The following is a 57671-nucleotide window of genomic DNA, read 5'->3' as shown; positions in this document are numbered from 1 at the left end:
CCCAGGTTTCCGTATGTACCCGGTAGTAGGTGTAACGTGGAAGCAATCGAATGACTATGCCGCTTGGAGAACTGCCGTCGTTAATAAAAATGTGGCTTTCCCTAAGGGAAAACCTAGAAACCGGAAGAATCCGATTGCGAACATGGAGTCTGGGTTAATCTTGCCAGAATACCGTCTACCTACTGAAGCAGAATGGGAATATGCGGCGAAAGCGATGATCGGGACACAGCAAGAGGATGAAAATCAAGAAAATCAACGTATTTACCCTTGGGATGGACCTTCGATGCGACAGCCTTTTGGCAGAACTCGTGGTCAAATGTTAGCTAATTACAAACGTGGACGGGGTGATTATTCAGGTCTTGCAGGTCGTTCAAATGATGGTGCTATGATCACAGCGGAGGTTTATTCCTATCCTGCGAATGATTTCGGACTGTATAACATGGCCGGAAACGTGAACGAGTGGACGATGGACACCTACCGTCCCTTAACGCTAGACGATGTAAATGATTTGAATCCAGCGCGTCGCAGCGAGGCACAAGATCCTGCGAAATTATATGACAAGGGTAATTCCTTGATTAATGATAATGCCAAAGTCTACAAAGGAGGCTCTTGGGCAGATGGACCTTATTGGTTGTCTCCAGGTACGCGTCGTTATTTAGATAAGGACGCCTCTTCGTCTACGATCGGTTTCCGTTGCGCGATGTTCGCTCCCGGAAAACCAACGAAGCGATAGGTTAACAACTCACTTTAAAGCAGCCAGCGCCAGGAAAGACAATTTCCCCGTGCTGGCTGCTTTTATTTTAGCCCCTGCCGCTAAAAAAGTCGCACCCGTTGTCAGCGTATCATCCACTAGCAAAATTCTCAGTCCGTCCAGTTCGCCCGGTCGCAGCACTTCAAATACTTCCTCTAAGGTTTTATAGCGTTCCGTGCGATTCAACCCGATCAAGGAAGAAACCTGTTTCGTCCTTAGTAAATGTGTTTCAGACATGGGAATACCAGATGCCCGCGCAATCCCCTTTGCCACACAAGCAGCTTGATTATAACCTCGTTCCTTTAGCCGAGAAGGATGTAGTGGCATCGGAATCAGTAAATCATACTCTTTAACCGAAAAGGACCGCCCTACACAGCCCCCCAAATATTCGCCTAATCTTTCCTGCCCTTTGTACTTTATCTGGTGTAACAAATGTTGGACCTTCCCGCCCTCCGAAAACACATAATAGGCGTGCACGCGATCATACTCAATCAATCCGTCGAGCTTGTGAGAGATCCAATTAGGCTGTTCTAGGAATAATCCGGGGCTAGGCAGTTCGAATCGACAGCGGGTACAGATCCAATTTTCAGATCGAATAAGCACCTGATCGCAAGCAAAACAACATTTGGGATAAAGTAATTGTAAAAAGGCATTAATCATTTGGAAAAAACTTTTGTATTTAACTAAGTTTCAGTAATTTTGCACCCCTAAACAAGTACTCGAACGAGAATGTTGTCCAAGTACTTGATAATTAGCAAACGATTCAAAAACGGATTAAAAAAATCATTTCATAATTAACCTTTTAAAATGGCACGCGATTTAAAATTCACTAGAAACATCGGTATTGCTGCGCACATTGATGCGGGTAAAACCACCACTACGGAACGTATCCTGTATTATGCAGGGGTTTCCCACAAAATTGGTGAGGTACACGATGGTGCGGCAACAATGGACTGGATGGAGCAAGAGCAAGAGCGTGGTATCACGATCACTTCGGCTGCAACAACAGTAGGTTGGAAATACCGCGATCAAGATTACCACATCAACATTATCGATACTCCAGGTCACGTTGACTTTACAGTAGAGGTAAACCGTTCATTACGTGTATTAGATGGTCTAGTATTTTTATTCTCTGCAGTAGATGGTGTTGAGCCTCAATCAGAGACTAACTGGCGTTTAGCGAATAACTACAACGTAGCACGTATCGGTTTCGTTAACAAAATGGACCGTTCAGGTGCTGATTTCTTAAACGTGTGTAAGCAAGTGAAAGAAATGTTAGGTAGCTACGCAGTGCCTTTGCAATTGCCTATCGGAGCTGAAGAAGGATTCGAAGGGGTAGTTGACTTGGTTAACTTCCGTGGTATCAAATGGAACGAGGCAGATAAAGGAATGACATTCACTGAGGTACCTATCCCAGATGATATGTTAGAAGAGGCGACTGAATACCGTGAGAAATTATTAGAAGCAGTAGCTGAGTTTGATGAGTCTTTGATGGAGAAATACTTCGAAGATCCAGCATCTATCTCAGAAGATGAAATCTTAGCCGCTTTACGTGCCGCTACGATTTCTATGAAAATCGTTCCAATGCTTTGTGGTTCATCTTTCAAAAACAAAGGTGTTCAAACAATGTTGGATTATGTAATGGCAATCTTACCATCTCCTATGGACAAAGAAGGCGTTAAAGGAACTCACCCAGATACGGGCGAAGAGATTTTACGTAAGCCAAGTGAGTCTGAGCCTTTCGCGGCTTTGGCCTTTAAAATTGCAACTGACCCTTACGTAGGTCGTTTATGTTTCATCCGTGCTTATTCAGGTGGATTAGATTCAGGTTCTTATGTATTGAACAACCGTTCAGGAAATAAGGAGCGTATCTCTCGTATCTTCCAAATGCACGCTAACAAGCAAAACTCGATCGAGCGTTTAGGTGCTGGTGATATCGGAGCGGTAGTAGGTTTCAAAGACATCAAAACAGGGGATACTCTTTCTGATGAGAAACACCCAATCGTATTAGAAGCAATGGACTTCCCAGAGCCAGTTATCGGATACGCTATCGAGCCTAAGAAAACGGCTGATGCAGATAACTTCTCTAAAGCGATCACGAAGTTGATCGAAGAAGATCCTACATTACAAGTTGAATCTAACGAAGAGACTGGTCAAACGATCATCAAGGGTATGGGTGAGCTTCACTTAGAGATCATCATCGACCGTATGCGTCGTGAGTTCAAGGTTGAAGTAAACCAAGGTGCTCCTCAAGTAGCTTACAAAGAGTCTTTAACTAAGACAACAGAACACCGTGAGGTTTACAAGAAACAATCAGGTGGTCGTGGTAAGTTTGCTGATATCGTATTTGAAATCGGACCAAGAGAAGATGACAAACCAGGTTTAGAATTCGTTAACAATATCGTGGGTGGTGTAATTCCTCGTGAATTTATCCCTGCGGTTCAAAAAGGTTTCGAAGAAGCAATGAAAAATGGTGCTTTGGCTGGATACCCAATGGATTCAATGAAAGTTCGTTTATTCCACGGTTCATACCATGATGTCGATTCAGATTCATTATCATTTGAATTAGCCGCTCGTATGGGTTACAAAGAATCAGCAAAACAAGCGGGTGCTAAGTTAATGGAGCCTATCATGGCTGTAGACGTAGTTACTCCAGACGAATATACTGGACCTATCACAGGTGACTTAAACCGTCGTCGTGGTATCATGAAAGGGATGGATTCTCGTCAAGGAGCTGTTATCTTGAAGGCTGATGTGCCTCTTTCTGAATTATTCGGTTACGTAACAGATTTACGTACGATGTCTTCAGGACGTGCAACAGCATCGTTAACGTTCTCTCACTACGAATTCGTTCCGCAAAACATCGCTGACGAAGTAGTTAAGAAAGCAAAAGGATTGTAAGATTCTTTGAAGATAAAGAAAAGCCCGAGCGATTTGTTCGGGCTTTTTTTATGCCAAAACCTCTCATCCTTCCCACGCTCAATTCATCCTCCCCCGCTATCTTTTGTCTAAAAAGGAGAATTGTTTCCTAGAATGGATGTATTTTTGAATTCATTAATTTGATTGCTATGACTAAAATTATCGAGACCCAGTCCATTTCTAAACGATACGTGATGGGCGAAGAAGTGATTGACGCTTTAAAAGACGTTACCATCTCTGTAAACAAGGGAGAATATGTCGCTTTCATGGGTCCGTCTGGCTCAGGTAAATCAACCTTAATGAACATCGTAGGCTGCTTAGATACGCCCACTACGGGCAAATATATCTTGAATGGACAAGATGTATCTGAGATGTCAGAAAATGAATTAGCGGCGGTAAGAAACAAGGAAATTGGTTTTGTTTTCCAAACCTTTAACCTACTACCCCGCCAATCAGCCCTCGAAAACGTAGCCTTGCCTTTAATCTACGCGGGGTATTCTAAGAAAGAACGCACAGAGATTGCTTTAAGAACCTTGAAAGGGGTTGGTCTAGACAACCGCGCCTTACATAAACCGAACGAGCTTTCAGGGGGCCAAAGACAGCGTGTAGCCGTAGCTCGCGCCCTAGTCAACGACCCATCGATCTTGTTAGCCGATGAACCTACGGGTAATTTGGACACGAAAACCTCCTATGAGATCATGGATCTCTTCGATCAATTGCATAAAAAAGGCAACACCATCGTCATGGTTACCCACGAAGATGATATTGCCCAATATGCTCACCGCATCATTCGTTTGCGCGATGGCGTCGTAGAATCTGACATCATCAATACAAACGTTAGAAAGGTCGAAAAAATCTAAAACTTAATCCGATCCGTTCCGTAGGGTGCCCGTTGTGCTCTACGTAACCAGGTATTGGCTTCCGCATCATTCACAAAGTGTTCCTGCGTAGGATCCCAGTGTAATTTACGCGGCACTTTCATGGCCACGTGTGTAATCAAACAAACCGTACAAGCGCGGTGCCCAATCTCAATGGGAGATATCGGTTCCTTGCGCGATTCGATGCAATCTAACCAGTTCCCATGTTGATCTTCCGAATGATACAAGTGTGTTTCTTTCTCTCCGATTACGGATTGCAATATCTTCGGATCAGACGCATCTAAGGCTTTCGATCGCACTTTCGCCGTAGGATCGCTTGGTGTCGCTGCATAATCGCCACGTGACACAAAAATCCAACCTTCGGAGCCTTCGTAGCGAATACCATTTTGGTAACCTCCTGAAGTGTACATCGTGATGCCATTCGCATATTCTGCTTTCGACATAAAGTCACCATGTACATTCCAAAGTCCAGACTTAGGGAACTCCGCCACCGCCTCTACCGAGATGGGGCCTGTGTATTCCGTATCCATTCCCCAAGCTGCAGAATCATAATGGTGCTGACCCCAACCGGTAATCATACCAGCGCCAAATTGCTCCATACGCAACCAACCCGGGCGATCATATCCCTTTTGAGGATGTACGGCAATCTCCGTGTAAGCCATTTCAGGCGTAGAGCCTAACCACATATCAAAATTGAACCCTTTCGGCACTGGCATCGCTGGCGCCGGAGGTCCCGATGGATCACCTGGCAAACCAATTTTAACGGTATGTAATTTTCCGATACGTCCGTTGCGCACTAATTCGGCCGCAATTCTAAATTGAGAAGTCGAACGCTGCTGGGTTCCTACTTGTAAGATGCGACCTGTTTTCTTAATCACATTGGCCAGTTGACGACCTTCATGAATCGTCAGAGAGGTGGGCTTTTGCAAGTAAATATCTTTCCCCGCTAGGGCCGCTTCCATGGCAGGTTGTGCATGCCAAAAATCCGGCGTACTAATCATCACCGCATCAATGTCCTTATTCAAAAGCATCTCGCGATAATCATCGTACATCTTCACATCGATGTAATTCGACTGGCCCGTCTTCTTCGTGTAGTATTCTTCGACTAATTGCTTCGTCTCCTCTGTGCGGTGGCGATCTAGATCGCAAACGGCCATGATACGCGCCTTGTCGTGCTTCCAAGTGCCTGGTAAATCATGAGTGCGCGCGATACGTCCGCAGCCGATTTGGGCGATGTTGATTTTATTGCTAGGCGCATCTTTCCCACCTAACACGTTCGCTGGAACGATGGTGGGGAAACCGAATGTACCCACAGCACCTAGTGCTAGGTTATTGATAAATTTTCTCCGTTTCATGCTTTGATCGATATGTTAGTTGCATTTTTTTGGGCAATTAAGGCTAATTCCGTAGACAAGAAACAATGGGCTTGCGGCATGGCCGTTTCGGTCCTATGTAAGACATCATTCACGAGTAATTCCCCATGCGGCAAGTTGACATCCTTGCAATCGATGTAAAGTGTTTCTTTATTCGTTACCACATATAAATGGCTTCCTGTTCCATGCGGAGAGGCAATATCTGTATTTTTCCGTACTTCCATATAACCATCAGTACCTAGAATGGTCAATCTACCGTCGCCCCAGGTGTTTAAACCATCCGGCGTAAACCAGTCTACCCGAATATAGCCAGAGCCTTTATTGCTTCGAAGCATCAAATCTCCAAAGTCTTGGAATTTAGGATATTGAGGGTGGTGGTGATTGGCGATTTGGGAGGCTACTACTTCACCTTGCGTCGAACCCGTAAAATGTAAGAATTGATCTACCTGATGGGAAGCGATATCCGTGATAATTCCACCGTAATATTTCGTGTCAAAAAACCAATCAGGACGAGAATTCACACTCATTCTATGAGGTCCTGTTCCTAAGGTTTGCATCACTTTACCTATTTTTCCAGAGGCAACTAATTGGCTCGCTAGTTCGGTTGCTTTGTTTTCAAAACGCTCACTGAATGAAATCGAATAGATACGCTTCGTTTCCTTTTGGACCTTACGAACCTCCGCTAATTGCTCCAAACTAATGATTCCTGGCTTATCTACCATGTAATCTTTCCCATGCTGCATCACACGGATGCCTAATGGGGCGCGTTCGTTAGGCGTAATAGAGCTGAGCACTAATTTGATAGAAGGATCTTCTAATACCTCCGCTTCGCTTTTAACCAGCTTCGCTTGGGGGTAACGTTTCGCAAAATCCTTGATTAAATCGGGTTCCTTCGCATAGTAAGAGACAAACTCCCCGCCACCTCTAATGATGGAGTTCGCCATGGAATAGATATGTCCATGGTTAATTCCCACCACCCCAAATTTCAATCGGGGTGCAATGATGCGTTCCGGTGTAGCGGGGGCAAAGGTTTTCGTGACGTCTTTAAAAGAACTAGGCAAAAAGGCCATACCGCCTAGCATACTTGCATTGTGCAAGAATTCGCGGCGATTCGAAGCATTCGTTTTCATTTCAATAGGTTTATTTACCTACAAAAGTAAAATTCTAGCTGAGATTACTGATAAATGGCCATAAAAAAAGCTGCTCATTTCTGAACAGCTTTCTTATTATATAAAAAATCTCAAACCTATTTTTTCTTCTCTTTAACACGAGCCGCTTTTCCTTGCTTACCACGCATGTAGTATAAACGTGCACGACGTACTTTACCACGACGTAATACTTCAATTTTGTCGATGTTTGGTGACAAGATTGGGAAAATACGCTCAACACCGATACCGTTAGAGATCTTACGAACTGTGAAAGACTCACCTGCACCAGAATTTTTACGTTGAATAACTAAACCTTGGAAAACCTGGATACGCTCCTTGTTACCTTCACGAATTTTAACGTGTACGTTAACTGTGTCTCCTGCAGCGAATTCAGGGTGTTCTCCTCTACGTGCTGCGTTTTCTTGCTCTACGAATTTAATTAAATCGCTCATCTGAACTAATTTTTATTTGATGATAATCAGCGCTTAGCGGCCCACTTGTGCATAAGATCGTCTGATTGGGGTTGCAAAGATAGGAAAAATATTTCTTTCCAAAAACATTTGCCTAGTTTTTACCTTTAATCGACTGCACAAAGGCAACGATCTCAGCACTAAGGTCTTTCGCCTGCGCGATCATCTTCACAAACGCACTACCAATAATAGCCCCAGAGGCGTTCTTAGAGGCTTTCACAAAGCTCTCGTGGTCCGAAATTCCAAAACCAATCAAACGTGGATTCTGTAAATTCATCGCGGCAATTCGGGAAAAATAAACTTCCTGATCAGCAGAGATCCCTGTTTTTGCCCCTGTCGTACTCGCAGAAGAGACCATATAAATGAATCCTTTCGAGACCGAATCGATGTGGCGAATGCGCTCGTCGTTCGTTTGTGGGGTAATTAACAGAATATTGAACAAACCGTATTTTTCAAAAATTTCGCGGTAAGACGCCTCGTATTCCACCATTGGTAGATCTGGCAAAATCAATCCATCCACGCCTACTTCCGCACATTTCGCGCAGAAAGCCTCCACACCATATTGTAAAACGGGATTTATATAACCCATCAAAAGAACGGGAACCGTAATGCTTTTACGCATATCCTTCAATTGCTCGAAAAGATGCGCCACGCTCATTCCTTGCTCTAATGCAGCTTGATTCGAAAGCTGTATCGTTTCCCCATCGGCCACTGGGTCAGAATAAGGCATTCCCACCTCAATGATATCGACGCCTCCTGCTTGCAGCGCGTTCAAAACCGTCATCGTATCCTCCAAACGAGGAAAACCAGCAGTCGTATACACATTCAAAATGGGTTCAGTCGCTGAAGCAAAAAGGGCTGAAATTCTGTTCATCTTAGTCATTCAATTTTAAACGGTTTTGGTAAGTCGCTAAATCTTTGTCCCCTCTTCCGGACACATTAACGACCACGATTTCATTCGGCTTAGCTTGCAATCTTTCGAATACGGCCAAAGCATGTGCCGTCTCTAAAGCGGGAATAATTCCCTCTAACTGGGAGCATTCCACGGCAGCCACTAGCGCCTCCTCATCCGTCACTCCGTAAAAAGTGGCGCGACCAGATTCAAACAAATGCGCGTGCATAGGTCCGATTCCCGGATAATCTAAGCCAGCAGAGATCGAATAAGGTTCGATTACTTGGCCATCTTCCGTTTGCATCGATAAACTCTTGCTTCCGTGTAAGACGCCTGGCTTTCCTAAGAAAGTAGTTGCTGCAGAATGACCTGAATTTACGCCTAGACCTGCCGCCTCCGCCGCGATCAATGCCGTGCGAGGCTCATCTAAGAAATGGTAAAAGGCACCCGCCGCATTAGATCCTCCACCCACACACGCAATCACGTAGTCTGGGTAATCACGGCCTTCTTTCTCTTGTAATTGAAAACGAATCTCCTCAGAAATAACCGCCTGAAAACGAGCGACCATGTCCGGGTATGGATGGGGTCCTACGACGGAACCAATGATATAATGGGTATCAACTGGGTGATTAATCCAGTGGCGCATCGCCTCGTTAGTGGCATCTTTCAAGGTTTTTGAACCGGAAGTGGCTGGTACTACGTGTGCACCTAACATTCGCATACGAGCCACGTTAGGAGCTTGTCTTTCAATGTCGATGGCGCCCATGTACACGATACATTCCATGCCCATCAAGGCACAAACCGTGGCTGTAGCCACGCCGTGTTGTCCAGCACCTGTTTCTGCGACGATTTTTGATTTCCCAAGGCGTTTCGCAACGAGGATTTGGCCAATCGTATTATTAATCTTGTGTGCACCGGTGTGACACAAATCTTCGCGCTTTAAATAGATATTCGTGTTGTATTTCGCAGACAAACGCTCTGCCTTGAAAAGCGGCGTAGGACGACCCACGTAATCTTTTAACAAGGCGTGGAATTCTTCTTGAAAAGAGGGTTCCGCGATAATGTCTAAATAGCGAGAACGTAATTCCTCGACATTCGGGTATAACATTTCTGGAATAAAGGCCCCGCCAAAACTTCCGTAATACCCACGCTCATCTACATTAAATGACATAATTATAGCTGTTTTACTAGTTCTTTCACTTGCTCGACATCCTTTAATCCGGGACGTATTTCGAGTTTACTATTAAAGTCCAAAGCATATAAGCCCGGAAAATCCTTCACCTTTTCCACATCCCCTAACTGCAATCCACCTGCTAAAATATAGGGGATATCTAATTTATACTGCGTTAATAATGACCAATCAAAATGTTCTCCCGTTCCTCCTACCTGAGCCCCTTTCTTCGTATCAAACAAATAGAAATCAGGCTTGTCTGTCAGATCGAGATCTTTCGCTGAGCCCACACTGATCGCCTTGATGACCTGTAATCCGGCTGCTTGTAAGGCTTCTATTTCTGTTTGGCCCTCTTCTCCGTGTAATTGCACGACCGAGAATCCAGCATTTTTAGACAGGGCGATAATGTTGTCAGTCGTTTCGTTCACAAACACACCAACTGCCTTCGTTTTTGCTGGCAAAGCCGGGATGTCAAAATCTTGTCCTACGTAGCGTGGCGATTTAGGTGCCCAAATAAAGCCCATAAAGTCTGGCCCTAAAGCTGCTACTTCTTGGATGTTTTCTGGTTCCCGCATGCCACATACTTTCCACTTCATACCTAGTTAATAAAGTCGCTTAAGGCTTTTCCTGGGTTATCGGTCTTCATAAAGCTTTCGCCTATCAAGAAACCGCGGTAACCGTAGGTTTTTAATTCTGTTATAATCTCCGAACCCGAAATGCAACTCTCAGAAACCTTGACGAATTGGGACGGTATTTTGGATGCCAAAACCTTAGAGGCCTCCACATTTTGCTCCGAAAAATTCTTCAAATTCCGGTTATTCACACCTACCACGGAAATATAGTCTCCTAGCGAACGATCTAATTCTTCTTGATCGTGCACTTCCAGCAAGGTTTCCATACCTAATGAACGCGCTAGCGTTCCTAATGTTTTGATTTCCGCTGGACTTAAAGCCGCCGCGATTAAAAGCACCACGTCAGCGCCCATGGACTTTGCTTCGATGATTTGGTATTCATCGATCATAAAGTCCTTGCGCAAAATAGGCGTATTCGGGTTCGTGCGACGTGCTAAATCAAAATCAGCATAGGTTCCTCCAAAATAGGACTCATCCGTCAACACCGATAAACAGGCTGCACCTGCCTCGACATAGCCTTTCGTTACCACATCCACGCCCATGCGGTCGTTAATAATCCCCTTAGACGGGGATTTGCGCTTGAATTCAGCAATGACTCCCGTGGAAGCCGGCTGAACTAAAGACATCGACAAGGAATGACAAGCGCGCGCGAAAAAACCTTGTTTTTCGAGCTGAGCAGTCGTGGTGCGCGCTTTACAAGCGGCGACTTCCTGTCTTTTGGTGGCTATGATTTGGTCTAATATGCTCATCTTAATCCATTATAAATTTCTTGAAAGCTTGGAAAGCCCGACCACTTTCTAAGGATTCTTTCGCTAGAGCATATCCTTCTACTAGACTGCCCGCTTTACCTGCGACAAACAAACCAGCTCCTGCATTCGCTAAAACCGCTTGCGTTTGTGCGGGCGTGCCTTCGCGCTGCAAAATTCTGTACAACATATTCGCAGATGCCTCCGCCGTAGAACCACCAAACAATTCGGATTGTGCTACCACTTCGCAGCCAATATCTTCCGGATTGTAAATCGAAGCTCCATCTGGAGTGGTTAAACGGAAAGCAGAGGTTAACGAGATTTCGTCGTAACCATCTTCCGCATAAACGATACCGTATTGCTTGCCAGAACCGGCAAAAAATCCTTCGTACAAGGCGAACGCCTCAGGCGAATAGACGCCGGAGATTTGCTTGTTGACTTTGGCAGGATTCAATAAAGGTCCTAACAAATTGAAGAAAGTCTTCATCCCTAATTCCTTGCGGATGGGGCCCACGAAGCGCATCGCTGGGTGGAAAAGAGGTGCGTGCAAGAAGCACATTCCCGCCGTTTCCATCTTGCGTTTCAAGATCTTCGGGTCGTTATTAAATTTCAATCCCAAAAACTCCAATACCGTCGACGACCCTACAGAAGAGGAAACGCCGTGATTACCGTGTTTGGCTATTTTTTGGCCGGCTCCCACAATGATGAAAGAGGAGGTCGTCGAAATGTTAAAGGTATCTTTCCCATCTCCACCCGTTCCACACACATCCATCGCATCAAATTCCGACAAATCCACCGTGATGGCTAATTCCATCATGGCCGAAACGAATCCTTTTAGCTCATCCACTTGAATCGGATTGAACCAATAAGAGGATAAAAATGCGGCGATTTGACTTGGATTGATCTCTCCTTGCCCAATACGCAGCAATATCTCTCTTGCCTCGTTTTCAGATAACGCCTCTCCCGCTGCCCGTCTATTTAATATATTCTTCATTTTTATTTCATCCAATTTTTAATCATTTGCAATCCGTGTTGCGTTAAAAACGCCTCCGGGTGGAATTGCACCCCGCGCACATCGTATGTCGAATGCGCCTCTGCTAATACAAAACCCTTGTCATCTTGCGCCGTGATCTTTAAATCGCTCGGCATCGTAGATGGAACTACCGTCCACGAGTGGTAGCGGCATACTTCGAAACGGGAGGGAATACCTAAGAACAAGCGTTCTGTCGGATCCGTCACCACACATTCCGTGGTCACGCCATGCAACACCTCGCCCATATTGCTTAGTTGAGAGCCAAAAGCCTCCGCAATCGCCTGATGACCCAGGCAGACACCTAGAATTTTTTTGGTCGACTTATATTCCTTCAATAAATCCATCATAATCCCTGCTTCCGACGGAATCCCTGGACCCGGCGACAACAAGATTTGATCGTATTTACCCACTTCCTCTAGGGAAATTTTATCATTGCGAAACACGTCTACGTCCGCGCCTAATTCCTTCAATAGGTAGACCAAATTGTACACAAAGGAATCGTAATTATCTATCACTAAAACTTTCATATCCTTAGGCTAAATTTTCTGCTACCTCTAATGCTCTGCGCAAGGCGGCTAGTTTATTGTGAATTTCCTGCATCTCACTTTCCACCACGGACTTCGCGACTACGCCCATTCCGGCTTGGAAAAACAAGGTATCTCCTTTACTCAAAAACGTACGGATCGCGATGGCGTGATTGAAATTGCCCTCGAAATCCATAAATCCGATCGCCCCACCATAGATAGCCCGATTAGTCGGCTCCAAGCGGTTAATAATCGTCATCGCATTGTGCTTAGGCGCACCACTTAAAGTACCTGCCGGGAATGTATCCGCCACCATTTGCAAGGGATTCACCCCCTTTTGCAAATGCCCAGTCACTTTAGAAACCAAGTGAATCACGTGCGAGAAGAATTGAACCTCCTTGAACGTCTCCACTTTTACATTATCCGCCGAACGACTTAAATCGTTCCGAGCTAAATCCACTAACATTACGTGTTCTGCCGATTCTTTCGGATCCGCGATTAAAGCCTGGGCTAATTCCGCATCGCGTGAATCATCTCCTGAACGTCTAAATGTTCCTGCAATCGGATGAATCTCCGCGACTGAACCCTCGATTTTGATCTGCTTCTCTGGAGAGGCTCCAAAAATCCGGTATTCCTCGTAATCAAAATAGAACAAATAGGGCGATGGATTCACCGAGCGAAGTGCGCGATAGACTTGAAAATCATCGCCTTGGAACTTTTGGGCAAAACGTCTAGAGGGAACGATTTGAAATACATCCCCGCGCAAACAGTGTTTGATGCAAGTATTGACGATTTCACGTGTTTGGTCTTCCGTTAAATTACTCACCTCTTCCCCTTGACGAGCGAATGACGCAGTCGCATAATGCGGCATGTCTAACAGGTAGGTAATCGTATCAAAGCTAGGCTCAGAACCATCGTAGCTATGCGCGTAGAGGCTCATTTGGTTATTAAAATGATTCACCGCCACTACATAACGGTACACATAATACCGAATAGACGGAATTTCTGATTCAGGGTTTTTGGCCTGAATATCGATATCTTCGAAATAGGTTACCGCATCATAGGAGATATGGCCAAAAAGTCCATTCGCCATCGGCGAATCTCCCTTTTCCTTCTTAAAATCAAAGCGATCCGCAAAGCTCTTCAACGCCGCTACCGCATCCTGGCGATTCGCTAAGGTAAAGTTCTCTTGCGTTCCGTCTGGAAAAGTTTGAGTGACTTTCGAATCCGTTAACTCGAAGCGCGCCACGGGATCAAAGGCAATGTGCGAAAAGCCGTGCTCCTTGCCGTGGTAATCTGCCGATTCTAGAATGACAGAGTTCTTATAGTTTTTGCGAATCTTCAAAAAGATTCCGATTGGCGTCAGTGTATCTGCCAAAAGTGTTTTCCGAGAAGTTCGTATGTTTATGCTAGACATGTTTCAAAGGGCAAAATTAATAAAAAAAGGCTTACTGTTGAACAGCAAGCCTTTAGTAAACATATCATGTACACACAGCGAAACTGTTCAGGGATTGTTATCCTTGCCACCAGTTTTTGTTGTATGTTGCTTTTGTCATTGTATTGTTATTTGATACAAATGTAGAGTGAAATCTGTAAAATCAAAATTTTAACCGATCAAATCCCACAAATTTCCATATAAATCGGCGAATACGAGCACTTTACCATACTCTTCCTCACTTGGACCACGTACAATTGTAATACCCTGCGCAATCAAATTCGCATGATCTTTTTCAAAATCATCCGTATGCAAGAACAGAAATACGCGTCCTCCGGTCTGATTGCCTACTCTCGATTTTTGTTCGTCCGTCGCCGCTTTCGCTAACAATAATTGACACGAACCTTCGCCAGATGGTTGAACTAGTACCCAACGTTTGACATCACTCAAAACCGTATCTTCCACTAAAGTGAAACCCAATTTTTCCGTGTACCAAGCGATGGCTTCGTCGTAATCGGCTACCACGAGGGCGAGGTGCATTAAACGGTTCATGTCAGTAGTCAGTAATCAGTAGTCAGTAAACAGTATCCAGTAGTCGGTAATCAGTATCTAGTAGTCCGTAGGGGAACATTCACCATCTCTACTCTCTACTCTATTATCTCTAATCTTATCAGTATCTAGTATCAGGGGTTGCGGCTTAGTTTTCGTCTCGGCCTACAAAGTTAAACGGTGAGATTAATTTCAATTCTGCCTTGATCGCATCCGAAACGGCTAAGCCGTCAATGAATGCGTGGAAAACAGCCTGATCAATCTTTCCGTGGTGGCGTGTCAAATCTTTCAATGCCTCGTAAGGCTTAGGGAAAGCTTCGCGACGCAATACCGTTTGGATTGCCTCCGCGATGACCACCCAGTTATCTTCTAAATCCTGTTGGATTTTGCTATTGTTCAATTCTAACTTACCTAAACCGCGTTGCAAGGAATTCAAAGAGATCACGACGTGCGCCAAAGGCGTTCCCACATTACGTAATACCGTCGAATCTGTTAAATCACGTTGTAAACGTGAGATCGGAAGCTTCGCTGACAAGAATTCAAAGAAGGCATTCGCCATGGCTAAATTCCCTTCCGCGTTTTCAAAGTCAATCGGGTTTACCTTGTGAGGCATCGCCGATGAACCAATTTCTCCTGCTTTAATTTTTTGCTTGAAATAGCCCATCGAGATGTATTGCCAAATATCTCTCGACAAGTCAATCAAGATCGTATCTAAACGCTTTAAGCCATCGAAATAGGCTGCTAAATTATCATAATGCTCAATTTGAGTCGTGTATTGGCTACGCTTGATCCCTAAATCTGCGTGCAATTTAGCAGCGAATTGCGGCCAGTTGATCTCTGGGAATGACACCTGATGTGCATTGAAATTACCCGTTGCTCCCCCAAATTTACCCGTAAACGGCACTTGCGCTAACAGGTCTAATTGACGGTTCAAACGCTCCACAAAAACCTTGATTTCTTTTCCTAAACGCGTAGGAGAAGCCGGTTGTCCGTGGGTATGCGCTAACAAAGGAATCTCTTTCCACTCGGTTGCATAAGCGTCTAAAGTCGCCACCACTGCCTGGTAAGCAGGCAAAATCACCTCGCGATGAGCTTCAGCGATCGATAATGGAATCGCTGTATTGTTAATATCTTGAGACGTTAGGCCAAAGTGGATGAACTCCACAAAGGGGCTCATATCTCCAGGTAAGGCTAACATACGGTCTTTGATAAAATATTCTACCGCCTTCACATCATGGTTTGTCACCTTTTCGGTGTCCTTGATCCACGTCGCATCCGCCTCCGTGAAATTCGTGTACATGGCACGTAATGCGGCATAATGTTCCTTAGGGAAGCCTTTTAATGGGGCCAAAGGAATCTCGCACAACGCAATAAAGTATTCGATTTCAACGCGCACCCGGTATTGGATCAATCCAAATTCAGAAAAATAAGGAGCTAGTGCGGCGGTTTGTTTGCGGTAACGACCATCAACCGGAGAAATGGCAGTCAGTAAATTTAATTCCATGCGATCTTATCAAAGCACAAAGGTACAACAATTTAAAAATTATCCGTAATTTCAAGCATGCTAAGTCCTCGCTACCTTTCCATCCTTTTAGCCTTTGTCATCGCAGGGGTGGCAACCGCATTCATTTCCTTCCTTCCGCACTCAGATTCTGCCACCCTTTTCGTCGCCTTTATCAGCGTATTGATTTTTGGATCCATCTTGATCTTTTTTGCCTTAGACAACCTCGTTTTCAAAGAAGTCAATGAGTTATATGACCAAATCAAGCAGATCAAAAAGAAGAATTTTCCCTTAATTTCTCGTAAGCAGTTAGTCCAAAAAGAGAACCCCATCGAGCTCTTAAAGAAAGAACTTACCGCCTACGTTTCCACCACGGAGGACGAAGTAAAGGAGTTGAAAAAAGCCGCGGTTTACCGCCAAGAATTTTTGGCAGACGTATCCCACGAACTTAAAACACCCATTTTCGCCGCACAAGGATTCGTTCACACCCTTTTAGACAATCCGGACGAAACACCAGAAATACGCCAAAAATTCCTCGAAAAAGCCGCCAAAAGTTTAGATGGCCTCGATGTTTTAGTACAAGATCTATTGACCGTTTCTAAAATTGAAACCGGTGCCATTAAAATTGAAAAGAAACGCATCAACCTTAGACCCCTAATCGAAGACATCTTTGATCAATTAGAAGGCAAAGCAAAAAAGCGTGGGGCCTCCTTACAGTTAATTTGCACAGATACAGCCATCGATGTGAAAGCCGATGCTCAGCGTATTCAACAAGTATTGGTTAATCTAATCGACAATGGAGTCAAATACGGTAATCAAGACGGCAAAGTGACTGTTACCATTGAAGACCGCAAAAAAGCCTACCTGATCACAGTCAAAGATAATGGCCCCGGAATCCCTGAAAAGCACTTACCTCGTATTTTCGAACGCTTCTACCGAATCGACAAAAGCCGCACCAAACTCAGCGGCGGAACTGGCCTTGGCCTTTCTATCGTAAAACACATCGTCCAAGCACACGGCAGTAAGATTACGGTGCTTTCGAAGGTAGATAAGGGGACGAGTTTTAGCTTTAAGTTAGAACGAGCTATATAAAAGGCAAAGGCCTTTTATATAGCTCGTTCTAACAAAGCACAAAGAACAAAGCAAAAAGCACAAAGGTGGAATACAAAAAGGGACGCAATGCGTCCCTTTTTGTATGATTGTATTAAATATTTAGCTTGAAAGTTTGGTTTAAAAATCAAATTCACAAAATATGACGTAGGCCATTTTAGAATTTGATTTTTAAACCATTACCATTTTTAGCCACAATAAAAAAATTAAACCGCCCCTTCAGTCAACCTCTCCGCATTCTCCGCTATCCTCAATTGCTCGATAAAATCACCAATTTCGCCGTCCATCACGACAGGAAGATTATAAACGGTTAAGCCGATCCGGTGATCCGTTACGCGACCTTGAGGGTAATTGTATGTTCTAATTTTGTCCGAACGATCTCCTGTCCCTACCATCGACTTGCGATTTCCGGCGATCTCCGCGTTGCGTTTCGCTAATTCAATTTCATATAAACGAGAACGGAGAACCGTCATCGCTTTATCAAAGTTCTTGATTTGAGAACGTTCATCCTGGCATTGTACGACTAAGCCCGAAGGAATGTGGGTCACACGAACCGCCGAATACGTCGTATTTACGGACTGACCACCCGCTCCAGAAGAACAGAAGGTGTCCTTGCGGATGTCGTTCATATTGATTTGAACGTCTACCTCATCAGCCTCGGGCATCACAGCCACGGTAGCTGCGGAAGTGTGGATACGGCCTGCTGATTCCGTTGCTGGAACACGTTGAACGCGGTGAACACCTGATTCAAATTTCATTTTGGCATATACATCTTCGCCCTGAACGGACGCGATAATCTCTTTGTAACCACCTGCGGTACCGTCGGTGAAGTCCATGATTTGGAACGTCCAACCCATTTTCTCCGCGTAACGCTGGTACATGCGGAAGATATCTCCTGCAAAAATCGATGCCTCATCACCACCTGCTCCGGCGCGAACCTCGAGGATACAGTCTTTGGAATCGTTCGGGTCACGAGGGATTAACATCTCCTTTAGAACCTCCTGCATTTCTTTTTCTGCTGGAACTAATTCTTCTAATTCCGCCTTCGCCATGTCGCGAAAATCCTCGTCTTTTTCTGTAGCGATCACTTGTTTCGCCTCCTCGATGGAGCCTAATAAGTTTTGGTAAGCCAAATACTGATCTACAATCTTCTGCAAATCCTTGTATTCTTTACTCAAGGTCTTGAATTTCTTCAAGTCGGACACCACTTCTGGCATCGCAATTTGTTGTTCTACTTCTAAAAATCGTTCTCGGATGGCCTCTAGCTGCTCCAGCATAACATGTTGGGTTAAAAAAATCGTTGCAAAGATAGTAATTAAATTCATTGCCCTTTGCCCTAGTTTCGAATACCTTTGTGGTCTTCCCCTAATTCTATGAAATACGTAACCCTACTTTTTGCCCTTTTTGCTGTATCAGCTTGCGATTTTACGAAACGCCTAGATACCGCAGCGGTGGTCAAAGAGATGAAATCCAAACAAGTGAAGCGCGTTTTACCTCAGGATGTCGTCAATCAGGTGGATACCTGGGGGCAGGAAATTCAGGCTAAAAAAACCAGCAAGTTGGATAGTGCGACGAAGGCACTTCAGATTTCAGTTCGCGTAGGCGCTCCTGTGTTACTAAAAGCGTCATTTAAAGATGCGAAGATGATCCAGATAATGGATGCCTTGGATTATTCGTTGAGCCAAAAGCAGGTCATCCCACCTTCTATCCAAAAAAATACCGCTGGCGACAGCTTATACTATTTCTATCCTTCAGAAACGGGTAAAATCACTGTACTTGGTTTCGCGAAAAACATCGTGATTCAAAATATGGACCGCCCCTTGATTAAATAAGATTCCGTTCCAGAATTTGGTTAATCTGAAAATTCACTTCGCGTAAATGGGGATCTGAAATTTCCTTTGAAAGGGGGTTGCCCGTAAAGAATGCTTGGACATGTTGTTGAACTAAACCATGCAACAAACTTGGTTCTAATTCAATCGACTGCAATAGTTCTTGGGCGTGAGACCAAAGATTTTGGGTTAGCACTCCAGCTAAAAGCATCGCCTTGTGAATCTTCTTTCGCTCTTCGCCATTCACTAAATACATCGCATCCGTGATGTCTTTTGCTAATGCTACTAAGGTATTTTGCGTCTCTTCTACCATCACTTCCAAGCAGATCGGCATTTGATCTAACTTAATTCGGCGGCCTGCTTCTAAATGCTGAACGGGGAAAAATACACCCATCTGGTTCGTACTTTCATGTGCTGGATCATAGAGTAAATTAGCCTCTGCCAGCGAGAATGTACCACTAACCAAGATTAGTGTCGCGTATTTGGGCAATAATAATTCCTTCAATACTTCTGGGTATGCCGATTCTGGGACACAAAGAAAAAAGACGGTGGCTGCGGATTCCGAAAAATCTAAATCTTCGTGCACTTTCGCATTGTATAAATAGGAAACGAGGTCTTTTGCCTTGGAAGGCTCTCGACTAAAGACTTCTTGAACAGAATTTCCGGCATTTTCTAAGGCCTTTGCGATGTGCCAGGTAACGTTTCCTGCACCGATAAACGATATTTTAAAACTCATGTGGTGGTCTCCAGTTTAGCCCCAACGAACGGCGCCCATTGTTGATCCAAAATTCCAGAAAAATTTCGCAAAAACATAACAAAAGATGGCCTAAATGGCTGGCGCGCTAAAACCATTCCCGCTTCTTCTGGCGTCATATAGCCTTTCTTCGAATTGCAATACTTGCACGCAGTCACTAAATTATCCCAGGAAGTGCGCCCCTGACGTGATTTGGGCAATACATGATCCATCGTCAAGAAATCTTTCGAACCACAATATTGACAGGTATGATTGTCCCGCTTCAAAATATTTTGGCGATTTAGCATTACCCCTTTGAAAGGAAAATAGACATAACGCTGCAAACGAATAACCGATGGGTAAGGAAACGTTTTCGAAACAGAATGCAATTTAGCGGTGGTGGATTCCGCCACTAATTCTGCCTTATTGAGGTAGACCAAAAGAAAGGCCTTCGGCATCGAACAAATCGTCAACGCACTGTAATCTTGATTCAAAACCAACACTTTCTGAGCCATAGACAAACGGATTTAATTTGCTCAACAATTTAAAAAATAATCGACTGAAAATGAAGCGCATAGCGTGGCTTTTTTGTTAAGAATTCCCGGAATTAGGTCCTATTTCGTAGATTTGCCTAAATGAATCAAATGCCTATGCCGTCTTTATTGGAAAAAATCAAGCAGCTTTCCGCTGAAATCACCCCAGATACGTTAGTAAATCGCCACCATATTCACGCGAACCCTGAGCTATCCTATCAAGAATTTCAGACGCAGGCTTACATTTTAGAACAACTAGAGCGGATGGGTATTCAGGCCAAAAAAATTGCCAATACCGGCCTCATCGCCGAAATCAAAGGAAAAAATCCGGACAGTAGAGTTGTAGCGCTTCGTGCTGACATGGATGCCCTTCCTATTTTGGAGACAAACGACGTTCCCTATAAATCTAAAAATCCTGGCGTCATGCACGCCTGCGGACATGATGTACACACCGCTTCCCTATTAGGAACGGCTCACATTTTACAACAGGTCCGCGGAGAATTCGAAGGAACGATCAAATTACTCTTCCAACCAGCAGAAGAAAAAGCCCCAGGCGGCGCCAGCATCATGATCAAAGAAGGCGCCCTAGAAAACCCAAAACCGGCAAGCATTTTTGGCCAACACGTGGCTACCAACGTGCCTGTCGGAAAAATCGGCTTCCGCGAAGGCATGTACATGGCCAGCACGGATGAATTATATATCAAAGTGATCGGTAAAGGGGGCCACGGCGCCATGCCAGACGCCTGCATAGACCCCATTGTCATTGCTTCCCACATCATCGTGGCAATGCAACAAATCATCTCCCGAAACAAAAACCCAAAACTTCCATCCGTTTTAACTTTCGGCAAAATTGAAGGCCTAGGAGCCACAAACGTCATTCCAGACGAAGTGAACATCGCAGGCACTTTCCGTGCCATGGATGAAACCTGGCGTGCTGAAGGATTAGAAAAGATGAAAAAACTCGCCGAAGGAATCGCTGATGCAATGGGCGGACGTGCCGAATTCGAGGTTTTAAAAGGGTACCCTTTCTTACAGAATAATCCTGAACTTACGCGTCGCTCGAAAGCCGCAGCTATCGAATATATGGGAGCAGAAAATGTGGTTGATCTTGATCTATGGATGGCAGGCGAAGATTTCGCTTTCTACACACACCATGTAGATGCGTGTTTCTACCGTTTAGGCGTACGTAATGACGAACGCGGCATTACGAGTGGGGTGCACACGCCCAGTTTTGATATAGATGAAAAAGCGTTGGGAATTGGGCCGGGGTTAATGGCATGGTTAGCGATTTCGGAATTGTCTATTTAAAATTTTAAGGGAAGCAAATCGAAAATGTCGTTACACAAATATTTTCTGATTTGCTTCCCTCAAAATATTTAAAACATAAACCTCCTCGCTCTCTTCGATTATTCTTAGAGGTATTTAAAAACCTTAAGCAACATCCACTTCTTTTCTCTTCTCTATACTCTCTTATCTCTGCTCTCTAAAGCGATTCGGCGAGAATAAGCTAATTCTAAAAATCATTCACCATTTACCATTCATCATTATCTCTTCTCTATACTCTCTTATCTCTACTCTCGTTTATTCTTTATGCTTTATTCTTTATGCTTTAACTTTTTTTATAAAGAGACGTAGACGAGATTTCGTTTATAATGTTTGGGTAAAAAATTATTGCGCAGCACAATTTTGACCCAAATATTATAAAGGAAATTCCAAAGGATCTGGCCATCTGAATTCATAATTCAATTCTTCGCAGATTTTATCGCCCGAAACTATTTTGCCCCCTAAACAAGAAATGGAATAATCCCAATAGCCGGCTGGCATTCCGCGGCGTTCGATATCATTTTCACCTACTTCTCCTTTCGTCGGGTGAATAGGAGCCACTATGTTGTAAATACCTGAATCGATTTTCTCAGCGGCTAAGGCAATCAAAGCTACCACATCATCTTTGTGTACATAATTGATGGGGCAATTTGCACCGTCATTGCGTTTGCCAGAGAAATACTTAGCCACATAACGATCTCCACCCATGAGGCCTGCTAGACGCAAGATGACAGAAGGGATTTTCGAGGAGGAGACGATGGCTTCGGCTTTGGCCATTAAAGAATCCTCATTAATGCCTGAATTTTCATCGACTGTATCAGACACGTTTGAGTAGACCGAAGTCGATGAAAGGAAAATGAGCTTTTTAGCTGAACCTACGGGCAAATTATCTACCCAATCTTGCAAAATAGCGAGATAGGTTTCTTCTGCATTTTTCTTGCGGCGTGGAGGAATGGCCCAAATTTGGACCTCTGAATCATTTATGGCAGACCAATTTTCTGCTGGCATGTCGGGTTCTGCTCTGAAATCCAAGACCTTGATCTTCGGATGTGCGGCTTGCTGATGAACACTGGAAGCTGAAACGCGCACATCGAAGTCCGCTAAAGCCAGTTTAAATGCCAATGGTGCGCCTACCCAACCGCCCCCGTAAATACTTATCGTCTTTTTCATGTAATTTTGCACCTTTGGAACAATTGAATCGCAAAGATAGTTTAAGTGCTATGAATAAAATGTTTTTTGTGCCTTTTATCAGTATTGTGTTAATCGCGTTAGACTATTACGTTTGGATGGCGGTCAAAACCGCTTTTCGAAATGCTAAACATAGCCTGCAAAACACGGCAAAATATACCTTTTGGGGATTTACCATCTTCATTTTGCTGGGTATTATTTCCTACAATGCACTTCCTTTACACGCTTGGAAAAATGAAATCCGGATCACTTTTATGGCGATCGTGATGATTTCCGTTATCACTAAACTGTTTATTATTATCTTCTTATTGTTAGAAGACATCACCCGTTTCTTCCGTTGGGGGACCAAAAAAGTATTAAAGAAAGACCCTAGCGCCATCAGTCGTCATGAGTTCTTGTCCCAAGCGGCTTTGGCGGTGGGAGCGGTGCCTGCGGCGACCTTTGCTTTTGGCATTATTTCAGGCGCCCACGACTATACAGTGGAACACATTCCGCTAAAAATCAAAGGTTTGCCCTCTACCTTTAAGGGCCTTAAAATTGCCCAAATTTCCGATATCCATACGGGGTCATTCTTCAATAAAACCGCCGTTAAAGGGGGTGTGGAGATGCTGATGCGCGAAAAAGCAGATGTCGTTTTCTTTACCGGGGACTTAGTTAATAATGAGTCCAAAGAGGTACAGAACTACTTCGACGTGTTCAATAAGGTCAAAGCTCCTTTGGGTGTTTTCAGTACCTTGGGGAATCACGATTACGGAGATTATGTACGCTGGAATAGCCCAGCAGCGAAAAAACAAAACTTACAAGACCTCATGAAAGCCCACGAATTGATGGGCTGGGATCTCTTGATGGACGAACATCGTTTCCTAGAAGAATCAGGCGAAAAATTAGCCATTATTGGGGTCCAAAACATCGGATTAGGCCGTTTCCCTTGGTACGGCAACTTAGAAAAAGCGCACAAAGGCACAGAAGAGGCTTCGGCAAAACTCCTATTATCTCACGACCCAACTCACTGGAATGCAGAAGTAACGAAAAAATACAAAGACATCGATGTGGCCTTTGCTGGGCATACGCACGGTACACAGTTTGGTGTCAAAATCGCCGAAATGCGCTGGTCTCCAGCTCAATATGTCTACAAACAATGGGCTGGCTTGTACCAAGAAGGAGAACAACAAATCTACGTGAATCGCGGATACGGCTATTTAGGGTATCCAGGTAGAGTGGGGATGCCACCGGAGATATCGGTGTTTACGCTTTCCTAACTCTTTTAAGATTAGAGATAATAGAGTAGAGAGTAGAGATGGTAAATGATGAATGCATCCTTCGGACTCATTCCCTCCGGACTGACGACTGTCAACTAGATTAGAGATAGTAGAGTAAAGAGTAGAGATGGTAAATGGTAAGTGGTAAATGGTGAATGTCTACTTCGGACTCATTCCATTCGGACTGACTACTGGCTACCGGAAACTGACTACTAAATACTTTTTTCAACCAGAACTTTGCTCCTTTATTAAAAAAAGCTAAATTTGCATCCCAATTAATTGGTTTCGTGGCCGAGTGGCTAGGCAGAGGTCTGCAAAACCTTCTACAGCGGTTCGAATCCGCTCGAAACCTCTAAAAACCTTCCAAACCGGAAGGTTTTTTTATGCCCATACACTAGATACAATTTTATCTAAAAATAATTCAATTAATGTCCTGAAGCGTTATTTTGAAAAATTCTAAATAATAAATCCGATTAAAAAAATACAAAAATTGAATAGAGAATTAATTGTTTCCTAAAAAATCGAATTGTAGTTTTGCGGACTGAATTAATATGAGAAAATCTATATTTATGTGTTGCAAAAAATTAACTCTCGTTAAGTTTCTATTTTCCTTCTTATTCTTAATTGCTTCAACGACAGCAATGCTCGCACAGGATGCAGCAGAAGGCGAAACACTATTTAAAAACAACTGTGCGGCTTGTCACGCATCCACTGATGAAGTTTTGGTAGGACCTGGTTTAAAGGGAATTAGCGAGCGTCGTCCGATCGAATGGATCGTTAAATGGGTACACAATCCACAAGCAGTAATCGCTTCAGGAGACAAGTACGCAAATGACTTGTACAATAAGTTTAATAAGGCTGCTATGACACCTTATCCGAACTTCTCAGAGGCGCAAATCAAAGGAATTATCGCTTACATCGATGCTTCTAATGCAGCTCCAGCGGCTCCGGCAGCAGGTGCAGCTCCAGCAGCAGGTGCGGCGGCTCCGGCGGCTCAATCGTCTGGAGGAATGATGGAAGTGCTATTAGTAGGCTTATTGATCATTATGGTCATCGTATTAATCGCCTTACTTTCGATCGTTAATTCATTAAGCAAATTATCGAAGGCAGCTGAAGCAGATCCAAGCAAGTCTTTTTTCGAAAGAGTATCGGAGAATGCTAAGTCTTTAGCAGCTAATTCTGCGGTAAAGACAGGAATAATTGTTTTGGTCTTATTATTAGGTGGTAAAGCAACGATTGATGCAGCCTATGGTGTAGGTATCCACCAAGGATATGCACCAGAGCAACCGATTAAATTTTCGCACAAATTACACGCAGGTCAATACCAAATCAACTGTAACTATTGCCACACAGGTGTTTACGAAGGCAAAGGAGCTAACGTTCCATCGGCAAATATTTGTATGAACTGCCATAATGCGATCAAGCGTGAGTCTCCAGAGATTCAAAAAATCTACAAAGCGTTAGAAAAAGACGAACCTATCCAATGGGTGCGTGTACACAACTTACCTGATTTGGCCTACTTCAACCACTCACAACACACAAACGTAGGTGGCTTAGAATGTAAAAACTGCCACGGTGAGATCGAAAAAATGGAAGTAGTAGAGCAACGTTCTTCTTTAACGATGGGTTGGTGTATCGATTGCCACCGTCAAACAGACGTGAATGCAAAAGGTAACGCTTACTACGACAAATTAGTAGAGGTTCACAACAAGGACAGCAAAACTCCTTTGAAAGTGCAAAACATCGGTGGCTTAGAATGCTCTAAGTGTCACTATTAATAGAAATAAAATAGATTCAATTTTAGTCTGAATAAGAAAGATTATATGGAAAATTCGAACAAGAGGTATTGGAAAGGGATTGAGGAGTTAACCAATGAGCCATCGTTTGTCAAAAATATCCACAATGAGTTTGGCAATATGCCATCTGAAACGGATGCTAAAGGAGATTCTTTAGTAGATGGAGCAGGGACTCATCGTCGTGATTTTCTAAAGATGTTAGGTTTTGGAGTAGCGGCTGTTTCTTTAGCAGCTTGCGAGTCTCCGGTAAAGAATACCATTCCTTACTTGAACAAACCTGAAGATGTAGAGCCTACAATCGCTAACTGGTACGCGTCTACTTACACAGACGGAGGCGACTATGCTTCTATCTTAGTAAAGACACGTGAAGGTCGTCCGATCAAAATCGAAGGAAACAAATCATCGTCTATCTCGAAAGGTGTACTTTCTGGTCGTGCACATGCTTCTGTTTTGAGTCTATATGATAATGAAAAATTAAAAGGTCCTCAAGCTGCTGGTAAAGCAACGGATTGGGCTTCTTTAGATAAAGAATTCACTGCTAAATTAGCAGAGGTGGCTGCCAAAGGTGGTCAAATCCGCATCGTTTCTAATACCATCCTTTCTCCTACTACGAAGAAAGTGATTGCAGATTTCGCAGCGAAATACCCAACAACACAACATATTACGTATGACGCAAACCCAGCTTATGGTTTAACACAAGCACACGGTGGCGTTTTACCTAACATTGATTTCAGCCAAGCAAAAACAATTGTTTCTGTAGGTGCTGATTTCTTAGGTTCTTGGATTGCTCCTACTGAATTTGCTGCACAATGGGCGATCACTCGCCGTGTTAGCTCTGAAAAAGGAGGCAAAAAAGACATGTCTCGTCACTACCAATTTGAGACCATCCTATCAAATACAGGCGCTAACGCAGATTACCGTGCAGCTTACAAACCATCACAAGAAGGTTTAGTAGCGGTTGCCTTATACAACGCGGTGGCTAAATTAACTGGAGCTGCGACTATCGCAGGTGCATCGGTTAAAGTAGATCACTTAGAGAAAGCAGCGAAGGATTTAGTCGCTTCTAAAGGAGCTTCTATCATCGTAGCTGGTTCGAATGACCCAGAGGTTCAAAAAATTATTGCTTCTACAAACGCTTTAGTAGGCGCTTATGGCACAACGATCAATACTGGCTTAGCTGTTAACTACCGTCAAGGTAACGACATGGCAATGGCTAACTTCATTAAAGAAGCAGGTGCGGGTTCAATCGCAGCCGTTATCTTCTACAATGCAAACCCAGTCTACAACCACCCAATGGGTGCCGCTCTAGCAGCTGCTCTTCCGAAAGTTGGTTTAAGCTTAGCAACAAACGATCGCGCTGATGAAACGGCTTCCTTATGTCAATTCATCGCACCAGATTCACACTTCTTAGAATCATGGAATGATGCAGAGCCTAAAGCTGGTTTCTATTCCTTAACACAACCTACGATCTCTACGATATTCAAAACACGTCAAGCACAATCAAGTTTCTTAACTTGGGCAGGTTTGTCAGCTGATTTTGCAGCCTACTTAGAGAGCAACTGGGAGAAAAACATCTTAAAAGGTGGTAAAGTAGCTTGGAACAATGCATTACACGATGGTGTATTTGAACCAACGACTGCTACTGTTTCTTCTGCTAGCCCATCCGTTGATGTGAATGCATCGGCTGCTGCGATTAGCAAAGCATATACGGCTTCTTCTACTGGTTTAGAGATTACAGTTTATGAAAAAGTAGGTTTAGGTACAGGTTCTCAAGCAAACAACCCTTGGTTGCAAGAATTCCCTGAGCCAGTTTCTAAAGCATGCTGGGACAATTATGCGGCTATTTCGCAACCAACTGCGACTAAATTAAAATTAAAGCAAGGTGATGTAGTGGAAGTAAGCGCGAAAGGATACAAAGTATCTCTTCCTGTTTTAGTTCAACCAGGCCAAGCTCAAGATACCATCGCTATTGCGATCGGTTACGGTCGCACAAAGGCAGGTAAATCTGCGGACGGTGTGGGTGTAAACGCTTATCCATTCATTTCTGAAATCAATGGAGCTTGTGTAGGAACTTGTACGCAAGGTGTTTCTATCACAGCAACGGGCGACACAAAAGATATCGCTCAAACGCAAACACACCAAACGGTGATGGCACGTCAAGCAGTCGTTCAAGAGACGGTGTTAGCTGACTTTGCGAAAGATGCAAAAGCAGGTAGCTTCACTCCTCGCGTGAAAACGTCTGAAGGAGAAAAAGATGCGACTGATTTAACGCTTTGGAACGGTCACGAATACAATAACCACGCGTGGGGTATGGTGATCGATTTAAATACCTGTACAGGATGTTCTGCTTGTGTGGTTTCATGTAATGCAGAAAACAACGTTCCTGTCGTAGGTCGTCAAGAGGTTATTAACCGTCGTGAGATGCACTGGATGCGTATCGACCGTTATTACTCATCTGACGCTGAGGTAGAAGATTTGAAAGGTTTAGAAATTGCGTCTGATAATCCAGAGGTAGTTTTCCAACCGATGTTATGCCAGCACTGTAACAACGCTCCTTGCGAGACGGTTTGTCCAGTATTAGCAACGACTCACTCGACAGAGGGTCTAAACCAAATGACCTATAACCGTTGTATTGGTACACGTTATTGCGCAAATAACTGCCCATACAAAGTGCGTCGTTTCAACTGGTTCCGTTACTTCCAAACTGATGACTTCGATTTCAACTTCAACAACGACTTAGGACGTATGGTCATCAACCCAGACGTAACCGTTCGTTCTCGTGGAGTGATGGAAAAATGCTCGATGTGCGTTCAACGTATTCAAGCTGGCAAGTTAGAAGCGAAGAAAGAGAAACGCCGTCCAGTTGATGGAGAAATTCAAGTAGCTTGTGCTCAATCTTGCCCTACAAACGCGATTACTTTTGGAGATATGAACGATCCAGCATCTGAGATCTCTAAATTATTATTAGTAGAGAAAGAAGGACGTGCTTACCACGTAATCGAAGAGATTAACGTGAAGCCTAATATTTCTTACTTGAAGAAAGTTCGTAACAAGGATGCTAAGAAAGAAGCATAATTTTTTAATCGTAAAACAGTAAATAAAAATATGTCGCACGTTGTATCACCCATAAGAGAGAAACTAGTTACTGGTGGAAAATCTTATTCCGATGTTACCCACGATATTTGCAAGCAAGTAGAGGGAGAACCTACCAAAGAATGGAAAATTGCATTCGGGATCTCTTGTCTTGTATTCATTTATGGTGCTTATTGCCTTTTCTACACTTGGTGGCAAGGTATTGGCGTTTGGGGATTAAATAAGACCGTAGGTTGGGCTTGGGATATCACTAACTTCGTTTGGTGGGTTGGTATCGGTCACGCGGGTACCTTGATTTCTGCCGTATTATTATTATTCCGTCAAAAATGGAGAACTTCCATCAACCGCTCAGCGGAAGCGATGACGATCTTTGCCGTACTTTGTGCTGCATCGTTCATCTTAGCGCACATGGGTCGTCCATGGTTAGCTCACTGGGCTTTACCACTTCCAAATGCTTTCGGTTCTTTATGGGTTAACTTTAACTCTCCGTTAGTATGGGACGTTTTTGCGATCTCTACGTATTTATCTGTTTCTTTATTGTTCTGGTATATGGGTCTTGTGCCGGATTTGGCAACGATTCGTGACCGTGCAACGACAGCAGGACGTAAATTCTGGTATGGTTTCTTCAGCTTAGGCTGGACAGGTTCTTCTAAGACTTGGGCACGTTATGAATACATGTCTTTAATCTTAGCAGGTATCTCTACTCCTCTTGTACTTTCTGTACACACGATTGTATCCATGGACTTTGCAACGTCTGTTATCCCAGGATGGCACACGACGATCTTCCCTCCGTATTTCGTGGCAGGTGCAATCTTCTCTGGTTTCGCGATGGTACAAACGCTATTGTTAATCACACGTGTGGTTTTCAAATTAGAGGACTATATCACGATTGAGCATATCGAAATGATGAACATCGTTATCACGGTAACGGGTTCAGTAGTAGGTATCGCTTATTTAACTGAATTCTTCATTGCTTGGTACTCAGGTGTGGAATATGAAAGCTATGCCTTCATTAACCGTGCAACGGGTCCATATTGGTGGGCTTATTGGATGATGATGACATGTAACGTAATCTCTCCACAATTGTTCTGGTCTAAAGCGATCCGTACGAACTTGATGGTTTCTTTCTTCTTATCTATCGTGGTAAACGTAGGTATGTGGTTTGAGCGTTTCGTAATTATCGTGACGTCTTTACACCGCGACTACTTACCCTCATCTTGGGCGATGTTCTCTCCTACAATGTATGATATCGGTGATTACATCTTCTCATTCGGTTTATTCTTTACGTTATTCTTCTTGTTCGCTAAATACTTACCGGTGGTAAATATGGCGGAAGTGAAATCCGTAATGAAAGGCGTTTCGACAGAATTTACGATCAAACGAATCAAGCCAACTAAAAAAACAGAGGAGTAATTTTCTATTAAGCAAATTCGAAATTAAAACAATATGAGTTCGACAACTAACTACATTTTGGGAGTATACGATGATGAGGATGAGGTTTTACACGCTGTAGGCAAAGTAAAAGCGAAAGGAATCAAAGTAGAAGATGTATATTCTCCATTTCCAATTCACGGATTAGACGTAGCCGTAGGACATGAGCGTACACGTTTACCTATCGCTGCCTTTATGTTCGGTACTTTAGGAATGATCTGTGCCTTTTCATTGATTAGCTACACGATGGTATTCGATTGGCCTATGATCATTGGTGGTAAGGATTTCTTTGCACTGCCTAACTGGATTCCGATCGCCTTTGAAGGAACGGTGTTATTCACGGCTTTTGGCCTTGTATCCACTTTCTGTATCTCGAATGATTTATGGCCAGGTAACAAGACTCTTCCATTAGATATCCGTACGACAGATGATAAATTCGTTATGGCTATCAATTTGGATAAGAACAAAGTTAGTGCTGATGATATCAAGAAAGCCTTGAAAGAGTCTGGAGCAATCGAAGTAAATGTTAAATAATTAAACGAATAATTCTCAAGAAGATATGTTCAATTCAATTCATAAATTCACTTTAGTAGTCGGCCTAACAGCAGGGCTATTATCTTGTGGAGATGACCATAATGATACAGGTACAGAGTTTGCGCCTAATATGTACAATTCAGTAGGTTACGAACCAATGACCCAACTGCAAGGTGATACGAATAAAATCAACCCTTACGGGATGAATATGCGTTTACCAGTAGCAGGTACGGTTTCTCGTAAAAAATATACAGGTGCAGATAGCATTCAACAAGCGTTCTTAGCGCAAGAATTATTGGCAAAAACAGTCCCTAACGACAGTTTATCCTACTCTGCGGCCTTGTTAAAAAACCCATTAGCTGCCACTCCAGAGAATATCGAAGCAGGTAAATTACAATATGAGCGTTTCTGCCAACACTGCCATGGTGAAGGAGGAAAAGGCGACGGTTTAGTAGCCAAACAATACAAAGGTGTTCCTGTTTACTCAAGCGATGCCTTGAAAGACGTAAACGATGGACATATCTACCACGTTATTACGCACGGTAAAGGCCGTATGTGGCCACATGGCTCACAGATTTCCTCAGAGAATCGTTGGAAAATCGTACTTTATGTACATGAGTTACAAAAACAATAAGATCAAATTCATTTAAATTAAAATAGAGAACAAGATGGCGGGACATTCACATTTTTCCCCAGCAAACGTAGAAGAGCATTTTGACTTCACATCAGAAGGTAAAAAGCGAATCATATATGCTTTCATTGCAGGCGTTGTTGCTTTAGTTATTGGTATTTATCTTTTATCTAAAGGAGAAGCAGGTGGTCACGAAGTAGCAGCAGCAGGACATGAGGCAGCGAAAGCAGGACACGAAGCAGCGGCAGAGCACCTTTCAGGTGGCGCAGTTTCACACCAACCAGAAGCGGAAGAGCACTACAATTGGATGAATCGCGTTTGGGCGAACGTTTGGTTGAATGCTGTATTCTTTACAGGTATTGCTGTAGTAGGTATGTTCTTCGTTTCTTTACAATACTTAACTAAGTCAGGTTGGTCATCAGTGATGAAGCGTGTACCTGAGGCTTTCCCTAAGTTCTTATATATCTCCTTACCTATCTTGATCTTAACTTTCTTCTTCAAAGGAGATGTTATTTTCCACTGGATGCACCATGGTGTAACAGAAGTAGGAAGTGCTAATTATGACAAAATCATTGCTGGCAAGTCAGGTTACTTGAACAAAAACTTCTTCTTAATTCGTTTAGTTGTATTTGGCGGATTGTGGATCCTTCTTTGGAACATGTTACGCAAAAAATCATTAGAAGAGGATTTGAATGGCGGAACTGAATACTTCACCCAATTAGTTAAAATCGGTACAGCGTTCATCGTGATCTTCGGCGCGTCTAGCTCGATCTTCGCTTGGGACTGGGTAATGTCAATTGATACCCACTGGTTCTCAACGATGTTCGGTTGGTATATGTTCTCCTCCTGGCACGTGACAACCTATGCGGTGATCGTTTTGACGATTTTATTCTTAAAGGATAAAGGCCTAATGGGCTATGTAAATGAAAACCATTTACATGATTTAGGTAAGTTCATGTTTGCTTTCTCAATCTTCTGGACCTATGTATGGTTTGAGCAATTCTTATTGATTTACTATGCTAACTTACCGGAAGAAACCATTTATTTCTTAGAGCGTTGGGAAGGATATGATAAACTTTATAAAAGCTCAGAAATTTTAATGGTAATCCTAAACTTCTTGCTACCTTTCTTAGTTCTAATGACACGTGATGCAAAGAGAACACGTATCTTCTTGAAGATCGCTGCTTTCTTAATTATCGCTGGTCACTATATAGATTTCTACCAAATGATTATGCCAGGTGTTGTAGGTAAACATGGCGGTTACGGTTTAGTAGAATTTGGAATGGTTACTGTTTTTACTTCAGCGTTTATTTATGTCATCTCTGGAGAATTAACGAAAGCAAGTTTAGTGGCGAAAAACCACCCATTCTTGCCAGAAGCATTACACCACGATATTTAATTTTTGAACTTGTCTTAAAATAACGATTATGTTTTACCTAATAGGTCTTTTATCAGTTATCTTCTTTGCTCTTGCGATTAACGTCATCAGCAAAAGTATTAAGTTGAATAAGTCTTTAGCTGCAAACGAGAATACAGGAGAAGCTTTAGATTCAAGCAACAATGCGAATGCCTACGGAATGATTATTTTCTGGGCATTGGGTACTATTGCAGGAGTATGGTCATTTATGGTAGCGAAACCAGATTTCTTACCTATTGCTGCATCTGAACACGGTCTAAGAACAGATAGCATGTTCTGGGTATCGATGGCTGTAGTTACCTTTGCTTTCTTTGCAACGAACACGTTGTTATTGTTCTTCGCCTTCAAATACCGTTACAATAAAGACAGAAAGGCTACTTTCTATCCAGTAAACCACAAGTTAGAATTAATTTGGACGGTTATTCCTGCGATCGTCATGGCCATCTTAGTATTCACGGGTTGGAGAACTTGGAGAGATATCACCTCTCAAGCGCCAAGTGATGCGGTAGTAATCGAAATCACAGGTCACCAATTCGGATGGTATGTGCGTTATGCTGGTGTAGATGATAACCAATTAGGTAACTACAATTACAAATTAATCGACGAAACGAACAATATCGGTATCGATTTTACAGATAAGCACTCTTTTGACGACTTTACAGCTACAGAACTTCACCTTCCTAAAGGAAAGCCTGTGTTGTTAAAGATTCACGCACAAGACGTTTTACACTCGGTATACTTACCTTTCCACCGTGTGAAGATGGATGCGGTTCCAGGTATGCCTACTAAGTTCTGGTTCACGCCAAATATGTCAACTGACGAAATGCGCGCTAAATTAGGCAAGAAAGATTTCAACTATAAGTTAAACTGTACAGAAATTTGTGGCCGTGGTCACTTTGGTATGGCGATTACTGTTTTTGTAGACGAACCAGAGGATTATGCCAAATGGTGTGCAGAACAAAAGCCTTTCTTAGCTACGAACCCTACGTACTTAGCGAAAGTACCAGACAACTTAAAAGCAAAGGCTAGCAAGTATATTCCTGCTGAGCCAGTAGCGGTCGATAGTGCTGCGGCACCTGCGGCAGAAGCGGTAAGTGTAAACTAATTTAATTAAGAACAGAAGAAAATAAATTCATATGTCAACTGCAACATCACACGCTGAAGAAGTTCACACCCATGCACACGATCATGAGCATGAGCACCATGAGCTAAATTTTTGGACAAAGTACGTATTCTCTACGGACCACAAAACGATCGCTAAGCAATACTTGATCTCAGGTATTATCTGGGCGTTCATTGGTGGATCCTTATCAATCATCTTCCGTTTGCAATTAGGTTTCCCTGAAATGCAATTAGATTGGTTACGCCCTATCTTAGGAGAGTGGATCGATGAAGGTGGTAAATTAGATAAAGAGTTTTACTTAGCGCTCGTTACCATGCACGGTACCATCATGGTATTCTTTGTATTGACAGCGGGTCTTTCTGGAACGTTCTCTAACTTCTTAATTCCATTGCAAATTGGAGCGAGAGACATGGCCTCAGGATTCATTAATATGTTATCCTACTGGTTCTTCTTCTTATCGTCTGCCATTATGTTCTCGTCATTATTTATCGAGACAGGTCCTGCATCAGGTGGTTGGGTAATTTATCCTCCATTATCTGCCTTGCCTCAAGCAATGCCAGGTTCTGGTTTAGGTATGACCTTGTGGTTAACGGCCATGACTTTCTTTATTGTATCTTCTTTAATGGGAGGTATTAACTACATCTGTACGGTCATTAACTTACGTACACGTGGTATGACGTTTACAAAGATGCCATTGACTATTTGGTCATTCTTCTTTACAGCGATCTTAGGTTTATTATCATTCCCAGTATTATTATCTGCGGCTTTATTATTAATCTTTGACCGTTCATTCGGAACATCGTTCTACTTATCAGAGATCTACATTCAGGGACAAGCTTTACCTAACATGGGAGGTTCACCTATCTTGTACCAACACTTGTTCTGGTTCCTAGGTCACCCTGAGGTATACATCGTATTATTACCTGCTTTAGGTATGACTTCTGAGATCATTGCAACGAACTCTCGTAAGCCTATCTTCGGATACCGCGCGATGATCGGTTCTATGATGGGTATTACGGTTCTTGCGTTCATTGTATGGGCTCACCACATGTTCGTAACGGGTATGAATCCATTCTTAGGTTCGGTGTTTATGTTCTTAACCTTGATCATTGCGGTACCATCTGCAGTGAAAGCGTTCAACTACATTACGACACTTTGGAAAGGTAACTTGATCTTTACTCCAGCGATGTTGTTCTCTATCGGCCTTGTATCCTTATTCATCTCGGGTGGTGTGACTGGTATCATTTTAGGTAACTCTGCATTAGATATTAACTTACACGATACCTACTTCGTAGTGGCTCACTTCCACCTTGTAATGGGTGCAGCATCTTTCTTCGGTTTGATGGCAGGTGTTTACCACTGGTTCCCTAAGATGTTCGGTCGCATGATGAACAAAACGTTAGGTTATATTCACTTCTGGTTTACATTCGTGGGTGTGTACATGGTATTCTTCCCAATGCACTATATCGGTATCGCAGGTTTCCCTCGTCGTTACTACTCATTTACAGCGGTAGGAAATGATGGAGCAGCTGCCTTTACAGATATGAACGCATTCATCTCGATTGCAGCCATCATCACCTTTACGGCACAAGCGATCTTTGCTTGGAACTTCTTCTATTCGATCTTTAAAGGAAAGAAAGCTCCACAAAATCCTTGGAACTCGACTACTTTAGAGTGGACTACTCCAGTGAATCCGGGTCACGGGAACTGGGAAGGAGAAATTCCAGCAGTATACCGTTGGCCATATGATTACTCTAAGCCAGGTTCTGATGTAGACTTCATTCCACAAAACGTACCTTTCTCTGCAACGAAAAGCTCTAACCTTCCAGAAGAAGACGCTGAAATTGCAAAAGAAAAAGATATCGATGGTTTATTAGGCGCGCAAAACGAGAGTTATAACCGTTAATTAACCTAGACAATCAAAGATGCATCCGAATGAATCTCATTTAGATGCATCTTTTTTTTACCCCAAAAATGGCCTTTAGAAAATTCGCAATCCTATCACTCCTGAGCATTTATTTGCTCATCCTTGCCGGCGGAATCGTACGCAGCACAGGATCAGGAATGGGATGCCCGGATTGGCCGAAATGTTTTGGACGCTTCATCCCTCCCACTAAAGTCGAGGAATTACCACTACATTACGAAGTCATTTACCAAGATAAGCTACATGGCGAGGTGGAGTTTAATGCCACAAAGACATGGATTGAATACATCAATCGTTTGCTAGGTGCTTTGACCGGAATCATCGTTTTAATTACGACTGCCTTAGCCTATAAAGAAGGGGGAAAAGTGTTCTTGCCTACTTTGGCAAGTTTAGTATTAATCTTAGCGAACGCCGTATTAGGCAAATATGTGGTGGACTCGTTTCTACTACCGGGCGTTGTTACCGCCCACATGTTATTATCCATCGGAGTCATCTATTTTTTAATCAAAGCTTTAAACAATCATTATTCATCAGAAGTTATACCTCTGAAGAATCGCCTATGGATTGGGCTAAGTTTGCTTGTTGTTTTAGTCCAAATCATCTTAGGCACACAAGTGCGGGAGAACATGGATCACGTGATAAAAGCGTTGGGAGAAGGGGCCAAAGACCAATGGGTCACTAACCTAGATTTCGGCTACATCATTCACAGAACGTTCTCTTGGGTGATCTTGATTTGCCACCTGGTCCTTTGGAAGAAATTAGCAGAAAGTTCGCTACAAAATTATAGAAAAGGCGTTTTAGTCTTAATCGGTATTTCCCTAGGAACCGGAATTTTGATGGCCTACTTCGCATTACCTTTAGGTAGCCAAGCAGTACATCTATTGATTTCATTGGTATTAATTGGCTGGCACATCAGCTCATGGATACAAACTAAAAACGCCTAAATGTCGTCTATAAAACCTTATATCGCCCTTTTAAAATCGAGACTATCTATGACGGTAGCCTTTTCCGGGACGTTCGGGTATTTATTAGCGCCTATTGAACATAAACCACTGGGAATTTTCTTGATTTCTCTAGCTGGATTCGTCCTGACAGGAGCGGCAAACATCGTGAATCAATTAAAAGAGATTGAACTCGATAAGTTGATGAAGCGTACCGCGAAACGACCTTTACCAACGGAGACTTTAACGCCGGAGCAAGCCCGTAATTTCGGTTATGTTCTTGCCGTCGTCGCTTTAGCCCTATTGAGCTATTTCACCTGGAAAGCGGCCTTGATCGGCCTTATCTCCTATATCCTTTATGGCTATGTGTATACGCCGCTAAAGCGTGTGGGACCTATCTCTGTATTTGTAGGAGCTTTCCCGGGGGCTTTTCCTCCCATGATCGGATGGGTAGCTGCGACGGGACATTTCGGATGGGAACCGGGTATCTTGTTTGCGATTCAATTTTTCTGGCAGTTTCCACACTTCTGGGCGATTGCCTGGGTGGCGGATGCGGATTACCGCAAAGCTGGGTTCAAGATGTTACCTAATGATGGTAAGAAGGACATTAAAACGGCTTTCACCATCATGATTTATACGCTCTTTTTAGTGCCCTTGGGATTTGTGCCCTATTTATTGCACATTACTGGAATTCAATCTGCGATCATCACGGTGGTAGCGGGGATTCTGTTTTTATGCCAAACCTTTTACCTCATGATGCGCCCCACAGACAAGGCAGCGAAGTGGATGATGTTTGGCTCGTTTTTCTATTTAATCATCATACAAATTGCCTTATTATTTGATAAAGTTTAAATCATGAACGCACAACAAAATACCATCGAACCAGCTGAAACACGCTCGATTAATCCTAAAGTTTTCACGATGTGGTTATTTATCGTTTCCATCATCATGCTCTTTGCAGCTTTCACGTCTGCTTACTTAGTGCGCAAGGCCGAAGGTAACTGGGTTGAATTCCAAATGCCCAGTTTGTTCACCTACAGCACAGGCGTATTAATCTTGAGTAGCCTTTCCATGCATTACTCGCTATTAGCTGCAAAAAAAGACCAATTTAATGCACTTCGAATAAGTATTTCTATTACTTTTGTGCTCGGATTACTCTTTTTAGTAATGCAATTTTATGGTTGGATCCAATTAGTGGAGATGAACGTATTTTTTGTAGGTAATCCATCCGGTTCTTTTGTCTACGTTTTATCTGGTTTACACGGTTTACACCTTGTTTCAGGCCTAATCGTTCTAATTTTCGCCTTAGTGGCTGCCTTTAGATTGAAGATAAACGCGAAGCAATTGACCCAAATTAAGATTTGTGCCACGTATTGGCATTTTTTAGATGCATTGTGGCTTTATTTATTTGTATTTTTATTGATTAACAATTAAGCTTATACCTATGTCAGTAGCACACGCTGCCCCAGCGGTTCCAGAAAATTTAACATGGCAAGGCGGTTCTGAGCCCCTTAAAGCTAGTTATGGAAAATTGATGATGTGGTTTTTCCTTTTATCGGATACCTTCACATTCTCTGCCCTTTTGATCACGTACGGAATGATTCGTTTTAGCCAACCAGCATGGGAAGGCGCTCCAACCGATTTCTATTTCTCTACGACTCACTGGCCAATTCCAGAAAAAGTTTTTGAAGCCGTTCCGTTCTTGCACGGGATGTCATTGCCTTTAGTATTCGTTGGTATTATGACATTCATCTTAATTGCTTCCTCTGTAACGATGGTATTAGCGGTAGAAGCAGGACACCGTGGTGACCGCAAGGATGTAGAAAAGTGGATGCTTTGGACTATTATTGGTGGTTTTACTTTCTTGGGATCTCAAGCGTGGGAGTGGTCACACTTTATCCACGGTCCAGAAGATTTAACATTAGCAGCTAAGCAAATCGTGGATGGCGTTAGCACTCCTATTGAAGGGGCGAACCTCGTTCGTAACCCATACGGCCCTCCTGCATTTGCAGACTTATTTTTCTTCATTACAGGTTTCCACGGAACACACGTATTCTCTGGAGTAATTTTGAATGTCTTGATTTTCTTTAACGCAGCTACGGGTGTGTATGAGCGCAGAGGACATTATGAAATGGTAGAAAAAGTAGGTTTATATTGGCACTTTGTCGATCTAGTTTGGGTATTCGTATTTACCTTCTTCTATTTAGTTTAATCTTATAACCTAATTATATATGGCTTCGCACGTAGCACACGGAACCTCAGAAAAAGAAATTCCAGCTCCTAATACAGGCGCGATTTGGAAAACATTTTGGATTTTATTGATTTTAACGGCGATTGAATTCGTTATTGCTTTCACAATGCCTGCTAACACCTTGCGTGTGGCAATCTTCTGTGGAATGACAATCGTTAAAGCCTTTTATATCGTAGGAGAATTCATGCACTTAAAGCATGAAGTAAAATCCTTGATTTGGGCAGTATTAATCCCTACACTTTTCGTAGTATGGCTTTTAGTAGCCTTGATCTACGAAGGTGGTCACTTATATTGATTTTAATTTCCTTCTTGGATAATGAATAAAAAGACAGGCATATTATTTCTCGTATTAATAGTGCCTGTCTTTGTTTATTTAGGGCTTAAGACTTTTGGCACAAACCATTTTAGTCTTCCACGCTATGTCCCAGCCATCGATTCCACAACGGGAGAAATCAAAATGGCCAAGCGCCTGAATCCTCGCTGGAATGAAGCAGAGATGGATACGGTTTTCCAAACGATTCCCTCATTCACTCTCCTTGACGAGACGGGTAAGCCCTTTGATTCGAACAACTTAAAAGGCAAAATCTACGTCACCAGTTTCTTCTTTACCCGTTGCGGAACCATTTGTCCTAAAATATCTTCGCAAGTAAGTCGCGTACAAGATACTTTTCATGAAGATCCTGAAGTAAAACTGCTATCCATTTCGGTAGACCCTAAATTCGATCAACCTGAAAAGCTAGCTGCCTATGCAAAACGCTTTGACGCGAACAAGGGGCAATGGCATTTTTTGACAGGGGAAAAGAAGGTTATTTATCCGTTGGTCCTACAAGGATTCCACGTTCCTTTAGCGGATGCTTCCGAATATGACGCAGCTATCAAGAATCCAGATGAAACATTTATCCACTCGGAACGGTTAGTACTAGTAGACAAAGAGGGAATTATCCGTGGGTTTTATGACGGAACGGATAAAAAAGAGGTGGATCGACTGTTAGTTGAGATTAAAGTATTGAAAAGCATCTATTCAAACGAATAAATTATGTTGAAATTGACCAAATCACCACAGAATAATTTAATCATTAATGTCATTTCCATTGCTATTCCCCTAGCTGTTGCAGGCCTATTATCTTTGCCCACTAAATTACCTTTAGGAGATTGGACAAAAATGCTGCCTCATTTTATCGGGGTAATTAATTCGACTACTGCGCTAAGTTTACTAGTGGGCTTGATCGCAATTAAGCGTAAAAATATCGGGGGACATCGCAAAGCGATGGGCGCGGCAGTACTTCAGGGAGCCGTTTTCCTTGTTTTATATATTTTGTACCATGTAGCGAATGAGTCTACCAAATTTGGAGGAGAAGGTCTCATAAAAGGAATCTATTTATTTTTGTTAGCCTCTCATATCTTTTTGTCTATCGGGGTGGTGCGCCTTGTATTATTGGCTCTTTACCATGCCTTGACTGGCGATATTGATGCGCACAAAAAAACGGTAAAATGGGCTTACCCCATTTGGTTATATGTATCTATTTCTGGCGTTATCGTATATCTAATGATCTCACCTTACTATGTATAAGAAAATATTCCTCTTGGCAGCGATTCTTGTTTTGACGCAAATCGATGCGGTTGCACAGTGTGCGATGTGCCGGACGACGGTAGAGAGTACCATTTCGAATGGTCGCTCTAACATTGCGACAGGTTTGAATACGGGAATCTTGTATTTATTAGCGGCTCCCTATTTAATCGTAGCTGCGATTGCTTTTTTATGGTTTCGCCAAAGCAAGCAAGAGCAACAAGCCCGCCTAGCTAAATTACAGCTACGTCAAAAAGTCTCTCAACTTTTCAGCAGCCAGTCCTAATTAATCCCAGATAGGATAAAGTGTGAGCTTGATGGCCTCTCCAAAGAAGATTTGGGTAGACTTTTCGAAGGAATCCGTGTAATCAGACACATAGAATTGACGCGTCGACTCCTTCCCTTCATGCAACATATCTTCCGCGGTTAAGATTCGCTTGATTTCTTCGGCTACAATAATCGATGTATCAATGACGGGAATACTCCCTTTATAATACGCATCAATTTGAGGTTTGATCAACGGATAGTGCGTGCAGCCTAAAATTAATCCCTCAATTCCTTGTAAGGTAGGTTGCGCTAAGTATTCTTTGATGATGTGCTCTGAGATGGAATTCGAGAAGAAGCCTTCCTCGATCATGGGGGCTAGTAAAGGGGTTGCCAAAGATTTCACCTGAATATGCTTTCCCAGCGCTTCCGCCTTGTTTGCATAGATCCCGGAGTTCACCGTTTGCTTTGTTCCAATTAAACCGAGGGTTTTGTTTTCCCAGTTTTGGTCCAAATACGCAATTACCGGGTCAATCACATTCACGACTTTGGCCTTCGTACCCACATAGGCCTTCACTAAATCGTAAGCCGCCGCCGAAGCTGAATTACACGCGATTAAAATCAGCTTGCAATTCTTCTCTAATAGCAAATTGCAAATCTTCACCGAATAGGCCTGAATCGCCGTCGCCGATTTATCACCATAAGGCAAGTGCGCCGTATCTCCAAAATAGATAATATTCTCCTGCGGCATCAACTCCGTGATGGCATGCGCCAGAGTCAATCCTCCAATTCCACTATCAAAAATCCCGATGGGCGCTGCGTTTGGCATACGATTAATTTCAACAAAGAACGGAATTTTGAAATTCTTTTCAAACTCACGCAACCATTTAGCGCTTTGTGCCATCTTTGCATTCGAATAACAAAATAAACACTTGAGTACACGTTTACCTTCCTTTACTTCTGAAATCGAGCTTATCGCCGCCTGCCGAAATAACAATCGGCAAGCGCAACAGGCCTTGTTTCAAAAAATGGCAGGAAAGATGCTCTCCGTGGTGAAGCGCTACATCTCCAATACCTCCGAAGCGGAAGACACCTTAATGGAGGGTTTTGTCAAAGTATTCTCGAAACTAGACCAATACCAAGGCGGAGGTAGTTTCGAAGGCTGGGTTCGCAAAATCATGGTCAACGAGGCCCTGATGTCCATTCGAAAGAACAAAGACCGCTATCCGGTCGACATCGATGTGGCTTTTGACTTAGCGCATCCAGACGATACATTGATGCAATTAGGCCTACAAGAAATCGAACAATTGATCGCCTCCTTGCCCACTGGCTACCGGACTATTTTTAATTTATACGCCATAGAGGGCTACTCCCACGCGGAAATTGCACAGCTTTTAGCTATTTCAGAAGGGACCTCTAAATCACAGTTATCACGAGCAAGAGCTTTATTACAAAATCAACTAATCACCTTACAGTTATGAAAAATTGGAATTCTGTAGAGGAAAAATGGAGAGAGCAACTCTCAAACAAATCCGAGGACATCCCTGAGGGATTGTGGTCGCGCCTAGAAGAGAGGTTGCCAGAGAGGCTAGAAGAGAAGCCTTCTCGTCGCTTCCCAATCTATTGGGCGGCGGCAGCGATGCTATTGCTGGCGCTGGGTCTGAGCTGGAATTGGAATCCTGCACTGGAAGAGGGAGCCGTAGAGGTGACACGTGTCATCGAAAAAACAGAAGCCCCTGTGGAAAAAGCCGCAACCTCTGTCTCTGAAGCATTGATAGTTCCGACCAAAGCTACCGAATCCACTTTTACGAAAGCTCGTTTTGAGCGGGTATCGATGGAAGAATCTCCCGTAAATGTGGTAGAAGAATCTCCCAAAGAAGAAATCGTTGCCACGGTTCCAGCCACAGAGAAGAAGGATGAATCACCAGAGATTGTCACAGTCCGCCTGGACATTGACCCTATTGAAGAAGAAGAAGTGAAGCCTGCTTTTACACAGCAAAAACGCAGAAAATCTTTGTTCGGAAAAATCGTGGGCGAAATCAGACAAGCCTTGGATGGCGAACCTGTGAACTGGCAAAAACTAAAAGAGGGTAACGCCTCTTTTGAAAACAGCATACACACCGTAGCAAATACCTACGTAAAAACAGAAGAAAATTTAAAACGCACATTACAAATCCAATAATTATATGAAAAAGTTCATCGCTATTATCTGCCTATTAGTAAGTGTATTCAGCCTTTCTGCAAAAGAAAGACAGGATTCCTTGATTTTAAAAATTGACAAAAGAAACCAAACCATAGTGGGAGCGAAGACGGCTAATCGTACCCTTCGAGAGGAATTAGAAATGGCCTTTGATAAAAAAGGTCTCGTGTTGACGGATAGTCTTTGGCAAAATATTAGACAAGCCATTAAAACAGATTCAGATGGAGATAGTAGTCTTTCCGTTCGAATTGGAAATAGTTCGGTGAAAATCGGGATTCTAAAGTCCGGCGTTAAATATAAATCTGAAATTAATATGAAGGCCAAACCAAGTGGTGTTAGCATAGCATCTTCTGGCAAAGAAGAAGTACGCGTCGGATTAGATGGTGTACACGTGAAAGATGGTAACGAAGAGACGCACGTGACTTGGGATGGGGTATACCACCGAGAGGGGAATGAAGTGACCAAAGTGATTTGGGGAAAGGATTCTACTAAAATCAAGCGCCCAAATTTATACAGCAGAAGAGGTTTAAACTTCTATTTAGGTTTAAATGCGCTGCCAGGGGGAGAAACAGAAGTGGCCGTCCCCTACCCAGGAGCACCTGCTTACGTTCCTAACTTTACGTTAGATCCTATGGGATCGCGGTATGCGAGCATTGAAATCTCCCGTTTCGTGACACTTTCAGAGGGCAAAAAATCAGCCTTCCGTTTAGGCTATGGTTTAGAAATCGATTGGTATAACTTCCGTTTTGACCATAACCGCATCGCGACAAAAGGGCCTAATAGCGTGCAATTCACAACCATTACGTCCTCTACCGGAAAAGAAGTGGCTATGAGCAAGAACAAGATGAGCGTTTCTTACCTTACTTTGCCTATTATGCCACACTTCTCTTTTGACAAAAAATCAGCTATCCAAATGATCGCTATCGGTGGATATGTGTCGTATCGCATCGATACCTGGACTAAAGCAATCGAAGAAGAGAGTGGAAACTTGCGTAAAGAGACGAGTAATTTATACGTAAATCCCTTCCGATATGGTGTGAGAGCCGAATTTGCGCTGCGTCACTTCCCAGATTTATTCTTTAGTTATGATTTGAGTCCACTGTTTGAGCCAGGTAAAGGTCCAGAAATGCGCGGATTAGCCTTTGGAATCCGATTATTGTAAAAATTTATTAGAAATTTTTCACGGATGTGTTTGCGGAAATGAAAAAATGAGCTACTTTTGCGAACTATTTCAGTGGAACGTTACACTGAAAGCATAAATGAAGGGGATATACCAGAGCGGCCAAATGGGGCAGACTGTAAATCTGCTGGTGAATGCCTACGGTGGTTCGAATCCATCTGTCCCCACATTTTTTTTTATTACCTTGAATCCTTTTTACAGGAGGATTCAGCAAGCGGGAGTAGCTCATTTGGTAGAGCGATAGCCTTCCAAGCTATAGGTGGCGGGTTCGAGCCCCGTCTCCCGCTCAGAAATACAAAATGTTGCTAAGGGAGAAATCCCTCTTAGCGATATTTTTGTTTTCGTTAATCGAAAGAGGTTAACAAGAGGCCGCAAGGTTATGCCTTTGTAGCTCAGTGGTAGAGCACTTCCTTGGTAAGGAAGAGGTCGGCAGTTCAATCCTGCTCAAAGGCTCTACAATTAAGCAAGGCCGTAGTAAAGCGTACATTTGAAACTTTTTATAACTAAATTAAGAACTAAATAATCATGGCAAAAGAGAATTTTGACCGAAGTAAACCCCACGTTAACATTGGTACGATTGGCCACGTTGACCACGGTAAAACAACCTTGACAGCTGCTATCACTAAAGTTCTTTCTGAAAAAGGTCTTGCTGAGAAAAAAGATTTCTCTTCCATTGACTCTGCTCCAGAAGAAAAAGAACGTGGTATCACGATCAACACTGCGCACGTAGAATATTCTACTGCTAACCGTCACTACGCACACGTTGACTGTCCAGGTCACGCGGATTACGTGAAGAACATGGTTACTGGTGCTGCACAAATGGATGGTGCTATCTTAGTAGTTGCTGCTACAGATGGTCCAATGCCACAAACGCGTGAGCACATCCTTTTGGCTCGCCAAGTAGGTGTACCTCAATTGGTTGTTTTCATGAACAAAGTGGACATGGTAGACGATCCAGAATTATTAGAATTAGTTGAAATGGAGATCCGTGAGCTTCTTTCTTTCTACGAATTCGATGGCGATAACATTCCAGTAATCCAAGGATCTGCTTTAGGTGGATTGAACGGAGATGCTAAATGGGTAGCTACTATCGATGCGTTAATGGAAGCAGTAGATTCTTGGATTCCACTTCCTAAGCGTGATGTTGATAAGGCATTCTTGATGCCAGTTGAAGACGTATTCTCGATCACAGGTCGTGGTACTGTAGCAACAGGTAAAATCGAGACTGGTGTTATTAACTCAGGTGAAGCAGTTGATATCTTAGGTATGGGAGCTGAAAACTTGAAATCAGTAGTAACTGGTGTTGAGATGTTCCGTAAGATCTTAGATCGTGGTGAAGCTGGTGATAACGTAGGTTTATTGTTACGTGGTATTGAGAAAACTGATATCCGTCGTGGTATGGTAATCTGTAAGCCAGGTTCAGTGAAGCCTCACACTAAATTCAAAGCAGAGGTTTATATCTTGTCTAAAGAAGAAGGTGGACGTCACACTCCATTCTTTAACAAATACCGTCCACAATTCTACTTCCGTACGACAGACGTAACAGGTGAAATTACTTTACCTGCAGGAGTTGAAATGTGTATGCCTGGTGATAACTTAACAATTGATGTTACGTTATTGAACGCAGTAGCTATGGACAAAGGTTTACGTTTCGCGATTCGTGAAGGTGGCCGTACTGTAGGTGCAGGTCAGGTAACTGAAATCTTAGACTAATTTTTATTAGCCTATACGGAAAAGAGCGGTCAGTGACCGCTCTTTTTTTTTGTACCTTGCTCACCTAAACAAATAAACCTATGAAAAAAGTACTTTTATTGCTTCTCTTGTGCAGCTTTGCGGTGTCTGCACAGGAATATTATGAGATCAGAACGTATCAGATGAAGTTCAAGGGAAATACGGCTCTATTAGAGTCCTATCTTTCTAAAGCCTTCATTCCAGCCCTTAACGCTTATGGCGTTTCTAAGGTAGGCGTATTCAAGGATTACGGAAAACCGGAGCCTGGCATCGTCGTGGTGGCCATCCCCTTCCCTTCTTTAGCTTCTTATGCGGGATACAAAGACGCTTTGGAGAAAAATGCCGTCTATCAAGAGGCTGCTAAGCCCTATTTTGAGAACGTAGGATTAGACAAACCGATGTTTGAAAAGATCTCGACGTATCTTGCCAAAGGCTTTGCCGGACACCCTAGCCTAAAATTACCCATCACTAATCCGGGTCGTATCTACGAGTGGAGAACCTACGAGGCTTACAATGAGGATGCTTTGAAACGCAAAATAGGGATGTTCAATGACGAAGAATTGAAGATCTTTGATACGGTAGGCTTGCACAACGTATTCTTTGGCGAGGTGCTTGCTGGAGAAAATACACCGTGCTTAAGCTACATGGTTTCCTTCGAAAACATGGCAGAGCGCGATGCGAATTGGGCTAAATTCCAAGCTAATCCAGACTGGAAACGCATCTCTTCTGACGCTAAATATGCGAACAGTCACTCTAGAACCGTGCGTAAATTTCTAGAACCCACGAGCTATTCTCAGTGGTAATTAAACAATAATGTGAAGGGGATTTGTAAATTGTCAAAATTTGGCTAAATTTGCAATCCTTTCTACGGGCATAGTATAATGGTAGTATGCAGGTCTCCAAAACCTTTGGTCAGGGTTCGAATCCTTGTGCCCGTGCTAAGTAAATTAAATACCGATATCGGTTAAATTATGAGCAAATCAACATCATTGATCAAAGAATCATGGACTGAAGTAACAGAAAACGTTACTTGGCCCGCATTCTCTGACTTACAGTCGAGTTCTGTGTTAGTTTTGGTGGCTTCTTTAATCTTTGCCCTTTTAGTAGGTGCAGTTGATTTAGTCTTCAAATCTGGTTTGGATTTATTTTACACTTCATTTTAATAAATAGGTTGATCCATGGCAGAGACTAAATGGTATGTGTTGAGAGCAATCTCAGGACAAGAGAAGAAGGTAAAGACCTATATGGAGAACGAATTAGCGCGCCAAGGTGTGTTAGATTCAGTTCCTCAGATTTTAATCCCTACCGAAAAGATTTACGAAATCCGTAAAGGGAAAAAGGTGATTCGCGAGAAGAACTTGTTTCCAGGATATATCTTAGTAGAAGCAGACTTAGCTGGAGAGGTTAGTCACATTTTAACTTCTACACCGGGTGTTATCGGTTTCTTGCAAGCAAATAACGAAGAAGTAGAAGTAACAAAGGTTGAAGGCGGAAAAGTGAAGAAAACGAAAGTAATCGTTAAGAAACCTGTTCCGATTAATCAAAGTGAAGTAAATCGTATCTTAGGTAAAGTAGATGAGTCTGCAGCCGTAGAAGAATTTGCTTCTGTTACCTTCATCAAAGGCGAAACAGTTCGCGTTATCGACGGTCCATTCGCCACTTTCGAAGGAACGGTAGAAGAGATTCACGAAAACACGAAGAAATTATCTGTGATGGTGAAGATCTTTGGACGTAACACCCCACTTGAATTGAACTACGCTCAAGTAGAAAAATAATTTATCTCTATTCTAGAGAAGCTTGGAAAGTCCTGAACGAAAATTCAGGACTTTTTTTGTTAACTATTTGTAATTTAGAATAAAAGCCCTAATTTTGCAGTCCGTTTAAAAAGCGGCAATCTCTGTTTTGAAAATTTCAAGAGGGGATTGGGCCGGAACGTCATTGTTACGCGGAAAGGTCACCCGGAGGGGAATCAGATAAGGAAGCTTCCACCCTTATTGGCAGATAAACCTCTAAATTCACTAAATAAACGATGTTTTAACATGGCAAAAGAAATAGCTGGCTACGTAAAGCTTCAATGCAAAGGTGGCCAAGCCAATCCTTCACCACCCATCGGTCCTGCTTTAGGTTCGAAAGGATTAAATATCATGGAGTTCTGTAAGCAATTCAATGCGAGAACTCAAGATAAGAACGGCGTAGTATTGCCGGTCCTAATTACTTATTACGCAGACAAATCGTTTGATTTCGTTGTAAAAACTCCTCCTGCACCCATCTTGTTATTGGAAGCAGCGAAGGTTAAATCTGGTTCAGCTCAACCTAACTTGAAAAAGGTAGGTTCTGTAACTTGGGATCAAGTACGCGTTATCGCGGAAACTAAGATGCCGGATTTAAACTGTTTTACAGTTGAAGCAGCAATGAGTATGATTGCTGGAACGGCTCGATCAATGGGAATTACTGTTTCTGGTGACAAACCGTTCTGATTTAACCATCAGAAATAAACATTTTAATTAAAAGGTAATGGCAAAACTTACGAAGAAAATAAAGGAAGCCCTTTCAAAATACGATGCAACGCAAGCGTATTCGCTTGAAAAAGCAGCGGAGATTTTGAAAGAAATTTCTTATACAAAATTCGATGCCTCAGTGGATATTGATGTCCGCTTAGGAGTAGATCCCCGCAAAGCGGACCAAATGGTTCGTGGCGTGGTTGCCCTACCTCACGGAACCGGGAAAGACGTACGTGTACTTGTACTATGTACGCCCGATAAAGCAGAGGAGGCAAAAGCAGCCGGTGCTGATCACGTAGGATTAGATGATTACATTGCAAAAATCGAGAGCGGCTGGACCGATATCGACGTAATCATTACAATGCCCACTGTGATGGCAAAATTAGGCCGTTTGGGACGTGTTTTAGGACCTCGCGGTCTGATGCCTAATCCAAAGTCAGGTACTGTAACTTTGGAAGTAGGAAAAGCAGTAAACGAAGTAAAAGCTGGTAAAATTGACTTTAAAGTTGATAAAACTGGTATCATCCATACCTCTATCGGTAAGGTGTCTTTCGGAGCTGATAAAATTGTAGATAACGCTTTAGAAGTAATCAACACGTTGATTAAATTAAAGCCGTCTTCTGCAAAGGGAACTTATGTTAAATCGATCAACTTGTCATCGACAATGTCTCCGGGCATTATCATCGATAAGGGAACTGTAGCTGGATTGTAATCATGACAAGAGAAGAAAAAAATCAGATTATTGATGAGTTGAGCGAAAAGTTCGCTGTGACTCCGTACTTCTACATTGCAAGTACAGCCGGTTTAACTGTAGCCGAAGCTAATCAATTCCGTAGCCTTTGTTTTCAGAGAGGTGTTGAGTACAAAGTATTCAAAAACACCTTAATCTCTAAGGCATTAGCTAAAACGGGAACGGATTATTCCTCTTTAGACGCAGAAGTTTTGACAGGCATGTCAGGTATCATTTTCGCAACTGAAAATGCTAAAGTACCTGCAAAATTGATCAAAGACTTCCGTAAAGAAGCGGGAAAAGACAAAATTGCATTCAAGGCTGCGTCTATCGAAGGTGGTATCTACATTGGCGAAGGTCAATTGACAGCACTAGAGAACATCAAGTCGAAAAACGAGATGATTGGCGAAGTTATTGGCTTATTACAATCGCCTGCTAAAAATGTTGTTTCAGCATTATTAAGTGGTGAGAAGAAATTAGCTGGTATCGTGAAGACTTTGTCTGAGCGCCCTGAATAATTATTACCAAGTTTTACCGGAGTGAAAACTCCAATAAATTATTAATTCTTAACAATTAAATTTTCAAAAAATGGCAGATTTAAAAGCGTTCGCTGAACAATTAGTGAACTTAACTGTAAAAGAAGTAAACGAATTAGCTACTATCCTTAAGGATGAGTATGGTATCGAACCAGCTGCTGCTGGTGCTGTTATGGTTGCAGGTCCTGCAGCTGGTGGCGCTGAAGGTGGTGATGCTGCTGCTGAGAAGACATCTTTTGATGTAATCTTAAAGGCTGCTGGTCCTAACAAATTAGCAATCGTTAAATTAGTAAAAGACTTAACTGGTTTAGGTTTGAAAGAAGCGAAAGATGTAGTTGATGCTGCACCGAAAGCTGTGAAAGAAGGTGTATCTAAGGACGAAGCTGAAGGTTTGAAGAAATCTTTAGAAGAAGCTGGTGCTGAAGTTGAATTGAAGTAATTCAACCCAACCTATCTTACGAAAAAAGGGAATGGCAACATTCCCTTTTTTTTGTTTAATCCCTTATCTTTGCCCACTCGTTTCCTTATTCATTTATGCACAATCTGATTAAAATGCTTCCTGATGCTATCGCAAATCAAATTGCGGCAGGCGAGGTAGTACAGCGACCAGCCTCTGTGGTAAAGGAATTAATGGAAAACTCGATTGACGCAGGAGCGAGTTTCGTCCAGTTAATCGTAAAAGAAGCGGGCAAAGTCAGCATTCAAGTCATCGATGATGGCAAAGGCATGTCACCGCAGGATGCACTGATGAGTTTTGAGCGCCATGCCACCTCTAAAATTAGTAAAGCGGAAGATCTATTTGCCATCCATACGATGGGATTCCGTGGAGAGGCTTTGGCCTCTATCGCTTCTGTAGCCCAGGTAGAATTGAAAACGAAGCGAGAGGAGGATGAATTAGGCAGCTTATTGCGCATGGAAGCCTCTGTTCTGAAGGCAAATGAACAAGTGGCCGCCCCTAAAGGGACGTCTATTCTAGTTAAAAACCTATTTTACAACATCCCAGCCCGCCGGAATTTCCTAAAATCAAATCCGGTAGAAATGCGTCATATTTTGGACGAATTCCAACGGATCGCTTTAGCCAATCCCGAGATCAAATTCTCGTTAGTCCAAAACGAACAAGAAACCTATGCCCTACCGGTTGAAAAACTAGGTAAGCGAATTGTGGACTTGTTTGGCAAAACCTACCGGGAACAATTAGCGGCCTGCGAGGAAAATACGAATTTCGTCAGTATCAAAGGCTATGTAGGTAGACCAGAATATTCGAAAAAGACTCGTGGAGAGCAATTCTTCTTCGTGAATAACCGTTTCATTAAGAGTTCTTATTTGCATCATGCGGTGATGAGCGCTTACGAACGATTAGTACCGGAGGGGACTTTTCCTTTCTATGTTCTATTCTTGACCTTAGATCCTTCCCACATCGACATCAATGTGCACCCGACGAAAACGGAGATCAAATTCGATGATGAGCGATCCATTTATGCCATTTTGCAAGCGGCTATCCGGAAAACACTTAGCCTGAACCATTTGATTCCATCGCTCGATTTCGATGCGAATGTGAATTTTAGAAATCCATCTGGAACGTCTGGGCCTAGCCCATTTTCTTCGTTCTCCGGGACGAATTCCCCTCGACCTGTTCAAGATGCTTGGAAGAAGCTTTACGAGGGCTTAAATGACAATATTGAGGCCTTTGAACGAGGTGATGTAGCTGAGCCTTCGGCAAATTTATTCCCACAAGCTGCTACGACCTTTCAAAGCAAAGCCAATACCTGGACAGCAGACAGTTCTTCGCACACGAATTTCCAGGTGATTCAGATCCTGAATAAATTCCTAGTAGTGACACTTTCCGGCGGAATGTTACTTATAGACCAAAAGAAAGCCTATCAACGCATCTTATTTGATCAATTCTCGGAGAATTTAGTGAAGAAAAACGGGGTGTCTCAGCAATTATTATTTCCACAGATTTTACGAATTAACCCAGCTGACACGATCTTAGTAGAGGAAATTTTAACCGATGTAACCGATTTAGGCTTTCGTTTAACAAAAGACTCAGAAGAAAAATTCTGGATTCAAGGTGTTCCCGCTGGAATAGGTGAGGAAGACGGACAGAATTTGCTAGAGGGTATTTTAGAACAAATAAAGAATGAAGCGTCTGATCTAGGCCAAAAACATTCCGAAAAAATTGCGCGCATTTTAGCTAACCGGGCAGCGATTCGATATCAAGCAAAGAAACTGCTGTCTGAAGAAATGTCCGCTTTAGTGGAGCAATTGTTTGCGAGCACAAACCCTTCTTATTCTCCGAATGGAGAGCTTATCAGTCGTCAATTAAATGAGATGGAAATCGGTCAATTAATTGGCTAATTCTTTCGCCCGATCCTTTGCCGCAATAATTCCTTTTTGCAATCCTTCTGCTACTTGGTTCTCTTGGAACATTTTCAACGCCGCTTCTGTCGTTCCCCCTTTCGAGGCAACCGCTTGAATCAACTCATCTAACGTCTTGTCACTGGTCTGCATTAAATGATAAGACCCTAACATCGTTTGTTTCACTAAAAGGGAGGCCATCGCTGGCTCGAAGCCCATCTTCACCCCTGCATCAATCATGGCCTTGATTAAATAGAAGAAATACGCTGGACCACTACCACTCAAACCCGTCACCGCATCCAATAGGCTTTCTTCTTCTAAAAAAACCGCACGACCCGTGGAATTAATCAAGTTCTCTACCTTTCGGATATCTGACATACCCACGGCAGAAGCAGCAGCAAAAGCCGTCATCCCCATGCCTAAAAGTGCGGGTGTATTCGGCATCGCACGAACCACTAAATCATGGGATAAACTAGCTTGAATATTCGCAATCGGAATACCGGCCATAATAGACAAGACAATTTGATTAGGCTTTATGAACCGAGCTAATTCAGCAGAAACTGACGGGTAATCCTGAGGTTTAACGGAAAGGATGATCAAATCAGCTGACGCGACTTTTTCCGATATGGTATCGACAACAATCCCGGCTTTTTGCTCTTGTAGTATATCACCTCGCTCCTTGTTCTTTTCAATCAAGATCAGCTCCTGCTTAGAAACTAAATTATATTGAATGAAGGAATTGGCAAAAGCCATCCCCATATTTCCACAACCAATGATCGCTATTTTCATCTTATTTTGTTTCAAATAATTGGGCCAAATACTGGTCCAGAGCAGCTCCTCTCAAACCTTTAGCAATAATTCTTCCTGCAGGGTCTAACAAGAAAGTCTGCGGAATGGAATTCACCTGGTAGGCCTGTGCCCCCGCAGAACTCCAGTATTGTAAATCTGAAACGTGTTTCCAGACTAATTTATCTGTTTCAATGGCCTTTAACCAAGCCTCTCTATTTTGATCTAGACTAACGCCGTAAATCTCAAAACCTTTATCCTTGTAGTTTGCATACGTCTTTACGACATTAGGATTCTCCCGGCGGCAGGGCCCACACCAGCTCGCCCAAAAATCAATCAACACATATTTCCCTCGCAGCGAGCTCAAAGCCAAACTAGGACCCTCCGGAGTTGCTAAATTAATCTCAGGTGCCATGGCACCTTCGTTGACGCCTTGTAATCGCTCTAAATTATGGACAAATTGCTGTACCTGTGGATGAGTCGGTCTCGCTTTGCCTAGCCTATCCGCAATCTCTAACAGCGAGGCCATCTCTTTCTCCGCAGGCAAAAAATTAGTTGCCCAAAGTGCCACTAAATGACTCCCCATTTGAGGAATTAATGCCTTTATTTTAGCTGTGCTTGCAGCCTGCGCCTGTGTAAACTCAGCCTGAATTCGTTTCTCTTGCTTGGGATCTACCTGAATCTCTTGGTTCCATTTGCGCACCTTGGCCTCCATTTCTTTCGAGATGGCCATCAATTCAAGCATAAATTTCACGTTAGGATAATCCCCTTTCAGAGTAAATGCACTCTTACCATCTTCATCGTTGATTCCATCTGCCACGATATCAATCGATTCGCCCCCTTCTAGGATGACGAGCACTTTTTGGGGCTTAGGCGTATCAAAGAAGTTCACTAAATAAAAAGCGCCTTGATCTTTCACCAGACCTTTAAAAGTCACTTTCCGTTGAACTGACGGGCTTGCAGAGTCTATTTTAACTATTTTTCCCGTCTCATTTATATATTCTAAATAGATTTTTTTCCCAGGCACAACCGTCTTTGCCTCGATGTGTAACTCAAAATTTTGAGCTCGTAACGCAGTCGAAATAAACAATATGATCCAGATTAATCTCATTTAGGCTTTCGCTAATTCTTCTGACATTAGTTGATTAACACGCTTAGGATCAGCCGTTCCCTTTGACTTTTTCATCACTTCACCGATGAACAAGGCGATTAAACCCTTCTTTCCTTTTTGGTATTCTTTTACCTTATCTGGGTAGGTCGCGATCGCTTCCTGAACCCAGGTATTTAATTCATCCCCCGATTGCACATTCAACCAACCCTGCTCTTCGACTAACTGAGCTGGTGATTTTGCTGGATTTTCGATAGCCAAAGGAAATAATTGATGTGCCGCTAAATTATGAGTCAAGGTGGTACTCTCCACTAAATCAACTATTTCAGCCAAGGTTTTAGGACTTAGTCCAAAATCCGAAATCGATTGATTCTTCTCGTTCAAATGCGACTTAACAGGCCCCATTAGCCAATTCGAAATAGATTTATAGGCTTTAGAATGAACGGCAACTTCTTCAAAATAGATCGCCATTTCACGCGTATCAGATAAAAAATGCGCATCATAAGCAGGTAAACCAAATTCCTTGACTAACTTTTGTTCTTGTTCCCAAGGCAATAGAGGCATAGCCGCCTTAATCTCTTGTAACCACGTTTCTGAAATTTCTAAAGGAGCTAAATCTGGCTCAGGAAAATACCGGTAATCATTCATCGTTTCCTTCACCCGCATCGAATGCGTTGTCCCCGTATGTGCATCGAAGGTTCTCGTTTCTTGGATGAGTGTACCTCCCTCGTTTAGGACCTTGGTTTGACGAACAATCTCGTGCTCAATCGCGCGCTGAATGTTACGCAAGGAATTCATATTCTTGATCTCCACTTTAGTCCCTAAGGTAGTCGTACCTACAGGTCTAATCGAGACATTCACGTCTGCCCGCAAAGAGCCTTCTTCCATATTTCCATCGCAAATGCCCAAGTAGCGAACTAATTTACGCACCTCAGAAACCAAGGCAAAAGCTTCTTCCGAAGAATGAATCGATGGTTCCGTGACCATCTCGATTAATGGTGTGCCCGCCCGATTATAGTCCAAGAAACTAAATGGATTATCTCCTTCATGTAAAGACTTACCCGCATCCTCTTCTAAATGAATGTGGTGAAACTCCATCTTTTTATTCCCCTCTTTCAAATGAACCACAATAGAACCTCCTATACAAATAGGCGTTTTATCTTGGGTGATTTGATACCCCTTCGGAAGATCAGGATAAAAATAATTCTTCCGATCAAAATACTGTTTAGGAGCAATTTTAGAACCTATCGCTAGGCCCATTTTTATGGCAAATTCCACAACCTTTTTATTCAAATAGGGTAATGTCCCTGGATGGCCTAACGAAATAGAGGAAATTAAGGTGTTCGCTTCTTGACCAAACAGGACAGGGTCGCTCGCGAAAATCTTCGAATTCGTCTGCAACTGTGCATGAATTTCAAGGCCAATAACGGGTTGATAGGAAATGCTCACTGAATAGTATTTATAACCGAGATAGGATATAAAGATACAAAATTCCCGGGTTTAAAGATATCAACTACTTGATTTTGCAGGTACAAGCCGTTTTATGCTTGTAATTATACCAGTAAGCTAAGGTAATAAAAACACCTAGTAAAAGGCCAAAAATCCATTCAATTGACTTCATCCCAACTAAAGCATCCAATACTTTAATAAGCACAGCCATAGCTAAAAAATACAAAGGCAAAGGCTTGCGGTGTTTTCTGAAATCTTGCCATAACAATAGTAAAGCCAATCCAAAACTAAGTACCACTAAAATCCACTCCATCTCCACACTAAAGGCAAATGAACTAGCTAAATAAGGTGCAATAAAGAGAATAATGGGCAGAGTCAGGCAATGAATGGCACACAAGAGTGATAAAAATACCCCAAGCTTTTCCGCCGGTAATAAATGCTTGTATTTTTGTTTAGACATATAGCTAACTATTTAACAATAAGAGGGAAGCTTAAATCTAAATCTGTACTACCCGCATCCTCATCCCCCGTTTTAACCGTACGACCATTCAACGGTGGTTGATGTTTTAATAACAACTGTAATACACCAGATCCAGCAACGTATTGTGTCTTTACTGTCGCTTTCAAACCGACAGGTAAACCATTTTTATCGGAATCCGTAATCTGCACAGATAACAAGGAAGCGGGCATAGGTTTATACACAAATAAGTGGACATCCGACTCTTCCAAAATATCCTCTGTAATATCCTCTAAAGAACCCTTCGATTCGTCTCCTATATAGATCGCAACGGTATAATCTGTATTTCTTGCCAATTGTAGAGTATCAAAAGCTTCCGGTTTTGTACGTGAATCTCCATCAATGTCTCTAAACTTAAAAGAACGAGAAACAGAAGCGGCATCGGTAAAAACAAGCTCTACAGTCGTAATTAATTCATTATCATCCGTAGGTTCAACTTCAAGATCCTTTTTACAGGCCAAAATACCAACTAACACCAGTAAAGAAAAAAATAGCTGCTTCATGTTTATGCAATAGTGTTGCAAATATAAAGAATAAAGCATAAAGCACAAAGAATAGATTAGATTATAGAGTAGAGAGAAGAGATGGCGAAAGGAGATAGTCGATAGTCAAGAGTCGATAGTCAAGAGTCGAGAGTCAAAGACCAAAGTTCAAAGAGCAAAGAGCAATACTCAAATTGCTGAGTGCGTGGGGCCGATATTTCATGAATGAATAAAAAACGAGGCGGCAGCCTCTTTTTTATGCCGTATCTCTACTCTTTGCACTATACTCTCTACTCTATTTTCTGATTACTGATTACTGACTACTGATTACTGATTACTGGCTACTGATTACTGGCTACTCGTTCTTATGCATAAAAAAAGACCCACACTTTTGGTGCAGGTCTTCTATAATAACTTGGAGCTTACTTACTTTCCCGGGTTTGATCCCAGTATCATCAGCGGTGCGGGGCTTAACTTCTCTGTTCGAGATGGGAAGAGGTGAACACCCGTCCTATCGGCTCCATACTTTTTGCAAGGTTTTAGCCTTTAGCCATATTGTGAGATAAAATAAACAGCAGTGTGTAAATTAATAAAAGGTAAGCTTTCGGGTAATTAGTACTACTCGACTTTGACATTACTGTCTTTACATCTGTAGCCTATCGACCGTGTCGTCTACACGGACCCTTCATGGAATACTCATCTTCAGGTCAGTTTCGCACTTAGATGCTTTCAGCGCTTATCTGGTCCCGACGTGGCTACTCAGCTATGCCCTTGGCAGAACAACTGATATACCAGCGGTCAGTCCAACTCGGTCCTCTCGTACTAAAGTCAGAACCTGTCAATATTCCTACGCCCACAACAGATAGGGACCGAACTGTCTCACGACGTTCTGAACCCAGCTCGCGTGCCACTTTAATCGGCGAACAGCCGAACCCTTGGGACCTTCTCCAGCCCCAGGATGTGACGAGCCGACATCGAGGTGCCAAACCTCCCCGTCGATGTGAGCTCTTGGGGGAGATCAGCCTGTTATCCCCAGAGTACCTTTTATCCTTTGAGCGATGGCTGTTCCATACTAAACCACCGGATCACTATATCCTACTTTCGTACCTGATCGACTTGTCGGT

At 42.8% G+C, this 57671-nt stretch carries 58 protein-coding genes, 5 tRNA genes and 2 rRNA genes (2 of these 65 cut by a window edge); 40 read left to right on the top strand and 25 right to left on the bottom strand.

Translation table 11 applies throughout. The features are described 5' to 3' along the window. Window positions 1-733, top strand: partial view of a gliding motility lipoprotein GldJ gene (gene gldJ, locus G9X63_RS01300; protein ID WP_130894801.1) — the 3' portion only. It extends 467 nt beyond the left edge of the window; 733 of the gene's 1200 nt are visible here — the last part of the coding sequence; the start codon falls outside the window, past its left edge; it ends in the stop codon at window positions 731-733. 9 nt (window positions 734-742) lie between these two features. Here gldJ and G9X63_RS01295 read toward each other — a convergent pair whose 3' ends face one another. After that, window positions 743-1411, bottom strand: a complete 669-nt coding sequence (locus tag G9X63_RS01295) for a ComF family protein (RefSeq protein WP_252623451.1) — start codon at window positions 1409-1411, stop codon at window positions 743-745. 147 nt (window positions 1412-1558) lie between these two features. On the opposite strand from G9X63_RS01295, the gene fusA reads away from it, so the two are divergent. Together fusA and G9X63_RS01285 are read left to right on the top strand one after the other, a co-directional pair. After that, on the top strand, window positions 1559-3652 hold the full coding sequence (fusA, locus tag G9X63_RS01290) for an elongation factor G (RefSeq protein ID WP_252623447.1): 2094 nt from the start codon (window positions 1559-1561) through the stop codon (window positions 3650-3652). Between the two features lie 167 nt (window positions 3653-3819). Continuing rightward, window positions 3820-4530 (top strand): ABC transporter ATP-binding protein, encoded by a 711-nt coding sequence (locus G9X63_RS01285; protein ID WP_130894798.1) that lies wholly within the window; start codon window positions 3820-3822, stop codon window positions 4528-4530. Here G9X63_RS01285 and G9X63_RS01280 read toward each other — a convergent pair. From G9X63_RS01280 to purB, 12 genes are all read right to left on the bottom strand, one after another. After that, complete coding sequence (locus G9X63_RS01280) at window positions 4527-5903, bottom strand: Gfo/Idh/MocA family protein (protein ID WP_252623444.1); 1377 nt, start codon at window positions 5901-5903, stop codon at window positions 4527-4529. The genes G9X63_RS01285 and G9X63_RS01280 overlap by 4 nt on opposite strands. Next, complete coding sequence (locus G9X63_RS01275) at window positions 5900-7051, bottom strand: Gfo/Idh/MocA family protein (protein ID WP_252623441.1); 1152 nt, start codon at window positions 7049-7051, stop codon at window positions 5900-5902. The genes G9X63_RS01280 and G9X63_RS01275 overlap by 4 nt, the downstream gene beginning before the upstream one ends. A 116-nt stretch (window positions 7052-7167) precedes the next feature. Next, the gene (rplS, locus tag G9X63_RS01270) at window positions 7168-7521 is read right to left on the bottom strand and encodes a 50S ribosomal protein L19 (protein ID WP_130894795.1); all 354 of its coding nucleotides are present in this window, start codon (window positions 7519-7521) and stop codon (window positions 7168-7170) included. 112 nt (window positions 7522-7633) lie between these two features. After that, window positions 7634-8413, bottom strand: a complete 780-nt coding sequence (gene trpA / locus G9X63_RS01265) for a tryptophan synthase subunit alpha (protein ID WP_252623439.1) — start codon at window positions 8411-8413, stop codon at window positions 7634-7636. Window position 8414: 1 nt separating this feature from the next. Beyond that, window positions 8415-9602, bottom strand: coding sequence for a tryptophan synthase subunit beta (trpB, locus tag G9X63_RS01260; protein ID WP_252623436.1), 1188 nt, complete (start codon window positions 9600-9602; stop codon window positions 8415-8417). Window positions 9603-9604: 2 nt separating this feature from the next. Next, on the bottom strand, window positions 9605-10198 hold the full coding sequence (locus tag G9X63_RS01255; RefSeq protein WP_252623433.1) for a phosphoribosylanthranilate isomerase: 594 nt from the start codon (window positions 10196-10198) through the stop codon (window positions 9605-9607). Window positions 10199-10200: 2 nt separating this feature from the next. Beyond that, the gene (gene trpC, locus G9X63_RS01250) at window positions 10201-10983 is read right to left on the bottom strand and encodes an indole-3-glycerol phosphate synthase TrpC (protein ID WP_252623430.1); all 783 of its coding nucleotides are present in this window, start codon (window positions 10981-10983) and stop codon (window positions 10201-10203) included. A gap of 1 nt (window position 10984) precedes the next feature. Next, window positions 10985-11974: an anthranilate phosphoribosyltransferase gene (gene trpD, locus G9X63_RS01245; RefSeq protein ID WP_252623428.1), complete on the bottom strand. Its 990-nt coding sequence runs from the start codon at window positions 11972-11974 to the stop codon at window positions 10985-10987. 2 nt (window positions 11975-11976) lie between these two features. After that, complete coding sequence (locus G9X63_RS01240) at window positions 11977-12540, bottom strand: anthranilate synthase component II (protein ID WP_252623425.1); 564 nt, start codon at window positions 12538-12540, stop codon at window positions 11977-11979. A gap of 4 nt (window positions 12541-12544) precedes the next feature. Beyond that, window positions 12545-13954, bottom strand: a complete 1410-nt coding sequence (locus G9X63_RS01235) for an anthranilate synthase component I family protein (protein ID WP_252623422.1) — start codon at window positions 13952-13954, stop codon at window positions 12545-12547. Between the two features lie 189 nt (window positions 13955-14143). After that, window positions 14144-14524, bottom strand: a complete 381-nt coding sequence (locus G9X63_RS01230; RefSeq protein ID WP_252623419.1) for a VOC family protein — start codon at window positions 14522-14524, stop codon at window positions 14144-14146. A gap of 145 nt (window positions 14525-14669) precedes the next feature. After that, window positions 14670-16025: an adenylosuccinate lyase gene (gene purB, locus G9X63_RS01225; RefSeq protein ID WP_252623417.1), complete on the bottom strand. Its 1356-nt coding sequence runs from the start codon at window positions 16023-16025 to the stop codon at window positions 14670-14672. 57 nt (window positions 16026-16082) lie between these two features. Here purB and G9X63_RS01220 point away from each other — a divergent pair, with 57 nt between their 5' ends. Continuing rightward, window positions 16083-17114, top strand: coding sequence for a sensor histidine kinase (locus tag G9X63_RS01220; RefSeq protein WP_252623415.1), 1032 nt, complete (start codon window positions 16083-16085; stop codon window positions 17112-17114). Window positions 17115-17338: 224 nt separating this feature from the next. On the opposite strand, the gene prfA is transcribed toward G9X63_RS01220, so the two are convergent. Continuing rightward, window positions 17339-18409 carry a peptide chain release factor 1 gene (prfA, locus tag G9X63_RS01215; protein WP_130894784.1) on the bottom strand — a complete coding sequence of 357 codons (1071 nt, stop codon included), beginning with the start codon at window positions 18407-18409 and terminating at the stop codon, window positions 17339-17341. 96 nt (window positions 18410-18505) lie between these two features. Between prfA and G9X63_RS01210 the strand changes: the two genes are divergently transcribed. After that, a complete protein-coding gene (locus G9X63_RS01210) occupies window positions 18506-18964 on the top strand; it encodes a hypothetical protein (RefSeq protein ID WP_252623413.1) in 459 nt (152 codons plus the stop codon). On the opposite strand, the gene G9X63_RS01205 is transcribed toward G9X63_RS01210, so the two are convergent. Beyond that, window positions 18957-19697 carry a DUF2520 domain-containing protein gene (locus tag G9X63_RS01205; protein ID WP_252623411.1) on the bottom strand — a complete coding sequence of 247 codons (741 nt, stop codon included), beginning with the start codon at window positions 19695-19697 and terminating at the stop codon, window positions 18957-18959. The genes G9X63_RS01210 and G9X63_RS01205 overlap by 8 nt on opposite strands. Continuing rightward, window positions 19694-20209 carry an HNH endonuclease gene (locus tag G9X63_RS01200; protein ID WP_130894781.1) on the bottom strand — a complete coding sequence of 172 codons (516 nt, stop codon included), beginning with the start codon at window positions 20207-20209 and terminating at the stop codon, window positions 19694-19696. Before G9X63_RS01200 ends, G9X63_RS01205 begins: the two co-directional genes overlap by 4 nt. A gap of 120 nt (window positions 20210-20329) precedes the next feature. On the opposite strand from G9X63_RS01200, the gene G9X63_RS01195 reads away from it, so the two are divergent. Next, a complete protein-coding gene (locus G9X63_RS01195; protein ID WP_236633885.1) occupies window positions 20330-21535 on the top strand; it encodes a M20 metallopeptidase family protein in 1206 nt (401 codons plus the stop codon). Between the two features lie 390 nt (window positions 21536-21925). Here the strand turns inward: G9X63_RS01195 and G9X63_RS01190 are convergent, their stop codons facing one another. Then, the gene (locus G9X63_RS01190) at window positions 21926-22720 is read right to left on the bottom strand and encodes a Rossmann-fold NAD(P)-binding domain-containing protein (RefSeq protein WP_252623409.1); all 795 of its coding nucleotides are present in this window, start codon (window positions 22718-22720) and stop codon (window positions 21926-21928) included. A 50-nt stretch (window positions 22721-22770) separates the two neighbouring features. On the opposite strand from G9X63_RS01190, the gene G9X63_RS01185 reads away from it, so the two are divergent. The 18 genes from G9X63_RS01185 (at window position 22771) to G9X63_RS01100 (ending at window position 40991) form a co-directional block, all read left to right on the top strand. After that, window positions 22771-23997, top strand: coding sequence for a metallophosphoesterase (locus G9X63_RS01185; protein WP_252623407.1), 1227 nt, complete (start codon window positions 22771-22773; stop codon window positions 23995-23997). A gap of 281 nt (window positions 23998-24278) precedes the next feature. After that, window positions 24279-24349, top strand: a tRNA-Cys gene (locus tag G9X63_RS01180). Between the two features lie 217 nt (window positions 24350-24566). After that, on the top strand, window positions 24567-25775 hold the full coding sequence (locus G9X63_RS01175; RefSeq protein WP_236633152.1) for a cytochrome c3 family protein: 1209 nt from the start codon (window positions 24567-24569) through the stop codon (window positions 25773-25775). 45 nt (window positions 25776-25820) lie between these two features. Beyond that, window positions 25821-28868, top strand: coding sequence for a TAT-variant-translocated molybdopterin oxidoreductase (locus G9X63_RS01170; protein WP_252623405.1), 3048 nt, complete (start codon window positions 25821-25823; stop codon window positions 28866-28868). Between the two features lie 30 nt (window positions 28869-28898). Then, complete coding sequence (nrfD, locus tag G9X63_RS01165; RefSeq protein ID WP_252623402.1) at window positions 28899-30299, top strand: NrfD/PsrC family molybdoenzyme membrane anchor subunit; 1401 nt, start codon at window positions 28899-28901, stop codon at window positions 30297-30299. 33 nt (window positions 30300-30332) lie between these two features. Beyond that, window positions 30333-30851 carry a DUF3341 domain-containing protein gene (locus G9X63_RS01160; protein WP_252623399.1) on the top strand — a complete coding sequence of 173 codons (519 nt, stop codon included), beginning with the start codon at window positions 30333-30335 and terminating at the stop codon, window positions 30849-30851. Window positions 30852-30876: 25 nt separating this feature from the next. Continuing rightward, window positions 30877-31485, top strand: coding sequence for a c-type cytochrome (locus G9X63_RS01155; RefSeq protein WP_130894773.1), 609 nt, complete (start codon window positions 30877-30879; stop codon window positions 31483-31485). Window positions 31486-31519: 34 nt separating this feature from the next. Continuing rightward, window positions 31520-32881, top strand: a complete 1362-nt coding sequence (locus G9X63_RS01150; protein ID WP_252623396.1) for a quinol:cytochrome C oxidoreductase — start codon at window positions 31520-31522, stop codon at window positions 32879-32881. A gap of 28 nt (window positions 32882-32909) precedes the next feature. Continuing rightward, entirely contained in the window at window positions 32910-34004 is a 1095-nt protein-coding gene (locus tag G9X63_RS01145) for a cytochrome c oxidase subunit II (protein WP_130922703.1), read from the top strand. A 31-nt stretch (window positions 34005-34035) separates the two neighbouring features. Then, entirely contained in the window at window positions 34036-35928 is a 1893-nt protein-coding gene (locus tag G9X63_RS01140; RefSeq protein WP_130894770.1) for a cytochrome c oxidase subunit I, read from the top strand. A 68-nt stretch (window positions 35929-35996) separates the two neighbouring features. Beyond that, window positions 35997-36890, top strand: coding sequence for a COX15/CtaA family protein (locus tag G9X63_RS01135; protein WP_252623393.1), 894 nt, complete (start codon window positions 35997-35999; stop codon window positions 36888-36890). After that, window positions 36891-37739: a heme o synthase gene (gene cyoE, locus G9X63_RS01130; protein ID WP_130894768.1), complete on the top strand. Its 849-nt coding sequence runs from the start codon at window positions 36891-36893 to the stop codon at window positions 37737-37739. It begins immediately after the preceding gene. A 3-nt stretch (window positions 37740-37742) separates the two neighbouring features. Next, window positions 37743-38321 (top strand): cytochrome c oxidase subunit 3, encoded by a 579-nt coding sequence (locus G9X63_RS01125; RefSeq protein WP_130894767.1) that lies wholly within the window; start codon window positions 37743-37745, stop codon window positions 38319-38321. A 10-nt stretch (window positions 38322-38331) separates the two neighbouring features. Further along, the gene (locus G9X63_RS01120; protein ID WP_130894766.1) at window positions 38332-39099 is read left to right on the top strand and encodes a cytochrome c oxidase subunit 3; all 768 of its coding nucleotides are present in this window, start codon (window positions 38332-38334) and stop codon (window positions 39097-39099) included. A 19-nt stretch (window positions 39100-39118) separates the two neighbouring features. After that, window positions 39119-39433 (top strand): cytochrome C oxidase subunit IV family protein, encoded by a 315-nt coding sequence (locus G9X63_RS01115; protein ID WP_130894765.1) that lies wholly within the window; start codon window positions 39119-39121, stop codon window positions 39431-39433. Between the two features lie 21 nt (window positions 39434-39454). Then, on the top strand, window positions 39455-40171 hold the full coding sequence (locus tag G9X63_RS01110; RefSeq protein WP_130894764.1) for an SCO family protein: 717 nt from the start codon (window positions 39455-39457) through the stop codon (window positions 40169-40171). 3 nt (window positions 40172-40174) lie between these two features. Further along, window positions 40175-40708 (top strand): DUF420 domain-containing protein, encoded by a 534-nt coding sequence (locus G9X63_RS01105; RefSeq protein ID WP_130894763.1) that lies wholly within the window; start codon window positions 40175-40177, stop codon window positions 40706-40708. After that, a complete protein-coding gene (locus G9X63_RS01100; protein WP_130894762.1) occupies window positions 40701-40991 on the top strand; it encodes a hypothetical protein in 291 nt (96 codons plus the stop codon). Before G9X63_RS01105 ends, G9X63_RS01100 begins: the two co-directional genes overlap by 8 nt. Here the strand turns inward: G9X63_RS01100 and murI are convergent, their stop codons facing one another. Further along, entirely contained in the window at window positions 40992-41798 is an 807-nt protein-coding gene (gene murI / locus G9X63_RS01095; RefSeq protein WP_130923074.1) for a glutamate racemase, read from the bottom strand. Window positions 41799-41901: 103 nt separating this feature from the next. On the opposite strand from murI, the gene G9X63_RS01090 reads away from it, so the two are divergent. The 16 genes from G9X63_RS01090 (at window position 41902) to mutL (ending at window position 52205) form a co-directional block, all read left to right on the top strand. Further along, window positions 41902-42450: an RNA polymerase sigma factor gene (locus tag G9X63_RS01090; RefSeq protein WP_252623390.1), complete on the top strand. Its 549-nt coding sequence runs from the start codon at window positions 41902-41904 to the stop codon at window positions 42448-42450. Beyond that, window positions 42447-43151: a hypothetical protein gene (locus tag G9X63_RS01085; RefSeq protein ID WP_252623388.1), complete on the top strand. Its 705-nt coding sequence runs from the start codon at window positions 42447-42449 to the stop codon at window positions 43149-43151. The genes G9X63_RS01090 and G9X63_RS01085 overlap by 4 nt, the downstream gene beginning before the upstream one ends. 4 nt (window positions 43152-43155) lie before the next feature. Further along, window positions 43156-44331, top strand: coding sequence for an outer membrane beta-barrel protein (locus G9X63_RS01080; protein WP_252623386.1), 1176 nt, complete (start codon window positions 43156-43158; stop codon window positions 44329-44331). A gap of 102 nt (window positions 44332-44433) precedes the next feature. Continuing rightward, window positions 44434-44516 (top strand) — tRNA-Tyr (locus tag G9X63_RS01075). A gap of 47 nt (window positions 44517-44563) precedes the next feature. Then, a tRNA-Gly gene (locus tag G9X63_RS01070) sits at window positions 44564-44636 on the top strand. Window positions 44637-44730: 94 nt separating this feature from the next. After that, a tRNA-Thr gene (locus G9X63_RS01065) sits at window positions 44731-44802 on the top strand. Window positions 44803-44874: 72 nt separating this feature from the next. Then, window positions 44875-46062 (top strand): elongation factor Tu, encoded by a 1188-nt coding sequence (gene tuf / locus G9X63_RS01060; protein WP_130894758.1) that lies wholly within the window; start codon window positions 44875-44877, stop codon window positions 46060-46062. Between the two features lie 80 nt (window positions 46063-46142). After that, window positions 46143-46883, top strand: coding sequence for an NIPSNAP family protein (locus tag G9X63_RS01055; RefSeq protein ID WP_130894757.1), 741 nt, complete (start codon window positions 46143-46145; stop codon window positions 46881-46883). 64 nt (window positions 46884-46947) lie between these two features. Further along, a tRNA-Trp gene (locus G9X63_RS01050) sits at window positions 46948-47018 on the top strand. A gap of 33 nt (window positions 47019-47051) precedes the next feature. Next, on the top strand, window positions 47052-47243 hold the full coding sequence (gene secE / locus G9X63_RS01045; RefSeq protein WP_130894756.1) for a preprotein translocase subunit SecE: 192 nt from the start codon (window positions 47052-47054) through the stop codon (window positions 47241-47243). Between the two features lie 15 nt (window positions 47244-47258). Then, window positions 47259-47855 carry a transcription termination/antitermination protein NusG gene (nusG, locus tag G9X63_RS01040; protein ID WP_130894755.1) on the top strand — a complete coding sequence of 199 codons (597 nt, stop codon included), beginning with the start codon at window positions 47259-47261 and terminating at the stop codon, window positions 47853-47855. Between the two features lie 264 nt (window positions 47856-48119). Continuing rightward, window positions 48120-48557 carry a 50S ribosomal protein L11 gene (gene rplK / locus G9X63_RS01035; protein ID WP_130894754.1) on the top strand — a complete coding sequence of 146 codons (438 nt, stop codon included), beginning with the start codon at window positions 48120-48122 and terminating at the stop codon, window positions 48555-48557. A 37-nt stretch (window positions 48558-48594) separates the two neighbouring features. Continuing rightward, window positions 48595-49293 (top strand): 50S ribosomal protein L1, encoded by a 699-nt coding sequence (gene rplA, locus G9X63_RS01030; RefSeq protein ID WP_130894753.1) that lies wholly within the window; start codon window positions 48595-48597, stop codon window positions 49291-49293. A 2-nt stretch (window positions 49294-49295) separates the two neighbouring features. Continuing rightward, window positions 49296-49829 (top strand): 50S ribosomal protein L10, encoded by a 534-nt coding sequence (gene rplJ, locus G9X63_RS01025; RefSeq protein ID WP_130894752.1) that lies wholly within the window; start codon window positions 49296-49298, stop codon window positions 49827-49829. Window positions 49830-49899: 70 nt separating this feature from the next. Next, window positions 49900-50286 carry a 50S ribosomal protein L7/L12 gene (gene rplL / locus G9X63_RS01020; RefSeq protein ID WP_130894751.1) on the top strand — a complete coding sequence of 129 codons (387 nt, stop codon included), beginning with the start codon at window positions 49900-49902 and terminating at the stop codon, window positions 50284-50286. Window positions 50287-50381: 95 nt separating this feature from the next. Further along, window positions 50382-52205 carry a DNA mismatch repair endonuclease MutL gene (mutL, locus tag G9X63_RS01015; RefSeq protein WP_252623385.1) on the top strand — a complete coding sequence of 608 codons (1824 nt, stop codon included), beginning with the start codon at window positions 50382-50384 and terminating at the stop codon, window positions 52203-52205. On the opposite strand, the gene proC is transcribed toward mutL, so the two are convergent. From proC to G9X63_RS00980, 7 genes are all read right to left on the bottom strand, one after another. Continuing rightward, window positions 52194-52994: a pyrroline-5-carboxylate reductase gene (gene proC, locus G9X63_RS01010; protein WP_252623383.1), complete on the bottom strand. Its 801-nt coding sequence runs from the start codon at window positions 52992-52994 to the stop codon at window positions 52194-52196. The two genes, mutL and proC, sit on opposite strands and share 12 nt — an antisense overlap. Before the next feature lies 1 nt (window position 52995). Next, on the bottom strand, window positions 52996-54102 hold the full coding sequence (locus tag G9X63_RS01005; protein ID WP_252623381.1) for a TlpA family protein disulfide reductase: 1107 nt from the start codon (window positions 54100-54102) through the stop codon (window positions 52996-52998). Then, window positions 54103-55548: an Asp-tRNA(Asn)/Glu-tRNA(Gln) amidotransferase subunit GatB gene (gene gatB / locus G9X63_RS01000; RefSeq protein ID WP_338079071.1), complete on the bottom strand. Its 1446-nt coding sequence runs from the start codon at window positions 55546-55548 to the stop codon at window positions 54103-54105. It abuts the gene before it with no gap. A gap of 64 nt (window positions 55549-55612) precedes the next feature. Next, window positions 55613-56008: a MerC domain-containing protein gene (locus G9X63_RS00995; RefSeq protein ID WP_252623379.1), complete on the bottom strand. Its 396-nt coding sequence runs from the start codon at window positions 56006-56008 to the stop codon at window positions 55613-55615. A gap of 8 nt (window positions 56009-56016) precedes the next feature. Then, window positions 56017-56568, bottom strand: coding sequence for a hypothetical protein (locus G9X63_RS00990; protein ID WP_252623377.1), 552 nt, complete (start codon window positions 56566-56568; stop codon window positions 56017-56019). Window positions 56569-56960: 392 nt separating this feature from the next. Further along, a 5S ribosomal RNA gene (gene rrf, locus G9X63_RS00985) occupies window positions 56961-57072 on the bottom strand. A gap of 67 nt (window positions 57073-57139) precedes the next feature. After that, window positions 57140-57671: ribosomal RNA gene (locus G9X63_RS00980) — 23S ribosomal RNA — on the bottom strand; it runs 2301 nt beyond the window's last position.

This window comes from Aquirufa antheringensis (assembly GCF_023921165.1).
GTDB lineage: Bacteria > Bacteroidota > Bacteroidia > Cytophagales > Spirosomataceae > Aquirufa > Aquirufa antheringensis.
Note: the sequence above shows the minus strand (reverse complement) of the source record. Positions and strands in the feature narration are given on the sequence as shown.

Coding starts and splice junctions, on each gene's coding strand:
- purB (WP_252623417.1), bottom strand. CDS start 16,025: ATGGAATTAAATTTACTGACTGCCATTTCTCCGGTTGATGGTCGTTAC.
- rplJ (WP_130894752.1), top strand. CDS start 49,296: ATGACAAGAGAAGAAAAAAATCAGATTATTGATGAGTTGAGCGAAAAG.
- G9X63_RS01125 (WP_130894767.1), top strand. CDS start 37,743: ATGAACGCACAACAAAATACCATCGAACCAGCTGAAACACGCTCGATT.
- G9X63_RS01120 (WP_130894766.1), top strand. CDS start 38,332: ATGTCAGTAGCACACGCTGCCCCAGCGGTTCCAGAAAATTTAACATGG.
- prfA (WP_130894784.1), bottom strand. CDS start 18,409: ATGCTGGAGCAGCTAGAGGCCATCCGAGAACGATTTTTAGAAGTAGAA.
- G9X63_RS01235 (WP_252623422.1), bottom strand. CDS start 13,954: ATGTCTAGCATAAACATACGAACTTCTCGGAAAACACTTTTGGCAGAT.
- trpB (WP_252623436.1), bottom strand. CDS start 9,602: ATGTCATTTAATGTAGATGAGCGTGGGTATTACGGAAGTTTTGGCGGG.
- murI (WP_130923074.1), bottom strand. CDS start 41,798: ATGCCAAACGCAGCGCCCATCGGGATTTTTGATAGTGGAATTGGAGGA.
- rplL (WP_130894751.1), top strand. CDS start 49,900: ATGGCAGATTTAAAAGCGTTCGCTGAACAATTAGTGAACTTAACTGTA.
- G9X63_RS01295 (WP_252623451.1), bottom strand. CDS start 1,411: ATGATTAATGCCTTTTTACAATTACTTTATCCCAAATGTTGTTTTGCT.
- secE (WP_130894756.1), top strand. CDS start 47,052: ATGAGCAAATCAACATCATTGATCAAAGAATCATGGACTGAAGTAACA.
- G9X63_RS01105 (WP_130894763.1), top strand. CDS start 40,175: ATGTTGAAATTGACCAAATCACCACAGAATAATTTAATCATTAATGTC.
- fusA (WP_252623447.1), top strand. CDS start 1,559: ATGGCACGCGATTTAAAATTCACTAGAAACATCGGTATTGCTGCGCAC.
- G9X63_RS00990 (WP_252623377.1), bottom strand. CDS start 56,568: ATGAAGCAGCTATTTTTTTCTTTACTGGTGTTAGTTGGTATTTTGGCC.
- G9X63_RS01190 (WP_252623409.1), bottom strand. CDS start 22,720: ATGAAAAAGACGATAAGTATTTACGGGGGCGGTTGGGTAGGCGCACCA.
- rplS (WP_130894795.1), bottom strand. CDS start 7,521: ATGAGCGATTTAATTAAATTCGTAGAGCAAGAAAACGCAGCACGTAGA.
- G9X63_RS01185 (WP_252623407.1), top strand. CDS start 22,771: ATGAATAAAATGTTTTTTGTGCCTTTTATCAGTATTGTGTTAATCGCG.
- G9X63_RS00995 (WP_252623379.1), bottom strand. CDS start 56,008: ATGTCTAAACAAAAATACAAGCATTTATTACCGGCGGAAAAGCTTGGG.
- G9X63_RS01080 (WP_252623386.1), top strand. CDS start 43,156: ATGAAAAAGTTCATCGCTATTATCTGCCTATTAGTAAGTGTATTCAGC.
- G9X63_RS01110 (WP_130894764.1), top strand. CDS start 39,455: ATGAATAAAAAGACAGGCATATTATTTCTCGTATTAATAGTGCCTGTC.
- G9X63_RS01275 (WP_252623441.1), bottom strand. CDS start 7,051: ATGAAAACGAATGCTTCGAATCGCCGCGAATTCTTGCACAATGCAAGT.
- G9X63_RS01140 (WP_130894770.1), top strand. CDS start 34,036: ATGTCAACTGCAACATCACACGCTGAAGAAGTTCACACCCATGCACAC.
- G9X63_RS01210 (WP_252623413.1), top strand. CDS start 18,506: ATGAAATACGTAACCCTACTTTTTGCCCTTTTTGCTGTATCAGCTTGC.
- G9X63_RS01255 (WP_252623433.1), bottom strand. CDS start 10,198: ATGAAGTGGAAAGTATGTGGCATGCGGGAACCAGAAAACATCCAAGAA.
- trpA (WP_252623439.1), bottom strand. CDS start 8,413: ATGAACAGAATTTCAGCCCTTTTTGCTTCAGCGACTGAACCCATTTTG.
- proC (WP_252623383.1), bottom strand. CDS start 52,994: ATGAAAATAGCGATCATTGGTTGTGGAAATATGGGGATGGCTTTTGCC.
- G9X63_RS01205 (WP_252623411.1), bottom strand. CDS start 19,697: ATGAGTTTTAAAATATCGTTTATCGGTGCAGGAAACGTTACCTGGCAC.
- tuf (WP_130894758.1), top strand. CDS start 44,875: ATGGCAAAAGAGAATTTTGACCGAAGTAAACCCCACGTTAACATTGGT.
- G9X63_RS01055 (WP_130894757.1), top strand. CDS start 46,143: ATGAAAAAAGTACTTTTATTGCTTCTCTTGTGCAGCTTTGCGGTGTCT.
- G9X63_RS01155 (WP_130894773.1), top strand. CDS start 30,877: ATGTTCAATTCAATTCATAAATTCACTTTAGTAGTCGGCCTAACAGCA.
- G9X63_RS01100 (WP_130894762.1), top strand. CDS start 40,701: ATGTATAAGAAAATATTCCTCTTGGCAGCGATTCTTGTTTTGACGCAA.
- G9X63_RS01170 (WP_252623405.1), top strand. CDS start 25,821: ATGGAAAATTCGAACAAGAGGTATTGGAAAGGGATTGAGGAGTTAACC.
- nusG (WP_130894755.1), top strand. CDS start 47,259: ATGGCAGAGACTAAATGGTATGTGTTGAGAGCAATCTCAGGACAAGAG.
- G9X63_RS01135 (WP_252623393.1), top strand. CDS start 35,997: ATGGCCTTTAGAAAATTCGCAATCCTATCACTCCTGAGCATTTATTTG.
- nrfD (WP_252623402.1), top strand. CDS start 28,899: ATGTCGCACGTTGTATCACCCATAAGAGAGAAACTAGTTACTGGTGGA.
- G9X63_RS01085 (WP_252623388.1), top strand. CDS start 42,447: ATGAAAAATTGGAATTCTGTAGAGGAAAAATGGAGAGAGCAACTCTCA.
- mutL (WP_252623385.1), top strand. CDS start 50,382: ATGCACAATCTGATTAAAATGCTTCCTGATGCTATCGCAAATCAAATT.
- cyoE (WP_130894768.1), top strand. CDS start 36,891: ATGTCGTCTATAAAACCTTATATCGCCCTTTTAAAATCGAGACTATCT.
- G9X63_RS01195 (WP_236633885.1), top strand. CDS start 20,330: ATGAATCAAATGCCTATGCCGTCTTTATTGGAAAAAATCAAGCAGCTT.
- G9X63_RS01240 (WP_252623425.1), bottom strand. CDS start 12,540: ATGAAAGTTTTAGTGATAGATAATTACGATTCCTTTGTGTACAATTTG.
- G9X63_RS01150 (WP_252623396.1), top strand. CDS start 31,520: ATGGCGGGACATTCACATTTTTCCCCAGCAAACGTAGAAGAGCATTTT.
- rplK (WP_130894754.1), top strand. CDS start 48,120: ATGGCAAAAGAAATAGCTGGCTACGTAAAGCTTCAATGCAAAGGTGGC.
- G9X63_RS01280 (WP_252623444.1), bottom strand. CDS start 5,903: ATGAAACGGAGAAAATTTATCAATAACCTAGCACTAGGTGCTGTGGGT.
- trpC (WP_252623430.1), bottom strand. CDS start 10,983: ATGAGCATATTAGACCAAATCATAGCCACCAAAAGACAGGAAGTCGCC.
- G9X63_RS01175 (WP_236633152.1), top strand. CDS start 24,567: ATGTGTTGCAAAAAATTAACTCTCGTTAAGTTTCTATTTTCCTTCTTA.
- G9X63_RS01285 (WP_130894798.1), top strand. CDS start 3,820: ATGACTAAAATTATCGAGACCCAGTCCATTTCTAAACGATACGTGATG.
- G9X63_RS01200 (WP_130894781.1), bottom strand. CDS start 20,209: ATGGCTCAGAAAGTGTTGGTTTTGAATCAAGATTACAGTGCGTTGACG.
- G9X63_RS01220 (WP_252623415.1), top strand. CDS start 16,083: ATGCTAAGTCCTCGCTACCTTTCCATCCTTTTAGCCTTTGTCATCGCA.
- rplA (WP_130894753.1), top strand. CDS start 48,595: ATGGCAAAACTTACGAAGAAAATAAAGGAAGCCCTTTCAAAATACGAT.
- G9X63_RS01160 (WP_252623399.1), top strand. CDS start 30,333: ATGAGTTCGACAACTAACTACATTTTGGGAGTATACGATGATGAGGAT.
- G9X63_RS01005 (WP_252623381.1), bottom strand. CDS start 54,102: ATGAGATTAATCTGGATCATATTGTTTATTTCGACTGCGTTACGAGCT.
- G9X63_RS01115 (WP_130894765.1), top strand. CDS start 39,119: ATGGCTTCGCACGTAGCACACGGAACCTCAGAAAAAGAAATTCCAGCT.
- G9X63_RS01230 (WP_252623419.1), bottom strand. CDS start 14,524: ATGAACCGTTTAATGCACCTCGCCCTCGTGGTAGCCGATTACGACGAA.
- G9X63_RS01145 (WP_130922703.1), top strand. CDS start 32,910: ATGTTTTACCTAATAGGTCTTTTATCAGTTATCTTCTTTGCTCTTGCG.
- trpD (WP_252623428.1), bottom strand. CDS start 11,974: ATGAAGAATATATTAAATAGACGGGCAGCGGGAGAGGCGTTATCTGAA.